Annotated in this window: 44 protein-coding genes, 1 other RNA gene and 1 riboswitch; of the genes, 17 read left to right on the top strand and 28 right to left on the bottom strand. The window is 62.1% G+C overall.

Annotation, left to right across the window (positions count from 1 at the left end; translation table 11 throughout):
• The first annotated feature begins 150 nt into the window (after positions 1-150).
• The 4 genes from QMX97_RS15500 to QMX97_RS15485 all read left to right on the top strand — a co-directional run bounded on the left by QMX97_RS15500 (position 151) and on the right by QMX97_RS15485 (position 3606).
• Positions 151-1125: a D-glycerate dehydrogenase gene (locus QMX97_RS15500; protein ID WP_106805116.1), complete on the top strand. Its 975-nt coding sequence runs from the start codon at positions 151-153 to the stop codon at positions 1123-1125.
• 239 nt (positions 1126-1364) lie between these two features.
• On the top strand, positions 1365-2267 hold the full coding sequence (locus tag QMX97_RS15495) for a chemotaxis protein (protein WP_106805117.1): 903 nt from the start codon (positions 1365-1367) through the stop codon (positions 2265-2267).
• A gap of 3 nt (positions 2268-2270) precedes the next feature.
• Entirely contained in the window at positions 2271-2753 is a 483-nt protein-coding gene (locus QMX97_RS15490; protein ID WP_120447652.1) for a GNAT family N-acetyltransferase, read from the top strand.
• Between the two features lie 109 nt (positions 2754-2862).
• Complete coding sequence (locus QMX97_RS15485; protein WP_120447651.1) at positions 2863-3606, top strand: YkgJ family cysteine cluster protein; 744 nt, start codon at positions 2863-2865, stop codon at positions 3604-3606.
• Between the two features lie 67 nt (positions 3607-3673).
• Here the strand turns inward: QMX97_RS15485 and QMX97_RS15480 are convergent, their stop codons facing one another.
• The 3 genes from QMX97_RS15480 to QMX97_RS15470 all read right to left on the bottom strand — a co-directional run bounded on the left by QMX97_RS15480 (position 3674) and on the right by QMX97_RS15470 (position 6530).
• Positions 3674-5248, bottom strand: a complete 1575-nt coding sequence (locus tag QMX97_RS15480; RefSeq protein WP_282397188.1) for a PAS domain-containing methyl-accepting chemotaxis protein — start codon at positions 5246-5248, stop codon at positions 3674-3676.
• Between the two features lie 107 nt (positions 5249-5355).
• A complete protein-coding gene (locus QMX97_RS15475) occupies positions 5356-6126 on the bottom strand; it encodes a transporter substrate-binding domain-containing protein (RefSeq protein ID WP_120447649.1) in 771 nt (256 codons plus the stop codon).
• A 170-nt stretch (positions 6127-6296) separates the two neighbouring features.
• Positions 6297-6530 (bottom strand): hypothetical protein, encoded by a 234-nt coding sequence (locus tag QMX97_RS15470; protein ID WP_065900852.1) that lies wholly within the window; start codon positions 6528-6530, stop codon positions 6297-6299.
• Positions 6531-6744: 214 nt separating this feature from the next.
• On the opposite strand from QMX97_RS15470, the gene QMX97_RS15465 reads away from it, so the two are divergent.
• The 6 genes from QMX97_RS15465 to QMX97_RS15440 all read left to right on the top strand — a co-directional run bounded on the left by QMX97_RS15465 (position 6745) and on the right by QMX97_RS15440 (position 16324).
• Positions 6745-7911 carry an efflux RND transporter periplasmic adaptor subunit gene (locus QMX97_RS15465; protein ID WP_282397187.1) on the top strand — a complete coding sequence of 389 codons (1167 nt, stop codon included), beginning with the start codon at positions 6745-6747 and terminating at the stop codon, positions 7909-7911.
• Positions 7908-11003 carry a multidrug efflux RND transporter permease subunit gene (locus QMX97_RS15460; protein WP_120447647.1) on the top strand — a complete coding sequence of 1032 codons (3096 nt, stop codon included), beginning with the start codon at positions 7908-7910 and terminating at the stop codon, positions 11001-11003. The genes QMX97_RS15465 and QMX97_RS15460 overlap by 4 nt, the downstream gene beginning before the upstream one ends.
• A 31-nt stretch (positions 11004-11034) precedes the next feature.
• Positions 11035-11712, top strand: a complete 678-nt coding sequence (locus QMX97_RS15455; RefSeq protein WP_065900845.1) for a heavy metal response regulator transcription factor — start codon at positions 11035-11037, stop codon at positions 11710-11712.
• Positions 11702-13066, top strand: a complete 1365-nt coding sequence (locus tag QMX97_RS15450; RefSeq protein WP_065900842.1) for a heavy metal sensor histidine kinase — start codon at positions 11702-11704, stop codon at positions 13064-13066. Before QMX97_RS15455 ends, QMX97_RS15450 begins: the two co-directional genes overlap by 11 nt.
• A gap of 269 nt (positions 13067-13335) precedes the next feature.
• The gene (locus QMX97_RS15445) at positions 13336-14646 is read left to right on the top strand and encodes an OprD family porin (RefSeq protein ID WP_282397186.1); all 1311 of its coding nucleotides are present in this window, start codon (positions 13336-13338) and stop codon (positions 14644-14646) included.
• Between the two features lie 187 nt (positions 14647-14833).
• Positions 14834-16324, top strand: a complete 1491-nt coding sequence (locus tag QMX97_RS15440; protein ID WP_201143549.1) for a diguanylate cyclase — start codon at positions 14834-14836, stop codon at positions 16322-16324.
• Positions 16325-16442: 118 nt separating this feature from the next.
• Here QMX97_RS15440 and lpxC read toward each other — a convergent pair whose 3' ends face one another.
• From lpxC to rsmI, 18 genes are all read right to left on the bottom strand, one after another.
• On the bottom strand, positions 16443-17354 hold the full coding sequence (lpxC, locus tag QMX97_RS15435) for a UDP-3-O-acyl-N-acetylglucosamine deacetylase (protein WP_065900836.1): 912 nt from the start codon (positions 17352-17354) through the stop codon (positions 16443-16445).
• A 112-nt stretch (positions 17355-17466) separates the two neighbouring features.
• Positions 17467-18663, bottom strand: coding sequence for a cell division protein FtsZ (gene ftsZ / locus QMX97_RS15430; RefSeq protein WP_065900833.1), 1197 nt, complete (start codon positions 18661-18663; stop codon positions 17467-17469).
• A 135-nt stretch (positions 18664-18798) separates the two neighbouring features.
• Positions 18799-20061: a cell division protein FtsA gene (gene ftsA, locus QMX97_RS15425; RefSeq protein WP_025855584.1), complete on the bottom strand. Its 1263-nt coding sequence runs from the start codon at positions 20059-20061 to the stop codon at positions 18799-18801.
• Between the two features lie 15 nt (positions 20062-20076).
• Positions 20077-20946 (bottom strand): cell division protein FtsQ/DivIB, encoded by an 870-nt coding sequence (locus tag QMX97_RS15420; protein ID WP_003171882.1) that lies wholly within the window; start codon positions 20944-20946, stop codon positions 20077-20079.
• A 4-nt stretch (positions 20947-20950) separates the two neighbouring features.
• Positions 20951-21907, bottom strand: a complete 957-nt coding sequence (locus QMX97_RS15415; RefSeq protein ID WP_213550537.1) for a D-alanine--D-alanine ligase — start codon at positions 21905-21907, stop codon at positions 20951-20953.
• A complete protein-coding gene (gene murC, locus QMX97_RS15410) occupies positions 21904-23349 on the bottom strand; it encodes a UDP-N-acetylmuramate--L-alanine ligase (RefSeq protein ID WP_065900827.1) in 1446 nt (481 codons plus the stop codon). The genes QMX97_RS15415 and murC overlap by 4 nt, the downstream gene beginning before the upstream one ends.
• Positions 23342-24412, bottom strand: a complete 1071-nt coding sequence (gene murG / locus QMX97_RS15405; protein ID WP_282397185.1) for an undecaprenyldiphospho-muramoylpentapeptide beta-N-acetylglucosaminyltransferase — start codon at positions 24410-24412, stop codon at positions 23342-23344. The genes murC and murG overlap by 8 nt, the downstream gene beginning before the upstream one ends.
• Positions 24402-25613 carry a putative lipid II flippase FtsW gene (gene ftsW, locus QMX97_RS15400; protein ID WP_162946143.1) on the bottom strand — a complete coding sequence of 404 codons (1212 nt, stop codon included), beginning with the start codon at positions 25611-25613 and terminating at the stop codon, positions 24402-24404. The genes murG and ftsW overlap by 11 nt, the downstream gene beginning before the upstream one ends.
• A gap of 2 nt (positions 25614-25615) precedes the next feature.
• On the bottom strand, positions 25616-26962 hold the full coding sequence (gene murD / locus QMX97_RS15395; RefSeq protein WP_106805129.1) for a UDP-N-acetylmuramoyl-L-alanine--D-glutamate ligase: 1347 nt from the start codon (positions 26960-26962) through the stop codon (positions 25616-25618).
• Between the two features lie 6 nt (positions 26963-26968).
• Positions 26969-28051, bottom strand: a complete 1083-nt coding sequence (gene mraY / locus QMX97_RS15390; RefSeq protein ID WP_003171875.1) for a phospho-N-acetylmuramoyl-pentapeptide-transferase — start codon at positions 28049-28051, stop codon at positions 26969-26971.
• Positions 28051-29421 carry a UDP-N-acetylmuramoyl-tripeptide--D-alanyl-D-alanine ligase gene (gene murF, locus QMX97_RS15385; RefSeq protein ID WP_282397184.1) on the bottom strand — a complete coding sequence of 457 codons (1371 nt, stop codon included), beginning with the start codon at positions 29419-29421 and terminating at the stop codon, positions 28051-28053. The genes mraY and murF overlap by 1 nt, the downstream gene beginning before the upstream one ends.
• Entirely contained in the window at positions 29414-30877 is a 1464-nt protein-coding gene (locus tag QMX97_RS15380) for a UDP-N-acetylmuramoyl-L-alanyl-D-glutamate--2,6-diaminopimelate ligase (protein ID WP_282397183.1), read from the bottom strand. Before QMX97_RS15380 ends, murF begins: the two co-directional genes overlap by 8 nt.
• Positions 30877-32619 (bottom strand): penicillin-binding protein 2, encoded by a 1743-nt coding sequence (locus tag QMX97_RS15375; RefSeq protein ID WP_162946142.1) that lies wholly within the window; start codon positions 32617-32619, stop codon positions 30877-30879. Before QMX97_RS15375 ends, QMX97_RS15380 begins: the two co-directional genes overlap by 1 nt.
• Entirely contained in the window at positions 32619-32912 is a 294-nt protein-coding gene (gene ftsL, locus QMX97_RS15370) for a cell division protein FtsL (RefSeq protein WP_003188663.1), read from the bottom strand. The genes QMX97_RS15375 and ftsL overlap by 1 nt, the downstream gene beginning before the upstream one ends.
• The gene (rsmH, locus tag QMX97_RS15365; protein WP_282397189.1) at positions 32909-33850 is read right to left on the bottom strand and encodes a 16S rRNA (cytosine(1402)-N(4))-methyltransferase RsmH; all 942 of its coding nucleotides are present in this window, start codon (positions 33848-33850) and stop codon (positions 32909-32911) included. Before rsmH ends, ftsL begins: the two co-directional genes overlap by 4 nt.
• A gap of 2 nt (positions 33851-33852) precedes the next feature.
• Positions 33853-34308, bottom strand: coding sequence for a division/cell wall cluster transcriptional repressor MraZ (gene mraZ / locus QMX97_RS15360; protein ID WP_003171868.1), 456 nt, complete (start codon positions 34306-34308; stop codon positions 33853-33855).
• A 354-nt stretch (positions 34309-34662) separates the two neighbouring features.
• Positions 34663-35016: RNase P RNA component class A (rnpB, locus tag QMX97_RS15355), an RNA gene on the bottom strand.
• A 95-nt stretch (positions 35017-35111) separates the two neighbouring features.
• Positions 35112-35984, bottom strand: a complete 873-nt coding sequence (rsmI, locus tag QMX97_RS15350) for a 16S rRNA (cytidine(1402)-2'-O)-methyltransferase (protein WP_106805133.1) — start codon at positions 35982-35984, stop codon at positions 35112-35114.
• A 209-nt stretch (positions 35985-36193) separates the two neighbouring features.
• Here rsmI and QMX97_RS15345 point away from each other — a divergent pair, with 209 nt between their 5' ends.
• The 4 genes from QMX97_RS15345 (at position 36194) to QMX97_RS15330 (ending at position 39640) form a co-directional block, all read left to right on the top strand.
• The gene (locus tag QMX97_RS15345; RefSeq protein WP_065900804.1) at positions 36194-38005 is read left to right on the top strand and encodes a penicillin-binding protein activator; all 1812 of its coding nucleotides are present in this window, start codon (positions 36194-36196) and stop codon (positions 38003-38005) included.
• Positions 38005-38376 (top strand): YraN family protein, encoded by a 372-nt coding sequence (locus QMX97_RS15340; protein WP_065900802.1) that lies wholly within the window; start codon positions 38005-38007, stop codon positions 38374-38376. The genes QMX97_RS15345 and QMX97_RS15340 overlap by 1 nt, the downstream gene beginning before the upstream one ends.
• A 92-nt stretch (positions 38377-38468) precedes the next feature.
• On the top strand, positions 38469-39062 hold the full coding sequence (locus QMX97_RS15335; RefSeq protein ID WP_007972584.1) for a phosphoheptose isomerase: 594 nt from the start codon (positions 38469-38471) through the stop codon (positions 39060-39062).
• On the top strand, positions 39059-39640 hold the full coding sequence (locus tag QMX97_RS15330) for a BON domain-containing protein (protein WP_065900799.1): 582 nt from the start codon (positions 39059-39061) through the stop codon (positions 39638-39640). Before QMX97_RS15335 ends, QMX97_RS15330 begins: the two co-directional genes overlap by 4 nt.
• Positions 39641-39708: 68 nt before the next feature.
• On the opposite strand, the gene QMX97_RS15325 is transcribed toward QMX97_RS15330, so the two are convergent.
• The 7 genes from QMX97_RS15325 to QMX97_RS15295 all read right to left on the bottom strand — a co-directional run bounded on the left by QMX97_RS15325 (position 39709) and on the right by QMX97_RS15295 (position 50533).
• Positions 39709-40482, bottom strand: a complete 774-nt coding sequence (locus QMX97_RS15325) for an OmpA family protein (protein WP_065900796.1) — start codon at positions 40480-40482, stop codon at positions 39709-39711.
• 234 nt (positions 40483-40716) lie between these two features.
• Complete coding sequence (locus QMX97_RS15320) at positions 40717-41361, bottom strand: MBL fold metallo-hydrolase (protein ID WP_282397182.1); 645 nt, start codon at positions 41359-41361, stop codon at positions 40717-40719.
• Positions 41362-41510: 149 nt separating this feature from the next.
• Entirely contained in the window at positions 41511-44240 is a 2730-nt protein-coding gene (locus QMX97_RS15315; RefSeq protein WP_282397181.1) for a LuxR C-terminal-related transcriptional regulator, read from the bottom strand.
• A 252-nt stretch (positions 44241-44492) separates the two neighbouring features.
• On the bottom strand, positions 44493-45857 hold the full coding sequence (locus tag QMX97_RS15310; RefSeq protein ID WP_065900787.1) for a DUF1329 domain-containing protein: 1365 nt from the start codon (positions 45855-45857) through the stop codon (positions 44493-44495).
• Positions 45858-45887: 30 nt separating this feature from the next.
• The gene (locus QMX97_RS15305) at positions 45888-47756 is read right to left on the bottom strand and encodes a DUF1302 domain-containing protein (RefSeq protein ID WP_282397180.1); all 1869 of its coding nucleotides are present in this window, start codon (positions 47754-47756) and stop codon (positions 45888-45890) included.
• Positions 47757-48086: 330 nt separating this feature from the next.
• Entirely contained in the window at positions 48087-49769 is a 1683-nt protein-coding gene (locus tag QMX97_RS15300; protein WP_065900780.1) for a fatty acid--CoA ligase, read from the bottom strand.
• Positions 49770-49900: 131 nt separating this feature from the next.
• A complete protein-coding gene (locus tag QMX97_RS15295) occupies positions 49901-50533 on the bottom strand; it encodes a LysE family transporter (RefSeq protein ID WP_025855566.1) in 633 nt (210 codons plus the stop codon).
• A gap of 84 nt (positions 50534-50617) precedes the next feature.
• Here QMX97_RS15295 and QMX97_RS15290 point away from each other — a divergent pair, with 84 nt between their 5' ends.
• From QMX97_RS15290 to QMX97_RS15280, 3 genes are all read left to right on the top strand, one after another.
• Positions 50618-51583, top strand: coding sequence for a 2-hydroxyacid dehydrogenase (locus tag QMX97_RS15290; protein ID WP_282397179.1), 966 nt, complete (start codon positions 50618-50620; stop codon positions 51581-51583).
• A 30-nt stretch (positions 51584-51613) separates the two neighbouring features.
• Entirely contained in the window at positions 51614-52612 is a 999-nt protein-coding gene (locus tag QMX97_RS15285) for a class I SAM-dependent methyltransferase (protein ID WP_282397178.1), read from the top strand.
• A 51-nt stretch (positions 52613-52663) separates the two neighbouring features.
• Positions 52664-52783: riboswitch (yybP-ykoY riboswitch) on the top strand.
• An 89-nt stretch (positions 52784-52872) separates the two neighbouring features.
• Positions 52873-53457: a TMEM165/GDT1 family protein gene (locus tag QMX97_RS15280; RefSeq protein WP_004372026.1), complete on the top strand. Its 585-nt coding sequence runs from the start codon at positions 52873-52875 to the stop codon at positions 53455-53457.
• Positions 53458-53518 lie beyond the last annotated feature (61 nt).

Below are 53518 nucleotides of genomic sequence, written 5' to 3'. Positions count from 1 at the left end.
GAATACGACAGGTCAGCCACAGATATAGTGGCTGACACTGCGCATTCGCGAGCAAGCCCGCTCCCACATTGGTTTGGCGGTGTCCTGACAATCACCCGCAAGAATGTTAGCTTGCTTGGCATTCTTCCGTAGTCGATGAGCCCGCCTGCAATGAAAAAGACTGTCCTCGCCTTCAGCCGTGTCACCCCGCAAATGATCGAACGCCTGCAACAGGATTTCGAGGTGATCGCGCCCAACCCCAAGCTGGGCGACATCAACGCTCAATTCAATGAAGCCCTGCCCCACGCCCACGGCCTGATCGGCGTGGGCCGCAAGCTGGGACGCGAGCAATTGCAGGGCGCGAGCAAGCTGGAGGTGGTGTCCAGCGTCTCGGTGGGCTACGACAACTATGACGTGCCGTACTTCAACGAGCGCGGGATCATGCTCACCAACACCCCTGACGTACTCACCGAAAGCACCGCCGACCTGGCCTTCGCCCTGCTGATGAGCAGCGCGCGCCGGGTCGCCGAGCTGGACGCCTGGACCAAGGCCGGCGAGTGGAAAGCCAGTGTCGGCGCGCCGTTGTTCGGCTGCGATGTGCATGGCAAGACCCTGGGCATCGTCGGCATGGGCAACATCGGCGCAGCCGTGGCCCGTCGCGGGCACTTGGGCTTCAACATGCCGATCCTGTACAGCGGCAACAGCCGCAAGCCGGCGCTGGAGCAGGCGCTGGGCGCGCAATTTCGCAGCCTGGACGAGCTGCTGGCCGAGGCGGACTTCGTGTGCCTGGTGGTGCCATTGAGCGACAAGACCCGCCACCTGATCAGCACCCGTGAGCTGGGGCTGATGAAATCCAGCGCGATCCTGATCAATATTTCCCGTGGCCCGGTGGTCGACGAACCGGCGCTGATCGAAGCCCTGCAAACCCAGCGCATCCGCGGCGCCGGGCTGGATGTGTACGAGCAGGAGCCGCTGGCCGCGTCGCCGCTGTTCCAACTGAGCAACGCCGTGACCCTGCCGCACATCGGCTCGGCCACCCATGAAACCCGCGAAGCCATGGCCAATCGCGCCCTCGACAACCTGCGCAGCGCCCTGCTCGGCCAGCGTCCCCAGGACCTGGTGAACCCGCAGGTCTGGAAAGGCTGACTCATCCCCCCGGTGAAATGGGGACTTGTGTAGGAGCCAGCTTGTGTAAGAGCTGGCTTGTGTGGGAGCTGGCTTGCCTGCGATAGCATCACCCCGGTTCCACAGAAAGACCGAAGCGCTGCTATCGCAGGCAAGCCAGCTCCTACAGACCCATCCCGACACAAAATCCGGTTAAAGCCTGGCCTCCCCAAGTCGATAACTCTCTATAGATCGTCATCCCTGATCCACAGAAGGTTTTTATGTCCACCACCAAAGCCCGCGCAGACTCTCTCTCGCTTCTGCTCTTTACCTTGCGCAGCGGCAAGCTGATGGCGATCAACCTGCTGAAAGTCAGTGAAATCATCCCCTGCCCGCCGCTGACCAAGCTGCCGGAGTCGCATCCCCACGTCAAAGGCATCGCCACCCTGCGCGGCAACTCGCTGGCGGTCATCGACCTGAGCCGTGCCCTGGGTGAAATGCCCCTGCAGGACCCGGACGGTGGCTGCCTGATCGTCACCGATGTAAGCCGATCCAAGCAGGGCCTGCATGTGCAGGCGGTGAGCAAGATCGTGCACTGCCTGACCACCGACATCCGCCCGCCGCCCTACGGCTCCGGCGGTAACCGCGCGTTCATCACCGGGGTCACCCAGGTCGAAGGCGGCCTCGTGCAGGTGCTGGACATCGAAAAAGTCATCCACGGCATCGCGCCGGCCCCGATTGAAGCGGCGCCCACCGACCTGACCATGGAAGAAGCCGAAGTACTCGGCAACGCGCGCATCCTGGTGGTCGACGACAGCCAGGTGGCCCTGCAGCAATCCGTACACACCCTGCGCAACCTCGGCCTCACCTGCCACACCGCGCGCAGTGCCAAGGAAGCCATCGATGTGCTGCTGGAGCTGCAAGGCACGGTCGAGCAGATCAACGTGGTGGTGTCCGACATCGAGATGTCGGAAATGGACGGCTACGCCCTCACCCGCACCCTGCGCGAAACCCCGGATTTCAAAGACCTCTATGTGCTGCTGCACACCTCGCTCGACAGCGCGATGAACAGCGAAAAAGCGCGCCTGGCCGGTGCCGACGCGGTACTGACCAAATTTTCGTCGCCCGAGCTGACCAAGTGCCTGGTGGTGGCGGCCCAGACCGTGGCGCAAAAAGGCCTGTAACGCGTGAGCACGTATTACCAGTTGCTGCGTCGCGACCTCACCGGCAGCCTGCCGGCCCCGCAGTGGCCGGCGGGTACGCAGCTGGACCACTACCGCGATGAGCTGGCCCCGGCGATTCATGCGGTATTGCGCATGACCCAGGAACAAGGCGGCGGCCGCGTGCCCCCGCTGGAAACCTGGCAGCAGCAGTTCATCACCGATGCCGAATTCGACCCCACGCTGTGCCTGGTGGCCAGCAACGCAGAAGGCATTCTCGGCGTGGCCCAGTGCTGGACCAGCGCCTTTATCAAGAACCTTTCCATACACCCTTGCGCCCAGGGCCAGGGGCTGGGCCGCGCCTTGTTGCTGCAGGCCTTCCAGGTGTTCAAGCAACGCGGCGAACCCTGCGTCGACCTCAAGGTGCTGGAGAGCAACCAGCGCGCCCGAGAGTTGTACGCAAGCGCAGGCATGTTCTTTGTACTGCGCGATGCAGTCGCCGAGGACTGACAGGCACTGGCGCATAACTTGCTTCCAGAGACACCGAACAGTGCATAGAGGTCAAAACCCGTCACCGTTCACGCGTGCCCTCTGACCTTGCCTGGTGACAGATCCGCCCATGAACACCCATTTTTCCTGCGTTGGCTGCGGCAAATGCTGCACCGACCATCACGTCCCCCTGACCCTCGCCGAAGCCCGTATGTGGGCGGCGGACGGCGGCAACGTTATCGTTCTGGTAGAGGGTTTCCTGGGCAATGGCCTGGGCTTGCCACAGCAGCAACGCGAACATGCCGAGCGGCGTTCAGTGGTGGTGCCCAGCGGCAACACCGAGGCGTTTGTAGCCATCACCTTTGCCGCCTATAACGCCGGCCGCTGCCGGAATCTTGACGAAGACAACCTGTGCCGCATCTATGAACGCCGTCCGTTGGTGTGCCGGATCTATCCGATGGAGATCAACCCGCATATCCCACTGAACCCCGCCGCCAAGGACTGCCCGCCGCAATCCTGGGAACAGGGCCCGGCGCTGATCGTCGGCGGCGAGCTGGCCGACCCGGCGCTGGCGGACCTGATCCTGCGCTCGCGCCAGGCCGACCGTGACGATGTGCAGACCAAGGAGGCGGTATGCGCCTTGCTGGGTATTCGCACCACGGCGCTCAAGGGGGATGGCTTCACCGCCTACCTGCCGGACATGAACGCGTTTGCCCAGGCGATCGAGCTGGCGGTGGATCAGCCATCCGTGGCCAACGAGTGGGTGTTCCATGTGTCCGGCATGGACATCGCCGAGCAACTGCTGGATGCCGGCGCACAGATTGCGACTGAAGTGCCGGCCAACTACGCGTTTATTCCGTTGCGCGCAGCGTAGGGCTTGCGGGCCTCTTCGCGGGCAAGCCCGCTCCCACAGGTGACTGCATTCCGACGGGGGCACCCGGTTAGCGCCGTCCACTCCAGAACTCCCGCGCCAACTGGCGCAAATCCTCCGCCAGGGCCGCCACGTCACCGGAGCTGAGCTGGCTCTGCTGGCCGGCGCTGACCGTGGCTTCACCGGCATCGCGGATGCCGAGGATATTGCGGTTGATGTCCTCGCTCACCGCGCTCTGCTCTTCCACGGCGGTCGCGATCTGCTGGCTCATGGCGGTGATCTGCATGACCCGCTGGCTGATGCCATCCAGCGCAGCCGCCGCGCGTTGCGCCTGCTCGACGCTGGCGTGCACATGTTCGCTGCTCTGCGCCATGGCCTGCACCGCGTCGCGCGCGCCGCCCTGCAGGGTGCTGATCATGCGCTGGATTTCATCGGTCGATTGCTGCGTGCGCTGGGCCAGGCCACGCACTTCGTCGGCCACCACGGCAAAACCACGGCCCTGCTCACCGGCCCGCGCGGCTTCGATGGCCGCATTCAGGGCCAGCAGGTTGGTCTGCTCGGCAATCGTGCGGATCACCTCCAGCACGCCGCTGATTTCGCCGCTGTGGCTTTCCAGTTGGTGGATGACGTCTGTGGCCCGTGCCAACTCCTGGGACAAGCGCATCACCGCGTCACGGCTTTCATCCACGCGTTGATGGCCTTCAAGGGTTTCGTTGCCAGCCTGGTCCGCCGCCCTGGACGCCTGCTGGGCATGGCTGGCCATTTGCGCCACGCTGGCGGCCATCTGGTGAATGGCCGTCGCTATCTGATCGGTCTGGGTCTGTTGGCCCTGCGTGCTGGCCTGGCTGCTGTCCAGATGCCGCACCAGTTGCGCCGCGTGCCCCGCCAGGCGCTGGGAGGCATCGCCGATGCGCCCGACCACCGCGCCCACTTGGGCTTCGAGCATCTGCAGGGCAAACTCGATCTGCCCGCATTCATCGCGGCGCCCGGTGTAGATCGCCTGGCTCAGGGGGTTATCGGCAATCTGGCGGGCGCGCTGGCTCAACTGGGCCAGGGGCCGCACGATCAGTCTCACCCCGGCCGCGCCGACTGCACATCCCGCCACCAGGCCCAGCAGTTGCCAGACTGGCGCGTACGCCGCCAGGCCTACGCCGAGCACCCACGCCACGGCGCAGCTGACAGCCGCCCATCCCGACAGCTTCAGTTGGAGACCAACCGCCGGCCACGCGCGCCCCTTGCCCGCCCGCAGTCGCGCATACGCCCGTTCTGCCGCCGCCACCCTGGACGCATCCGGCTTGGTGCGCACCGATTGGTACTCCACCGTCGCCCCGTCGCGGGTCACCGGCGTCGCATACGCGCTGACCCAATAATGGTCGCCATTCTTGCAGCGGTTCTTCACCATGCCCATCCACGACCGGCCGCGTTTCAAGGTCTGCCACATATGGGCAAAGGCCTCGGACGGCATGTCAGGATGGCGCAGGACGTTGTGGGCCATTCCCAGCAACTCGTCACGGTGGTAGCCGCTGATGTCGATGAAATCCTGGTTGGCGTAGGTAATCGCGCTGGTCAGGTCAGTGGTCGAGAGGATGTTGGCGTCGGGGGCAAAGTCCACATTCCGACCGGTGACCGGCAGATTGATCTTCATGGAGAAGCGCGCTCGTGATTATTGGAGGAGTCGGCAGGGCGTCGACTCTAAGCGCACCCATGGGGCAAATACTGATCCAGCTCATGTTCTGCGCAATTAATTAGCCATCACGGAGTTTCCAGGCGGTAGGGCGCGAGGATTCGCCGGTATTCACCGTTTTGCATCAACTCTTCGAGGGCGCGATTGAGGTCATTGAGCAACGCCGTATCGGTCTTGCGCACCGCAATCGCCACGCCGTCGCCCAACAGCGCGGCCGAGACAGGCGGGCCGAGGAAGTCGAAGTCCTGGCCATCATCGGTGTCGAGCAGGGCCTGGCGGATTTCCACGGTGCCCTGCAGGGTCGCATCGATATCACCGGCCACCAGGCTGCGCACCAGTTCATCATTGAGCCAGAAGCTCTTGATGATCACGCCCCTGGGCGCCCACTTCGAGCGCACAAAGGCTTCACGATTGCTGCCGAGCAAAACGCCGACGCGCTTGCCCTTGAGCGACTTGACGTGCGGCAGCAGGCCAGAGGTCCGGCGGGCGACCAGCCGTGTCGTGAAGGGATAGAGGGTGTCGGTGAAGCCCGCCCGACGGCGGCGCAGCGAAGTCGGTGCCATGCCCATGATTGCATCGAATTGCCGGGCCTCAAGGGCAGGAAAGTCTTCGACGACCACCTGGTCGACCCAGGTACAGCGCACATTCAGTTGCTGGCAGAGGGCATTGCCCAGGTCGATATTCAGGCCGACCAACTGACCTTGCGCATCACGGCTCTGGAAGGGGGGGAATTGCGCGGCAACCGCGAAGCGGATTTCCTGCCGAGGGGGATCATCAGCGGCGACGGCTTCAGCCGCGCACAACAGGACAAGCATTACACATATGTGTATCAGGGCCACGGGAAGCGTCCTTTTCCGGAAAGACCAGCCTCGACACACTCCGTCCCGGGAAATACCGACGGGGCGGAGCAGAGGCTGTGGAAGCTTTCAAGAAATGGTTGCTGCCCCACAAGCAGAAACATCCGCGAAAGCTGTAGGCAGCTTCCGCCAAATGTTGCAGCTAGTTAATCTTAACGTTTACCCATGGAGCGACGCGTTCCCGGCGGGGCCATGCCTGGGGACTTGGTGTGGCCGTTCTTGGCGCCGTTCTTGTACCAGGGCTGGGCGGCTTGCTTGGCCCCGGCCAGTTCACCCGGCTTGAACGGAAACTTGAACGCCGGGATCTCGGCTTTTTCAACGCCTTCGGCGCTGGCCGGATCGACCAGGTCGGTCGCTTCAACAGGGGGTTGTGTCGGGGAAGTCATGGAAGCTCCGGAACGTGCAAAAAATGACGCGAGGCCGGCTTGCGGGCCTCGCTGGCGCGCAGTATACCTGCCCGCCTCGGATCTTTAACCACCGCCTGTACGAATGGTCTGCGCTTACTGACAGCGCTGTCAGTTAGCAGTCACCTTGCTGACCGGGTTCGCAGGCTATAAAGGCCCTTAGTCTCCCACTCCTTTGCCCTGGCGCCTCACCTCCATGCAAATACAACGAAAAACCGCCCTGATCGTGGGTGTCCTCGTAGTGCTGGCCGTTGCCGCCTGGGCCCTGACGCGCCCAGCCAAGACCAAACTGGCAGCGCCGACTGCGATTCCGGTACGGGTGGTGAGCGTGGTGCAGCAGGATATTCCACGGTTTGTCAGCGGGATTGGCTCGGTGTTGTCGTTGCACAGTGTGGTGATCCGCCCGCAAGTGGACGGCATTCTCACCAAATTGCTGGTCAAGGAAGGCCAACTGGTCAAGGCTGGGGACTTGCTTGCAACCATCGATGACCGCTCGATCCGCGCCAGCCTGGAGCAAGCCAAGGCACAGCTGGGCGAGAGCCAGGCGCAGTTGCAAGTGGCGCAGGTCAACCTCAAGCGCTACAAGGAGTTGAGCGTCGACGACGGCGTCTCCAAGCAAACCTATGATCAGCAGCAAGCACTGGTCAACCAGCTCAAGGCCACCGCCCAAGGCAACCAGGCCGCCATCGATTCGGCCCAGGTACAGCTCTCCTACACCCAGATTCGCTCGCCAGTCACTGGCCGCGTGGGTATTCGTACCGTGGACGAAGGCAACTTCCTGCGCATGAGCGACACCCAGGGCCTGTTCACAGTGACCCAGATCGACCCGATTGCCGTCGAGTTCTCCCTGCCGCAACAAATGCTGCCGACCCTTCAAGGCTTGATCGCGGCACCGACCAGGGCCAGCGTCGACGCCTACATGGGCGCCGACACCGACGGCCAGACCGGCGACCTGCTGGGTGAAGGCCACTTGAGCCTGATCGACAACCAGATCAGCTCGACCACCGGCACCCTGCGTGCCAAGGCCGAGTTCAACAACGCCTCGCAGCGCCTGTGGCCGGGGCAACTGGTCACGATCAAGATCCAGACCGCCCTCGACAAAAACGCCCTGGTGGTACCGCCGACGGTGGTGCAACGCGGCCTGGATTCGCACTTCGTGTACCGGATCAACGGGGACAAGGTCGACGTGGTGCCGGTGCAGGTGACGTACCAGGACAGCGACGTGAACATCATCAAGGGGGTGCAGGCCGGCGATGTACTGGTCAGTGACGGCCAGTCGCGGCTCAAGGCCGGCGCCCAGGTGGAGGTGCTCAAGGAGCCACCGCAAGTGATCCAGACCGTCGACGCCAAGGTGCAGCCATGAGTGGCAGCCGTTCGCCGTCGGCCTGGTGCGTCGACCACCCGGTCGCCACCCTGCTGCTGACCTTCGCCCTGGTGCTGCTCGGGATGATTGCCTTCCCGCGCCTGGCCATCGCCCCACTGCCGGAAGCGGAATTTCCGACGATCCAGGTGACCGCCACCCTGCCTGGCGCCAGCCCGGACACCATGGCTTCATCCGTGGCCACGCCCCTGGAGGTGCAATTCAGTGCCATCCCCGGCATGACCCAGATGACCTCCAGCAGTGCCTTGGGCTCAAGCCTGCTGACCCTGCAATTCACCCTGAACAAGAGCATCGACACGGCTGCGCAGGAAGTCCAGGCGGCGATCAACACCGCGTCCGGCAAGTTGCCCAGCGACATGCCGAGCCTGCCGACCTGGAAGAAGGTCAACCCGGCGGACAGCCCGGTGCTGATCCTCAGCGTCAGCTCCAACAGCATGCCCAGCACCGAGCTGAGTGACTACGTGGAAACCCTGCTGGCCCGGCAGATCAGCCAGATCGATGGCGTCGGCCAGATCAACATCACCGGCCAGCAACGCCCGGCGATTCGTGTACAGGCCTCGCCGGACAAGCTCGCGGCCATCGGCCTGACCCTGGCCGATATCCGCCTGGCCATCCAGCAATCGAGCCTCAACCTGGCCAAGGGTGCGATCTACGGCGAGAACAGCGTGTCGACCCTGTCGACCAATGACCAGTTGTTCCACCCCAATGACTACGCGCAATTGATCGTGTCCTACAAGGACGGTGCACCGGTTCAGTTGCGCGATATCGCCAAAGTCATCAACGGTTCGGAAAACGCCTACGTGCAGGCCTGGTCCGGCGATACCCCCGGCGTCAACCTGGTGATTTCGCGCCAACCCGGCGCCAATATTGTCGAGACCGTGGACCGCATCCAGTCCGAACTGCCGCGCCTGCAAGCCATGCTGCCGGCGTCGGTGCAGGTCAGTGTGCTGACCGACCGCACCAAGACCATTCGCGCGTCCCTGCATGAAGTCGAAGTGACCCTGCTGATTGCCATCCTGCTGGTGGTGGCGGTGATGGCGCTGTTCCTGCGCCAGTTGTCGGCGACGCTGATTGTGTCCAGCGTGCTCGGCGTGTCGCTGGTCGCCAGTTTTGCGTTGATGTACCTGATGGGCTTCAGCCTGAACAACCTGACCCTGGTGGCGATCGTGATCGCCGTGGGGTTTGTGGTGGACGATGCGATCGTGGTGGTGGAAAACATTCACCGCCACCTCGAAGCGGGGCTCGACAAGCGCGAGGCGGCGATCAAGGGCGCCGGCGAGATCGGCTTCACCGTGGTCTCCATCAGTTTCTCGCTGGTGGCCGCATTTATTCCGCTGCTGTTCATGGGCGGCGTGGTCGGGCGGCTGTTCAAGGAGTTTGCGCTGACGGCTACCTCGACCATCCTGATTTCGGTGGTGGTGTCGCTGACCCTGGCACCGACCCTGGCCGCGCTGTTCATGCGCGCGCCCACCCATCATGCCCACGACAAACCCGGTTTCAGCGAACGCCTGCTTGCGGGCTATGCACGCAACCTGCGCCGGGCCCTCGCGCACCAGCGCACCATGGCGGCGATTTTCATCGTGACCCTGGCCCTCGCCGTGGTCGGCTACGTGTTTATCCCCAAGGGTTTCTTCCCGGTACAAGACACCGGTTTTGTGCTCGGCACCAGCGAGGCGGCGGCGGACGTGTCTTACCCGGACATGGTCGCCAAGCACAAGGCCCTGGCCGAGATCGTCAAGGACGACCCGGCGGTGGAAGCGTTCTCCCATTCGGTGGGTGTGACCGGCAGCAACCAGACCATCGCCAACGGCCGCTTCTGGATTGCCCTGAAAGACCGCGGCGACCGCGATGTCTCCGCCAGCCAGTTCATCGACCGCATCCGGCCGAAACTGGCCAAGGTGCCGGGCATCGTGCTGTACCTGCGCGCCGGCCAGGACATCAACCTCAGTTCCGGTCCCAGCCGCGCCCAGTATCAGTACGTGCTCAAGAGCAACGACGGCCCGACGCTCAACACCTGGACCCAGCGCCTGACGGAAAAACTGCGCGCCAACCCGGCCTTTCGTGACCTCTCCAACGACCTGCAACTGGGCGGCAGCATTACCCACATCAGCATCGACCGTCAGGCCGCCGCACGTTTCGGCTTGACCGCCACCGACGTCGACCAGGCGCTGTATGACGCGTTCGGCCAGCGCCAGATCAACGAATTCCAGACCGAGATCAACCAGTACCAGGTGGTGCTGGAACTCGACACCAAGCAACGCGGCAAGGCCGAGAGCCTGAATTATTTCTACCTGCGCTCACCACTGACCAACGAGATGGTGCCGCTGTCGGCACTGGCCAAGGTCGACCCGCCGACCGTCGGGCCGTTGTCCATCAGCCATGACGGCATGTTCCCGGCCGCCAACCTGTCGTTCAACCTCGCGCCCGGCGTGGCGTTGGGCGACGCGGTGATCATGCTCAACCAGGCAAAGAATGAAATCGGCATGCCGACTACCATCATCGGCAACTTCCAGGGCGCGGCGCAGGCGTTCCAGAGTTCGCTGGCCAGCCAGCCGTGGCTGATTCTCGCGGCGCTGGTGGCGGTCTACATCATCCTCGGCGTGCTGTATGAAAGTTTTGTCCACCCACTGACGATCATTTCCACCCTGCCCTCGGCAGGCCTGGGTGCGCTGATCATGCTGTCGCTGATGGGTCAGGACTTTTCGATCATGGCGCTGATCGGCCTGGTGCTGTTGATCGGGATCGTGAAGAAAAACGGCATCCTGATGATCGACTTTGCCCTGGAGGCCCAGCGCGTCAGGGGCCTGTCGCCGGAGGATGCGATCTACGAAGCCTGTGTCACGCGGTTCCGGCCGATCATCATGACCACCCTCGCCGCCCTGCTCGGCGCGGTGCCGTTGATGCTCGGCGCAGGCCCAGGCGCGGAAATGCGCCAGCCGCTGGGCATTGCGGTGGTCGGCGGACTGCTGGTGAGCCAGGCGCTGACGTTGTTCACTACACCGGTCATATACTTGTACCTCGAGAAGTTTTTCCACCGGCCCAAACCAACGCCCGCGTTGGCGACCACACAATGAGGCTGAGGCCCCGCCCTGGAGCAAAAGGCTCATGCGCGTCCTGATTATTGAAGACGAAGAAAAAACCGCGGACTACCTGCACCGCGGCCTGACAGAACAAGGCTACACCGTCGATGTGGCCCGCGAAGGCGTCGAGGGGTTGCACCTGGCGCTGGAGAACGACTACGCGGTGATCGTGCTCGACGTGATGCTGCCCGGCCTCGACGGCTTTGGCGTGCTGCGTGCCTTGCGGGCGCGCAAGCAGACCCCGGTGATCATGCTCACCGCCCGTGAGCGCGTGGAAGATCGCATTCGCGGCCTGCGCGAAGGGGCCGATGATTACCTCGGCAAGCCGTTCTCGTTCCTCGAATTGGTGGCGCGCCTGCAGGCGTTGACCCGCCGCAGCGGCGGCCACGAACCGGTGCAGGTCACGGTCGCCGACCTGTGGATCGACCTGATCAGCCGCAAGGCCAGCCGCAACGGCCTGCGCCTGGACCTGACCGCCAAGGAGTTCTCGCTGCTCAGCGTACTCGCGCGGCGCCAGGGCGAAATCCTGTCCAAGACCGCCATCGCGGAGATGGTCTGGGACATCAATTTCGACAGCGACGCCAACGTGGTCGAAGTCGCGATCAAGCGCCTGCGCGCCAAGCTCGATGGGCCGTTCGACACCAAACTGCTGCACACCATTCGCGGCATGGGTTATGTGCTGGAGAACCGCAGTGTCGGCTAACTCCATCGCCCTGCGCCTGAGCGGCATGTTCACCCTGGTGGCGCTGCTGATCTTCCTGTTGATCGGCGGCGCGTTGTACCAGCAGGTCGACCGCGGCCTGGGCTTGTTGCCGGGGGCGGAGTTGGACGCGCGCTACAGCGTGCTCGAATCCTCGGTGAACCGCTTTGGCACGCCGGACCACTGGGTGAAGATCCAGGCCAAGCTCAAGCTGTTGGGCGAGGAAGACAAGCGCATCCGCTTCTGGGTGGTCAGCAGCGACCCGGCCTATGAATACGGCAACCCCGACGCGCAGATTCGCGCCTTTGCCGCCGGGCCAACGGGCAAGCGCGACCTGCGCCTGCCGGGGCGTGAATACCCGTTCAAGGTGTTGGTCAGCCAATTTGCGGCCAAGGATCAGCGCCCGCCGCTGCGCTTCATGATCGCCATAGATACAGAGAACTTTCGGGCTACCCAGCACCAGTTGCTGATGGCCCTGATCGGCCTCGCATTCGTCGGGGTGGTGATGGCTTCGCTGCTGGGCTTCTGGGTCTCGCGTATCGGCCTCAAGCCGCTGATCACGCTGTCGGATGAGGCACAGAAACTCGCGCCGCCGAAACTTTCCGGGCGCCTGCAGCTGTCGCCGCTGCCGCCGGAACTGAGCCAGTTCGTCAACTCGTTCAACTCAACGCTCGACCGAGTGGAGCAGGCCTACTCACGCCTGGAGTCGTTCAACGCCGACGTGGCCCATGAACTGCGCTCACCGCTGACCAACCTGATCGGCCAGACCCAGGTCGCCCTGACGCGCGGGCGTTCGGCCGAGCATTATTTCGAAGTGCTGCAATCCAACCTCGAAGAACTCGAGCGCCTGCGTTCGATCATCAACGACATGCTGTTCCTCGCCAGCGCCGACCAGGGCAGCAAGGCCACTAAGCTGATCGAAAGCTCCCTGGCCGACGAAGTGGCGACCACCCTCGACTACCTGGACTTCATCCTCGAAGACGCCCAGGTCCAGGTGCGCGTGCGCGGCGACGCCCTGGTGCAGATCGAAAAAGCCCACCTGCGCCGCGCGCTGATCAACCTGCTGAGCAATGCGGTGCAACACACGGCGCCGGGGCAGGTTATCGAGGTGAGCATCGAGGTGCAGGGGCATCAGGTGGCGATCGGGGTGACCAACCCTGGCGATGAGATTGCCAGCGAACACCTGCCCCGGCTGTTCGAACGCTTTTATCGGGTGGATGCGTCACGCAGCAACAGTGGGGCGAATCATGGGTTGGGGTTGGCCATCGTCAAGGCCATCGCGTTGATGCACGGCGGCGATGTGTTTGTGCGCAGTGCCGGCGGCGGCAATACCTTTGGCATTACCCTGCCCGTCTGACGGCCGAACTGTTGCGATTTGGGCAACAGTCATTATCTTGTTACACTCTGTATCCCACCGCTCACCTGCGTTAATTTGACGCATCGATGAGCGCGACGGCATAGACAGCTGACCCGCTTACCCGAATTTCCCTCGACTTATTTCCAGGGCTCTACACTGGGAATCTGTCTTAAAGCCGCTGACTTCAGCGGCTTTTTTTTGCGGTAAAAAAAGGCCAGGCACACCCCCACGACATTGGCCGTTTTCGATTGACCAAAGGAGCTCCACCGGTGAAGAACTCGCTGACGTTCACCCCGTTATTCCTCGCGATTGCAGCAACGATCGTCCCCCTTGCCCACGCGGCAGACACCACCCCCACCGACGGTTTCGTCGAAGGCTCGCACCTCAACATCAACACCCGCAACTACTACATGAACCGCGACCGTCGCGATATCCACACCGATGACAGCAAGGAATGGGGCCAGGGTTTTATCGGCACCTTCGAATCCGGCTACACCCAGGGCACCGTCGGCTTCGGCCTGGACGCCCACGCCATGCTCGGCCTCAAGCTCGACGGCGGAGGCGGCACCGATGGCTCCAGCATCCTTCCGTACGGCAGTGGCAACGGCAAGGCGCCGGGCTCGTTCTCCACCGCAGGTGGCACCCTGAAAATGCGCGCCTTCGATACCGAGTTGAAGGCCGGCGACCTGTTCCTGAACAACCCGGTGATCGCCGGCGGCATGACCCGCATGCTGCCGCAGACCTTCCGTGGCGTGAGCCTGACCAACCACAGCGTCGACGGCTGGATGTTCGAGGGCGGCCAGGCCAGCTTTACCAAGCTCTACAACCAGAGCGGCCACCGGCGCATTGGCACCAGCTATGGTGCGCTGCCCAACAACACGGACAGCCAGCACATGAATTGGGCCGGCGTGTCGTTCAGCGGCATCGACGGGCTGACCAGCAACCTCTACGCCTCCGAACTCAAGGACGTGTGGCACCAGTACTACTACGACCTCGACTACACCTATGTGGTCAACGAAATGGTCAGCCTCAACCCCGGCCTGCACTACTACCACACCCAGGACACCGGGCAGGCGCTGCTGGGCAATATCGACAACAACACCTACAGCCTGCACTTCACCGTCGACGTCGGCCATCACAGCGTCACTGCCGCGTACCAGCGGGTCAACGGCAATACCCCGTTCGACTACATTGCCCAGGGCGACAGCGTGTACCTGGACAACTCCCAGCAATACTCCGACTTCAACGGCCCCAATGAGCGTTCGTGGAAACTCAAGTACGCCTATAACTTCGGCGGCCTGGGCCTGCCCGGCCTGACCTCGGCCGTGTCCTACATCAGCGGCAAGACCGACCTCACCACAGTCGACCCGCAAAGCCGTGGCTACAGCGCCGACGGCAAGGACGCCAAGCACTGGGAACGCGATATCGACCTCAAATACGTCGTGCAGGGCGGCAAGGCCAAAGACCTGGCGGTGCGCCTGCAGTGGGCGGTCAATCGCGGCAGCAACGGCTACTCGGCGGTGGACCGCGATGTGGATGAATACCGCGTGATCATCGACTACCCGATCAACGTGTTCTGACACGCACCCTGTCGCCCAGGCAGAACCAGGATGGGCGCGGATTCGCTCGCAAATGCGGTGGAGCAGCCAACCCAGCCGTTACTGACGCATCGCATTGGCGAGCAAGTCCCCTCGCACCGTTTTGCCGGGCGCCATATTCCAGAGTTGCTACTACGCTATTGGCATCCTCGAAGCAGAAGTACGCCCGATGAGCCCAAGCCTCGCCCGCCCTACCCGCCGCCCGGAACGCTTGCTGATACTGGGCAGCACTCTCACGGTCCTGATGATCGTCGCGGTCGTCACTGCGTTATTGATTCGTGAACACGCCAATACCTTGCAGAGCGCCAAACGCACGGCCAACAACATCACACAGCTGATCGACGCCGATGTGTTGCGCAACGTCGAACTCTACGACATGTCCATCAAGGGCCTGATCACCGCCACTGAACGCAATGACTTGCTGGACGTTTCCGCGAGCATCCGGCACCTGGTGCTGTTCGACCGCTCCGCCGCCGCACCCTACAAGGGCGATATCCTGCTCCTCGACCCCGAGGGCGAGGTGCTTGCCGACTCCTCGTTGCTGACCCCCAAGACCGGCAACTTCGCCGATCGTGACTATTTCCAGGTACACCGCAACAACCCGGATGTGGGCCTGTATATCAGTCGTCCGTTCCTGGCCCGCTGCGTGTGCGACGACCAGTGGCGCATTGCATTCAGTCGGCGCGTTTCGTCGGCAGACGGGCGCTTCCTCGGCGTAGCAGTGGCCTCCATGCGCCTGTCGTACTTTCACCAACTGTTCAGCAGCCTGAATATCGGCAGTGACAGCACCATCAACCTGATCAATCACCAGGGCATCCTGCTGGCGCAGGAACCCATGCTGGAACTGGATATGGTGGGCAAGGACCTGAGCCAACGCCCGAACGTGGCGCGCATGCTGCGCGAGCGCGATGGCAGTTTCAGCAGCATCTCCAGCGTCGATAACCAGCCGCGGCTGTACAGTTTTTCGACTGTGGGCAACTTGCCGCTGATCGTCGTGGTGGCGCTGTCCAGTGACGAGATTTTCGCTCCCTGGCGCCGCGCGGCCTGGCTGGTCAGCATCGCGACGGGCATTCTGTGCATGGGCCTGCTGTGGCTGACCTGGATGCTCTGCAGTGAACTGCGCCGCCGCCATCACGCCGAGCAGGTGCTGTCAGAACTGGCAGCCACCGACCCGCTCACCGGCCTGGCCAACCGTCGCATTCTCGACCAGCGCCTGCGCCTGGAATGGGATCGCGCCCAACGCTCGACGGAGCCGTTGACGCTGCTGATGATTGATGTGGACCACTTCAAGGCCTTCAATGACCGCCATGGCCATCACGGCGGCGACGCGGCATTGCGCACGGTCGCCCAGGTGATCGGCGACAACATCCGCCGCCCGGCCGACCTTGCCGCGCGGTATGGCGGCGAAGAGTTCGCGGTAATCCTGCCCCATACCGATGCCAAGGGCGCCTGGGTCATCGCCGAGCATATCCGCAGCAGCGTCGAACATTTGCCCCGGGTGAACGGTGCCGACCGGCCGATTACGGTGAGCATCGGCATGAGCACCTGGGACAAACGCAGCCGTATGACTCTTGAGGCGTTGCTGCTCAAGGCTGACCAGGCGTTGTATGAGGCCAAGCACAGCGGGCGCAACCGGATCGTGGATGCTGGACAGATCTAGGGGGGGAGCAGGTTTGCTGGGATGATGGGCGCTTGCTTACTCCCACTGCAAACCCATCAAGCATAAAAAAAGGCCACCCGAAGGCAGCCTTTCAAAACTAAAGAAAGAGAGTTGTTACTTACACCGCCGCGACGGGACGCATGTAAGAGATCGGTGCGGTGCTGGCATCTTCGAAGGTCACGACTTCCCAAGCGTCTGTCTGCTCAATCAACTTGCGCAGCAGCTGGTTGTTAAGGGCGTGGCCCGACTTGAAGCCTTTGAACTCGCCTATCAGGCTATTGCCCAGCAGGTAGAGGTCACCGATTGCATCGAGGATCTTGTGCTTCACGAATTCGTCTTCATAGCGAAGGCCGTCTTCGTTCAGTACACCATCCGCGTCGACCACAATGGCGTTTTCAACGCTGCCGCCGAGTGCGAGGTTGTGCTTGCGCAGGTACTCGATGTCACTCATGAAACCAAAGGTACGGGCGCGGCTGACTTCTTTTACGAACGAAGTGCTGGAAAAATCCACGCTTGCACTTTGGGTGCGGTCACGGAATACCGGGTGATCGAAATCGATCTCAAAGCTCACTTTAAAGCCTTCGAACGGGACGAAGGTAGCGCGCTTGTCGCCGTCTTCTACTGTCACTTCCCGCAGAATGCGAATGAACTTCTTGGCTGCGTCCTGTTCTTCCAGGCCGGCAGATTGAATCAAGAATACGAAGGGTCCAGCGCTGCCATCCATGATCGGGACTTCGGACGCGGAGAGCTCGACGTAGGCGTTATCGATGCCCAGGCCAGCCATGGCCGAGAGCAAGTGCTCCACCGTGTCCACTTTGACGTCACCGTTGACCAATGTGGTCGACATAGTGGTTTCGCCAACGTTTTCCGCGCGAGCAGGAATCTGCACCGCAGGGTCCAGGTCGGCACGCACAAACACGATGCCGGTGTCGACAGGTGCAGGCTTGAGGGTCAGGTATACCTTCTCCCCGGAGTGCAGACCTACACCTGTGGCACGAATAATATTCTTCAGAGTGCGTTGTTTAATCATGGCTTGGACCGCTTCAGCGCAAATTGCGAACTGGTATCAACAAAGGCTGGCGATAATAGCAGACCAGACCTTTGCTGAACACCAATCACCTTCATAGCCCTGATACATTCCATTAATCGGCCTGACGACGCAGGAATGCCGGGATGTCCAGGTAGTCCAGATCATCTTGCGGATTCGGGCTACGAGACGCCGCAGCACCGGCCTGGGCCTGGTTGCGCATCACGGTCGGACGATCCAGGTCACGGTAGTTGACCGACGGCAGTTCCTGACGCGCAGGTGCTGGAGCGGCAGCTTGCTGGCTGGCCTGGCTGTTGTGGAGCGTGTTGTCGATGACCTTCACAGGCTTCTCGATTTTCGCGCCCAGGCCGGTAGCAACCACGGTCACATGCAGTTCGTCGCGCATGTCCGGATCGATCACGGTACCGACCTTGACCATCGCGTGCTCGGAAGCGAAGGCTTCGATGATGCTACCCACGTCGGAGTACTCACCCAGGGACAGGTCAGGACCGGCGGTGATGTTCACCAGGATGCCGCGTGCGCCTTGCAGGTTCACGTCTTCCAGCAACGGGTTGCGAATGGCCGCTTCGGTGGCCTCGCGTGCACGGTTCGGACCGCTGGCGCAGCCAGTGCCCATCATCGCCATGCCCATTTCGCTCATGACAGTACGTACGTCGGCAAAGTCGACGTTGATCATGCCTGGACGCTTGATGATGTCGGAGATACCGCGAACGGCACCGGCCAGTACATCGTCAGCCTTGGCGAACGCGGACAGCAGGCTTGCGTCCTTGCCCAGGATGGTCAGCAGCTTCTCGTTGGGGATGGTGATCAACGAGTCGACGCTTTCAGACAGCAGACGGATGCCTTCGTCGGCGATCTGCATGCGCTTGCGGCCTTCGAACGGGAACGGACGGGTCACGACGGCAACCGTCAGGATCCCCATTTCCTTGGCCACTTCAGCAATGATAGGTGCCGCACCGGTACCGGTACCGCCGCCCATGCCGGTGGTGATGAACACCATGTTGGTGCCTTGCAGCACTTCAGCGATACGCTCGCGGTCTTCGAGTGCGGCTTGACGGCCGACTTCCGGGTTGGCGCCAGCGCCGAGGCCCTTGGTCACGGCAGTGCCCAATTGCAGGATGGTCCGCGCGCCGATGCTTTTCAGCGCCTGGGCATCAGTGTTGGCGCAGATGAACTCAACGCCTTCAATGTTGCTCTTGACCATATGGTTGACAGCGTTGCCGCCGCCACCGCCGACACCGATCACTTTGATGACCGGGCTTGCGGGGATGTTGTCTACGAGTTCGAACATGTTCCCTCTCCTTTCATTTCTCTAGTTTTTTCGCCTACGCCTACTGCTGCAGGAGTTCCAAGCTTCAAGCCATAAGCTGCAAGCTCGGAACGCCATACTCTTGAAGCTTGCGGCTTGGCGCTCGCCGCAGCTTCTTTAGAAGTTGCCCTTGACCCATGCCTGCAGACGCTCGAACAACGGCGCTTTCGCCTCGTCGTCACTGCGGTAGCTGTCACGGTTGCTCGGGCCCGACAGGGAAATGCCATCGGTCTGCTTTTGCAGCCCGTACAACAGCAAGCCCACGCCAGTCGAATAAATCGGGTTGCGCACCACGTCGCCCAGGCCTTTCACGCCATGGGGAACGCCCAGGCGCACCGGCATGTGGAAGATTTCCTCGGCCAGTTCGACCGCGCCTTCCATCTTCGAGGTGCCACCGGTCAGCACAATACCGGCCGGGATCAAATCTTCGTAGCCGCTGCGGCGCAGTTCAGCCTGGATCAGAGTGAACAGCTCGTCGTAGCGCGGCTCGACCACTTCGGCCAGGGCCTGGCGCGACAGCTCGCGCGGTGGACGGTCGCCCACGCTTGGCACCTTGATGGTCTCACCGGCACCGGCCAGCTTGGCCAGGGCGCAGGCGTAGCGGATCTTGATTTCTTCGGCGTACTGGGTCGGCGTACGCAGCGCCATGGCGATGTCGTTGGTGACCTGGTCGCCCGCAATCGGGATCACGGCGGTGTGACGGATCGCACCCTCGGTGAAGATCGCGATGTCGGTGGTGCCGCCGCCGATGTCCACCAGGCAGACGCCCAGTTCTTTTTCGTCGTCGGTCAGTACCGAGTAGGCCGACGCCAGTTGCTCAAGAATGATGTCGTCGATTTCCAGGCCGCAGCGACGCACGCATTTTTCAATGTTCTGTGCGGCGTTGACGGCGCAGGTCACCACGTGGACCTTGGCTTCCAGGCGCACGCCCGACATGCCCAGGGGTTCGCGCACGCCTTCCTGGTTATCGATCACGTAGTCCTGCGGCAGGGTGTGCAGGACGCGCTGGTCAGCCGGGATCGCCACGGCCTGGGCGGCGTCGAGCACACGCTCGAGGTCAGCCGAGCTGACTTCGCGGTCGCGGATCGCCACGATGCCGTGGGAGTTCAGGCTGCGGATGTGGTTGCCGGCTACGCCGACGAACGCCGAGTGGATCCGGCAACCGGCCATCAGCTGCGCTTCTTCAATCGCGCGCTGGATCGATTGCACGGTGGACTCGATGTTCACCACCACGCCCTTCTTCAGGCCCCGGGACGGATGCGTGCCAATACCGACGATTTCGATCGTGCCGTCTTCCCCGACCTCGCCCACCAGCGCCACCACCTTGGAGGTGCCGATATCGAGACCGACGATCATTTTGCCGCTTTGCACGTTTGCCATGGGTCCTGCCTCTTCTTAATTCTTCGCGACAGCGGGTTGCGCTGCCGTGGGCGCAGCCGGTTCACGCCAGCCGACGGCAAGGCCGTTGGCGTAACGCAGGTCGACGCTCGCAATGTTCGTAATCTGTTCTTTCAAGGTCTTGTCATAGATGGCAATGAAGCGGCGCATCTTTTCCACCAAGCGGTCGCGTCCCAGCAACAACTGGATGCCCGGGCCGGAACTGCCTGCCCCGGTTGTCAAAAACCAGCTGCCCCGCTCACGCAATTCCAGGCGTGCAATGGAGAAGCCCAGTGGCCGCAGCATCTGGCTCAAGGCCTGGTACTGCTGCATCACTTGCTGCTGCGCCCGCTGCGGCCCGAACAGCTGCGGCAGGTGCTCGTAGTTGGCCAGCTCACGCGGGGTGAACGCCTGGCCCTGGTTGTTCAACAGCGCCTCGTCGCCCCAGCGGGCCACCGGCAGTTGTTCTTCCAGGCGGATCGTCACCTGGTCCGGCCAGACACGGCGGACCTCGGCGTGGGCGATCCACGGCATCTGCTCCAGCTCCGAGCGCATACCGGCCAGGTCGATGGTGAAGAAGCTCGCCGCCAGGTACGGCCCGATACGCTGCTGCACCGCTTGCTGGCTGATGTAGCTCAAGTCGCCCTGCACGCTGATCTTGGTGATGGGACGATCGGCATACGGCAATAGACGCTGCGCGCCCTCGTAAGTGCCAAAGCCCAGGACCACCAGCAGCACCGGCCAGAACAGCGCCTTGAGGAAACCAAAATTGGCTTTCGGCAGGCGCGCCGACATCGGCTCTTTAGCCACCATTCGGCTGGCACCCCGGGGCACCGGCTTGCGGCTCGGTGCTTGTGGGGGCTGATGACGAAGCGATGCGCCTTTCATGTCCTTAGCCTCGTGGCTCAATGCTTGCGGCAAGAATCGCCAGCACCAACTGCTGGAAATCCAGACCGGCTGCGCGAGCGGCCATAGGTACCAGGCTGTGATCGGTCATACCCGGTGCGGTGTTGACTTCCAGGAACCAGAAATTCCCTTGCTCATCCTGCATCACGTCTGCCCGCGCCCAACCGGCGATACCCAGCGCCTCACAGGCTTTCGCCGTGAGGTCCATCAATTGTTTTTCCTTGGTTGCGTCGAGGCCGCAGGGGATCCGGTACTGGGTATCGGAAGCCACGTACTTGGCGTCGTAGTCGTAAAAGGTGTGGGGCGTGCCCAATGCGATAGGCGGCAATACCTGGCCACGCAGGGTGGCGATGGTGTACTCGGGACCCTGGATCCACTGTTCCACCAACACTTGCGAATCGTAGGTACTTGCCGCTTTCCATGCGTCGATCAATTCGGCGGCCGAGTTCACTTTGGCCATGCCGATACTGGAGCCTTCATGGGCTGGTTTGACGATCAAAGGCAGGCCCAGTTCCTTGGCCGCAGAAATACAATCGTCTTCGCTGCACAGCACACTGTGGCGCGGGGTTGGAATACCCAGGCTGTGCCACACCTGCTTGGTACGCAACTTGTCCATCGCCAGTGCCGAGGCAAGGATGCCGCTGCCGGTGTATGGGATGCCGGCGCACTCCAGCAGGCCCTGCATGCTGCCGTCTTCGCCGCCACGACCGTGCAGGATGATGAACGCACGGTCGATCTTCTCGGCCTGCAGGCGCGCGAGGAAGTCATCGCCCACGTCAATACCGAACGCATTCACGCCGGCGCTTTGCAGGGCTTCAAGCACGGCATTGCCGGACTTGAGCGAGACTTCACGCTCGGCACTCTTGCCGCCGAACAGCACCGCCACGCGGCCGAAGTCGGCGGGCGCGAAGGTGGAAAACAGGGCGTCGTAGTTGGTGGTCATTTCGACTTCCCCTGTACGGCTGCGAACAATGGGCTCGCAAGCAATTTAGGGGCAAGGCCGCCGATATCACCGGCACCCTGGCACAGCAGGATGTCACCGGCGCGCAACAGCGGCTTGACGATTGGCGCCAGGTCCACGCCACGCTCGATGTAGATCGGGTCCAACTGGCCGCGCTGGCGGATGCTGTTGCACAGCTTGCGGCTGTCGGCGCCCGGGATCGGCTCTTCACCGGCCGGGTAGACTTCCATCAGCAGCAGCACGTTGGCATCGGCCAATACATTTACAAAGTCGTCGTACAGGTCGCGGGTGCGGCTGTAGCGGTGCGGCTGGTAGACCATCACCAGGCGGCGCTCCGGCCAGCCGCCGCGCACGGCCTTGATCACGGCGGCGACTTCGGTCGGGTGGTGACCGTAGTCGTCCACCAGCATCACGTCGCCACCTTCTACCGGCAACTGGCCGTAGACCTGGAAACGCCGGCCGACACCGGCAAAGCGCGACAGGCCTTCGACGATGGCTTCATCGCTGACGCCTTCATCGGAGGCGATGCAGATGGTCGCCAGGGAGTTCAGGACGTTGTGGTTGCCCGGCATGTTCACCGAGACATCCAGCGGCTCGCGGTCAGGGCGCAGCACGGTGAAGAAGGTCTGCATGCCTTCCTGGCGCACATTGATCGCACGCACGTCAGCGTCTTCGCTGAAGCCATAGGTCACGGTCGGACGCTTGACCAATGGCAGGATTTCGCGCACCACCGGGTCGTCCAGGCACACCACGGCCAGACCATAGAACGGCAGGTTGTGCAGGAACTCGACGAAGGTTTTCTTCAACTTGTTGAAGTCGCCATCGTAGGTGGCCATGTGGTCTTCATCGATGTTGGTGACAACAGCGACCAGCGGCTGCAGGTGCAGGAAGCTGGCGTCGCTTTCATCGGCTTCGGCGATCAGGTAGCGGCTGGTGCCGAGCTGGGCATTGGTACCCGCTGCATTCAGGCGACCACCGATCACGAAGGTCGGGTCCAGGCCACCGGCGGCGAACACCGAGGCGATCAGGCTGGTGGTGGTGGTTTTGCCATGGGTACCGGCGACGGCGATGCCGTGGCGGTAGCGCATCAGCTCGGCGAGCATCTCGGCGCGTGGCACCACCGGGATACGGCGCTCAAGGGCAGTGGCCACTTCCGGGTTGGAGGTGTTCACGGCGCTGGAAACCACCAGTACGTCGGCCTCGGCGGCGTTCTCGGCACGGTGACCGATATAGATCTGCGCGCCAAAGGACTTCAGGCGATCCGTGACCGGCGACTCTTTCAAGTCGGAGCCGGACACCTGGTAACCCAGGTTCAGCAATACTTCGGCAATCCCGCACATGCCCACGCCGCCGATACCGACGAAGTGGATGCGACGGATGCGACGCATCTCGGGTTGTGGCATGGCTTTCTGATTCTCAACCATGGGCCACCTCCAGGCAGATATCGACCACGGTGCGGGTTGCGTCAGGTTTGGCCAGGCGGCTTGCGGTGCTCGCCATGCTGTTGAGTCGTTCCGGTTGCATCAAAACCTCGGTCAGGCGTGCGGCCAAATCGGCGGCGCCAGTCGTTCTTTGCGGCAGCAGGAAGGCAGCGCCCTCCCCGGCCAAATATTCGGCGTTGCGGGTCTGGTGATCGTCGATTGCATGGGGCAAAGGCACCAGCAAGGACGGCAGACCGGCGGCGGCCAGTTCACTGACGGTCAGCGCACCAGCGCGACAGACCACCAGGTCGGCCCAGCCATAGGCATGGGCCATGTCTTTGATGAAGGGCTGCACATTCGCCTCGACACCGGCCTCGCGATAGCGCGTGGCGGTGACTTCATCGTGGTTCTTGCCGGCCTGGTGGAAGATCTCCGGGCGCAGGTCCACAGGCAGTTGCGCAAGTGCTTCGGGCAGTAATTTGTTCAGCGGCTCGGCCCCCAGGCTTCCGCCCAGGATCAGCAGGTGCGCCTTGCGCCCGGCCAGGGGCTCGCGGGCGATATCCATGAACAATTCGGTGCGCACCGGGTTGCCGGTAGTGCGGCGCTTGTCCGCGGCGCTGAAGGTGTCGGGGAATGCCTCGCAGACCCGCGCCGCCAGGGGCACCAGCAAACGGTTGGCGGTACCGGCGACGGCGTTCTGTTCATGCACGATCACCGGCACACCGGCGAGCTTCGCCGCGACACCACCAGGACCGGTCACATAACCACCGAAACCGAGCACACACACCGGCTTCAATTCGCGAATAACCTTGCGCGCCTGCCACACCGCCTTGAGCAACACGAACGGCGCCTTGAGCAGGGACAGCTTGCCCTTGCCACGCAGCCCGGTGACGTTGATCAAGTGCAGCGGCAAGCCGGCATTCGGTACCAGTTCGTTTTCGATGCCGCGTGGTGTTCCCAGCCAGTGCACGGTGTAGCCACGGTTCTGGAACTCCCGCGCGCAGGCCAGGGCCGGGAACACATGGCCCCCGGTGCCGCCCGCCATGATCAGCACGTTAGCGCCCATGGGATGGCTCCTCGGCAAAATCGCTTTCGCTGAATTCCATCTCTTCGCTGCCCAGGTGGGTTCGACTCTCCCACTCGATGCGCAGCAACAGGCCCAGGCACGCGCAGCAAATCACCAACGAACTGCCGCCGTAACTGAGGAACGGCAAGGTCAGGCCCTTGGTCGGCAGCAGGCCGACGTTCACGCCGATGTTGATCAGGAACTGGCCGATCCACAGGAACGACAAGCCGTACGCCACATAAGCGGCGAAATACTGTTTGGCCTTCTCGGCCCACAAGCCGATGTACATGCCGCGTACACACACGAACACGAACAGCGCGACGGTGCACAGCGAGCCAACCACGCCGAGCTCTTCGGCGAGTACCGAGAACACGAAGTCGGTGTGCGCTTCCGGCAGGTAGAACTGCTTCTGCACGCTGTTGCCCAGGCCCACGCCCAGCCACTCGCCGCGACCGAAGGCGATCAGCGCCTGGGTCAGCTGGTAGCCGGAGCCGAATTGATCGGACCACGGGTCGGTAAAGGTAATCAGGCGCGCCATCCGGTAGGGTTGCGCCTGCACCAGGATGGTCACGGCAGCCACGGCCAGCAGCACCATCAGGGTGAAGCGGAACAGGCCCACGCCGCCGAGGAACAGCATCGCCGCCGCCGCGCCCATCATCACCACGGTGGCCCCGAAGTCGGGTTCCATCAGCAACAGGCCGGCCATTGGCAGCAGCACGATGAACGGCTTGAAGAAGCCCATCCAGCTTTCGCGCACTTCTTTCTGGCGCCGTACCAGGTAGCCGGCGAGGTAGATCACCACGAACACCTTGGCGATTTCCGAGGGTTGCACGTTGAAGGCGCCGAAGCCGATCCAGCGCATCGAACCGTTCACCTCGCGACCGATGCCTGGCAGGATCACCATGATCAGCAAGCCGAACGCCCCGATCAGCATCAGCCAGCCCAGGCGTTGCCAGGTGGCGATGGGGATCATCATGGTCACGATGCACGCGCCGAGGCCGATCACCAGGTACACCAGGTGACGAATCATCATGTACAGGGTGTTGCCCGACTGCACGGCAGCCACTTCGGAAGACGCCGAAGTGATCATCACCAGGCCCAGGCCGAGCAGCGCCAGGCAACCGGCAAGCATCGGGAAATCCAGGTCGATACCGCGCCCGGTAATGATCGGCGACGGATAGGGCTTGATGATATTGCGCAAATTCATGCCAAGGCCTCCACGGCGCGAGCGAACAGCAGGCCGCGCTCTTCGTAGTTCTTGAACATGTCGAAACTGGCGCACGCCGGCGACAGCAACACGGCGTCACCCGGCTGGGCCAGGGCCTTGCAGTGGGCGATGGCGTCGTCCAGCGAGGTCGCGCGCACTTGCGGCACGGCATCGCCCAGGGCGGCGGCGATCAGGTCGGCATCGCGGCCCATCAGCACCACGGCGCGGCAATGCTCGGCCACCGGGCCTTTGAGGTCCTTGAAGTCGGCGCCCTTGCCGTCGCCACCGGCAATCAGCACCAGCTTGCCTTCGATATCGGCGCCGAGGCCTTCGATGGCTGCCAGGGCCGCACCGACGTTGGTGGCCTTGGAATCGTTGTAGTAGCTGACGCCATCCAGATCGCGTACCCATTGGCAGCGATGCTCGAGGCCGCCAAAGCTGCGCAGGCTCGCCAGCATCGCGTCGAATGGCAAGCCGACGGCATGCCCGAGCGCCAATGCCGCGAGGGCGTTGGACTGGTTATGCGCGCCACGGATTTTCAGCTCGCGCACCGGCATCAGGTTCTGGAATTCGAAGGCCAGGTATTTCTCGCCGTTCTCTTCACGAATGCCGAATGCCTTGAAATCAGGTTTGCTCAGGCCGAAGGTCCAGCAGGGCAGGCCCTCGCCCATCAGCGGACGGCTCAGGGCATCCTGGCGATTGACCACCACTTGCCGGGCGCCACGGAAGATCCGGTGCTTGGCCAGGTGATAGGCCGGCAGCCCGCTGTAGCGGTCCATGTGGTCTTCACTCACATTCAGCACGGTGGCCACTTCGGCGCCGAGGTCGTGGGTGGTTTCCAGCTGGAAGCTCGACAGTTCCATCACGTACAGCTCGACGTCGTCGCTGAGCAAATCGAGTGCCGGGGTGCCGAGGTTGCCACCGACGGCGACGCGCTTGCCGGCCGCAGCCGCCATCTCGCCGACCAGGGTGGTCACGGTGCTCTTGGCGTTGGAACCGCTGATGGCCACGATCGGCGCCTTCGCGTTACGCGCGAACAGGTCGATGTCGCCGGACAGCTTCACGCCACGCGCCGCTGCGGCTTGCAGGGCCGGTGTCGCCAGGGCCAGGCCAGGACTCACGTAGAGCTCATCGGCGCGGCACAGAAACTCGACATCCAGCTCGCCACAACGCACTTCCACGTGCGGGTAGTCACGGCGCAGCGTGACCAGCTCCGGTGGATTTTCCCGCGTATCGGCCACGGCAAACGACGTGCCCCGGTTCGCCAGGAAGCGAACCAGGGACATGCCGCTCTTGCCGAGGCCGACAACGATGCGGAAGTGGTCTGAAGCGATCAGGGACACTCGTTTCTACCTCAGTTTCAGGGTGGCAAGGCCGACCAGTACCAGAATCACGGTGATGATCCAGAAGCGGACAATCACGCGTGGCTCGGGCCAGCCCTTGAGTTCAAAGTGGTGGTGAATCGGCGCCATGCGGAACACGCGGCGCCCGGTCAATTTGAAGGAGGCCACCTGGATGACCACCGACAGGGTTTCCATCACGAACACACCGCCCATGATGAACAACACGATTTCCTGGCGAACGATCACCGCGATGGTGCCCAGGGCCGCGCCCAGCGCCAGTGCGCCGACGTCGCCCATGAAGACTTGTGCGGGGTAGGTGTTGAACCACAGGAACCCCAGGCCCGCACCGATCAGTGCGCCGCAGAACACGATCAGCTCACCCGCCCCCGGTACGTACGGGATCAGCAGGTATTCGGCGAATTTCACGTTGCCCGACAGGTAGCAGAAGATGCCAAGTGCACCGCCGACCATCACCGTTGGCATGATCGCCAGGCCGTCGAGGCCGTCGGTGAGGTTGACCGCGTTGCTGGAGCCGACGATCACGAAATAGGTCAGCACCACGAAGCCGATGCCCAGTGGAATGCTGGCGTCCTTGAGCATCGGGATGATCAAGGTGGTTTCGACTGCGCTTGGCGCCGTGGTGTAGAGGAAGATCGCTGCGGCAAGACCGAACACCGACTGCCAGAAATACTTCCAGCGGCTAGGCAGCCCCTTGGAGTTTTTCTCGATGACTTTGCGGTAGTCGTCCACCCAGCCGATGGCGCCGAACAGCAAGGTCACCAGCAGCACTACCCACACGTAGCGGTTGTGCAGGTCGGCCCACAGCAAGGTGCTGATACCGATGGACGACAGGATCAACGCGCCGCCCATGGTCGGGGTGCCGGATTTGGACAGGTGCGACTGCGGGCCGTCATTGCGAACCGATTGACCAATTTGCAGGTTCTGCAGGGTGCGGATCATCCACGGCCCCAGAAACAGCGACAAAGACAGCGCAGTCAGCACACCCAGGATCCCGCGCAGGGTCAGGTACTGAAAGACCGCGAAGCCTTTGTGGAACTGTTGCAGATACTCAGCCAGCAGCAGCAGCATTAATGTTTCTCCGTACTTGAGCCACACAAGGCCGCGACGACGTTTTCCATCACCGCGCTGCGCGATCCCTTGATCAAAATGGTTGTGTGTTTGTCTTGTTCAGCGGCACCCAGCGCCTGGATCAACTCGGCCTGGGTCGCGAAATGCCGCGCACCGGGCCCGAAGGCATTGACGGCGTGTGCCATGTTTGGCCCCACGGCGTAGAGGGCGTCGACTTTGCCGGCGGCATAAGCGCCGACTTCGCGATGGCCTTGCTCCGCCCAGTCGCCCAGCTCACCGATATCGCCCAGCACCAGCACCTTGCGCCCGGCAAAGCCTTTGAGCAGGTCGACAGCGGCATTGATGGAGGACGGATTGGCGTTGTAGGTGTCATCAATCACGCGCATGCCATTGGTTGCCAGCTGCGCGACAGTGCGGCCCTTGACCGGCTGCACGGCACCCAGCCCGGTGGCGATACCGAACAGCGACACGCCCAGGGCGGATGCTGCAGCGGCAGCCGCCAAGGCGTTGGCGACGTTATGGTTGCCGAGCAGATTCAGTTGCACATGCTCGCTGCCTTGCGGGGTATGCAAGGTGAAGGACGGGCAACCACGGGCATCGACGCTGATGTTGGAGGCGTGGAAATCAGCCGCGGCGTTGAGCACGGAAAACGTCAGGACCTTGCGACCGGCGGCGCGTACACGCCAGGTGTCGAAGGCCTTGTCGTCCAGGTTCAATACCGCCGTCCCGGAGGCATCGAGGCCTTCGAGGATTTCACCCTTGGCTTCGACGATTTTTTCCGGGCCGCCGAACTCGCCGACATGGGCGGTACCGGCGTTGCTGATGATTGCCACGTGGGGCTTGGTCAGCGCCACGGTGTAGGCGATTTCGCCGACGCGCGATGCGCCCAGCTCGATCACCGCCGCAGTGTGGTCCGGGGCCAGTTCGAGCAGGGTCAGCGGTGCGCCAAAATCATTGTTGAGGTTGCCACGGGTGGCGAGCACCGGTCCGCGCGTGCGCAGGATGCCGGCGAGCAGCTCCTTGACCGTGGTCTTGCCGCTGGAGCCGGTGACGGCCGCCACAGGCTGGGTGAATGCGGCACGGTTCAGTGCGCCCAATTGACCCAAGGCCAGGCGCGTATCGGCAACCAGCAATTGCGGGAGTGTCGAGTCCGCCACTTCGCGCTGCACCAAGGCACCCACGGCGCCTTTGGCGGCGACGTCATTCAGGTAGTCGTGGCCGTCGAATCGCGGGCCGGCCAAGGCGACAAACAGTTGCCCCGGCTTGATGTTGCGGCTGTCGATACTGACGCCGTCGAAGCTGCAATCGCTCGACAGTACACGGGCCGACAAGGCCTGGGTCAGTTCGCTGAATTTCATCGCCTTAAGCATGGGCGACCTCCCAGGCCGTCAAGGCGTGATCAGCCTCGACCAGATCGGAGAAGGCATGGCGTTCGCCGTTGATTTCCTGGTAGTCCTCGTGACCTTTACCGGCCAGCACCACCACGTCATCAGCACTGGCGCTGGCGATCAATTGGGCAATGGCTGCACCGCGACCGGCAACGAAGGCGGCCTTGGACGGATCTTTGAAACCAACGCGGATATCGTCGAAAATCTGGCGCGGGTCTTCGCTGCGCGGGTTGTCGTCGGTGACCAGCACGCCATCGGCCAGGCGCTCGACGATCTCGGCCATCAACGGACGCTTGCCGCGATCGCGATCACCGCCACAGCCGAACAGGCAGAGCAATTTGCCCTTGGCGTGCGGACGGAGGGCCACCAGGACTTTTTCCAGGGCATCCGGCGTGTGCGCGTAGTCGACCACCACCAACGGCTGCTTGCCCCCACCCAGGCGCTGCATGCGGCCGACCGGACCTTCCAGCTTCGGCAGCACGCGCAGGATTTCGTCCAGCGCGTAATCCAGGCCGAGCAACGCGCCGACGGCGGCGAGGACGTTACTCAAGTTGAACCGACCGAGCAGGCTGCTGCGCAGATGGTGTTCGCCTTGTGGCGTCACCAGCGTGGCGCGCACGCCTTCGTCATTGAACTGGGCGTCGCGGCAATACAGGTAGGCGCTGGCATCTTCCAGGCTGTAGCTGATCAGGCGCGACTCACGGTCTTCAGCCGCCAGCTGCCGACCGAATTCGTCGTCCAGGTTCACTACCCGGCACTTAAGGTCATTCCAGGCAAACAGCTTGGCCTTCTCGGCGGCGTAGGCTTGCATGGTGCCGTGGTAGTCCAAGTGATCGCGGGACAGGTTGGTCATCACCGCCACATCGAAGGCCAACGCGGCAACACGCCCCTGGTGCAGCCCATGGGACGAAACCTCCATGGCAACCGCCTTGGCACCGGCCTTCTTCAGGTCGGCCAGGGTCGCTTGCACGGCAATCGGGTTCGGCGTGGTGTGCAGGCCGCTTTGCAGCGCGCCGTAGAAACCGGTGCCCAGCGTGCCGACGATGCCGCAATGCTGGCCCAACAGGTCCAGCGCTTGCGCGACAAGCTGGGTCACGCTGGTCTTGCCATTGGTGCCGGTCACGCCGACCAGGTTCAAGTGACGGCTCGGGTCACCATAAAAGCGCCCTGCAATGTCCGACAGCTGCGCAGCCAGGCCTTTGACCGGAATCAACGGCACGTCAGTGATCGGCAGCACGGTGGCGCCTTCGACTTCATAGGCCACGGCAGCCGCACCGCGCTGCAGGGCATCGGTGATATGCGCACGACCATCGTACTTGCCGCCAGGCACCGCCAGGAACAGGTCACCGGCGCGCACATTACGGCTGTCCAGGCTCAGCTCGCGGATCAACAGATCGCGACCGGCATGGGCAAAAATCTTGTTCAGGCTAAGAGACATCAGCCGCGCCCTCCATTGGCTTTTGCAGCAGCGGCCGGTGGTCCGGCGTTCGCTTGTTGGGTCGGCGGCAGATTGTCCGGCGTGATGTTCATCAGGCGCAGGGTGCCGGACATCACTTTGCTGAACACCGGTGCCGAGACCAGGCCACCGAAGTAACCGGCTTTGCTCGGTTCATCGATGACCACGACGATGGCGTAGCGTGGATCGCTCATCGGGCCGAAGCCTGCGAACAACGAACGGTAGGAGTTTTCGGCGTAGCCCTTGGTGCCCACCGAGGTCTTACGCGCAGTACCCGACTTGCCGGCCACGTGATACGCCGGCACCTGGGCACGGAACACGCCGCGGGGTGCTTCGATCACTTGTTGCAGCATGCCTTGCATGGTCTTGGCGACGTTTTCCGGGATCACCTGGGTGGCTTTCGGAGCCTCGTCGACATGGATCAGGCTCAACGGAACCATGCGGCCGTTGTTGGCCAATACAGAGAAAGCGTGCGCCAATTGAATCGCCGTCACCGACAGGCCGTAGCCATAGGAAAGCGTGGCCGTCTCGGCCTTTTTCCAGTCGCGGTAGTTGGGCAGGTTGCCGACACGCTCGCCTGGGAAGTCCAGGCCGGTAGGCTGGCCGAGACCGATTTTCTGTGCCAGGTGGTAGATGGTCTCGCCGCCGATATCGAAGGCGACCTTACTCATGCCCACGTTACTGGAGTTGATCAGGATACCTGTCAAATCCAGCACCGGACCTTCGGTACGGGATACGTCACGAATGGTGTATTTGCCCAACTGCAAGGTACCCGGATACACCTCGACCTTGTCGCTGGGTTTCCAGCGCCCGGTTTCCAGGGCAGCACTCATGGAGATGGCTTTCATGGTCGAACCCGGCTCGAACACGTCGATCATGGCGCGGTTACGCATCATCGCCGGTTGCAGGTTGCGACGGTTGTTCGGGTTGTAGGTCGGCTGGTTGACCATGGCCAGGATCTCGCCGGTCTTCACGTCCATGATCACCAGGCTGCCGGCCTTGGCGCCGTTCTCGATGATCGCGTTACGCAGCTCGCGGTTGGCCAGGTATTGCAGGCGCAGGTCAATGGACAACGCCAAGGGCTTACCGGCCTTGGCGTTTTTGGTGACCTGAACATCCTTGATCAGTCTGCCGCGCCGATCCTTGATGACTTGTCGTTTGCCGGGAACCCCGGCCAGCCATTCATCGTAGGCCAGTTCCACGCCTTCGCGGCCGTGGTCATCGATATCGGTGAAGCCCACCATATGCGCGGTGGTTTCACCGGCCGGGTAGAAACGACGGAATTCCTCGATGCCATACACACCGGGGACTTTAAGGTCGAGCACCTGTTGGCCCTGCTCGGGAGTCAGGCCGCGAACCAGGTAGATGAATTCTTTGTTGGCCTGGGCTTCCAGGCGTTCAGCCAAGGCTTTCGGGTCCTGGCCGAGGGCGGCGGCGAGTGCCGGCCAGCGGTCCTTGGCCACCTGCAGCTCTTTGGCGTTGGCCCACAGGGTCGTCACCGGCGTACTCACGGCCAGGGGCTCGCCGTTACGGTCGGTGATCAGGCCGCGGTGTGCAGGAATAGGAATATGACGCAGGCTGCGGGCATCGCCCTGGCCGATCAGGAAGTCGCGGTCGACTACTTGCAGGTCGATGATCCGCCAGGCGATCGCGCCCACCATCAGTGCCAGCAAGCCGAGCACCAGGCGGAAGCGCCAAGGGTAGAGTGCGCCTTCGAGTTTCATCATGGCGCCACCATCCGAACTTCGGCCGCGCCCGGGATGTGCATCTTCAGCTGTTCGGTGGCCAGCACTTCGATACGGCTGTGGGCGGTCCAGGTGCTTTGTTCCAGGATCAACCGACCCCATTCCGCCTGGGCCTTATCGCGCACGCTCAACTCCCCGTAGAGGGTGTTGAGCAACTGGCGGTTCCAGTGGGCGCTGTAAGACACCGCAATCGCGGACACCAGCACACCGACAAACAGCAGCAACATAAAGAAGCTGCCGCCCGGGAGGGGCTTGGCGAAAAGCTTGCTCACCGCAACTTCTCCGCAACACGCATGACGGCACTGCGGGCACGCGGGTTGGCCTTGAGTTCGGCTTCGGAAGCGAACTGCGCTTTGCCATGGATTTTGATTTTCGGCACAAAGGCTTCGAAACGTACCGGCAGGTTGCGCGGCAGGCTATCGGACTCGCCCTTGACCAGGCGACGCATGAACAGTTTGACGATGCGGTCTTCCAGGGAGTGGAAGCTGATCACCACCAGGCGACCGCCCACTTCCAGCGCCTCGAGGGCCGCCTCGAGGCCAGCCTCCAGGTCGCCCAATTCGTTGTTGACGTGAATGCGCAGGCCCTGGAACGCGCGAGTTGCCGGGTTCTTGCCCTTTTCCCACGCGGGGTTGGCGACTTTCAGCACCTCGGCCAGATCGGCAGTGCGCTCGAACGGCTGGATTTCGCGGCGCTCGACCACGGCACGCGCCATGCGACCGGCGAAGCGTTCTTCACCATATTCCTTGAAGACACGGGCGATTTCTTCCATCGGTGCGGTGGCGATGAACTGTGCGGCACTGACACCCCGGGTGGGGTCCATGCGCATGTCGAGCGGACCGTCGTTCATGAAACTGAAACCGCGCTCCGGGTCGTCAAGCTGTGGCGAGGACACGCCCAGGTCGAGCAAAACCCCGGCCACCTTGCCCGCCATGCCGCGCTCGGCCACTTCGGCACCCAGCTCGGCAAAGCTGCGCTGCACAACGACAAAGCGGCCGTCTTCGGCCGCTAGCGCTTGCCCGGTGGCAATCGCTTGAGGGTCTTTGTCGAACCCGAGGAGCTTACCGTCGGATCCGAGCTGGCTGAGTATCAAGCGGCTATGCCCGCCCCTGCCGAAGGTGCCATCCAGATAGCAGCCATCCGCGCGTACGGCGAGAGCCTCAACGGCTTCGTCAAGCAGTACGGTGATGTGGTTAAAGCCGCTATCAATAGTCACAGGATCAAATCACGCAGTTCATCAGGCATCGCGCCCGGTTGTTGAATAGCAGCCAGGTCAGCTGCAGAAACAGCATCCCAGGCATCTTCGTCCCACAATTGGAACTTGTTCAGTTGGCCGACCAGCATTGCGCGCTTATCGAGCTTGGCGTACTCGCGCAAACGCGGGGGCACCAGGAAACGACCACTTCCATCGAGTTCGAGGTCGACGGCATTACCAATCAGCAATCGCTGCAGACGGCGGTTTTCTTCACGCAATGAAGGCAGGGCGCGCAACTTGGTTTCAATCAACTCCCACTCATCGAGGGGGTAAACGCACAAACAAGGGTCAACGGCATCGATGGTGATGATTAACTGTCCGGAACTTCGCGAAATGAGCTCGTCACGATACCGGCTCGGCATGGCGAGACGGCCTTTTGCATCGAGACTGATAGCGTTAGCTCCGCGAAACACAGATGCGTTTCTCCAAATTTTAGCGTTTTACGTTCAAAAAACCCACTTTGTGCCACTTTCCGCCACTTGCGCACACTATAGGAATGCGCCTACCACACCGTCAAGGCGCGGATTCAAGGAAAAGCCTTACAGAACGGAGATTTAGGAGCGTAAAAGGAGGAGAAACCAGAGTTCGGCGATGTTTTGGGCCCAGCAAGCGCAGTTAGCTCAAAGAGCTATGGCTTAAAGTTAAAGTGATTTATTAAGAGTAAGATTTTTTTGGTATTACGAAGATGCATCTGCCAATGATTCGGCAGGGAGGGATTCTTGCGTTATTACCGGGTTTCTGCCCGAGATTCGGACAAAAGGAAAAAGGTGGAGAGTCGATCTGTAAGCCGGGTTCTGTCTTGAACAGTCATTCGTCTACGATGGCCATCACTGGACATCTTTAGCAACCTACCCGGTCCCAGCGCGGGCCACGCCTTGGGACCCTATTTGGTCTTGCTCCAAGTGGGGTTTACCTAGCCACGAACTGTTGCCAGACGTGCGGTGCGCTCTTACCGCACCTTTTCACCCTTACCGGCACCGAAGTGCTTAGGCGGTTATTTTCTGTGGCACTTTCCGTAGGCTCACGCCTCCCAGGCATTACCTGGCACTTCGCCCTATGGAGCCCGGACTTTCCTCCCCCCCCTAATTTTCATAGAGGGCAGCGACTGTCCAATCGACTCTCCGCCGCGCAGGTTAACGGCACGGCGGCTTGAGGACAAGTATTAAAGTGCAGCATTGCCATCACGTTCAGACGGAATACAGGATTAGCTGCGGAACTATTCGGTTTTCTGTTTATCCAGCGCAACTTGATACAACAGGTTCTTGCGCACCCCGGTAATTTCCGCCGCCAGGGCTGCCGCGCGCTTGAGTGGCATTTCCTTGAGCAACAAATCGAGGATGCGCATCGCCTCACTGCCCACGGCGTCGTCCGCTTCCGGCGCAGTCCAGCCTGCCACCAACACCACGCACTCGCCGCGCTGCTGGTTACTGTCACCCTCGACAAAGGCGCGCAGCTCTTCAAGCGGCAGCCCCTTGAGGGTTTCGAAGGTCTTGGTCAGCTCACGGGCAAGCAGCGCCAGGCGCTCGCCGCCGAACACCAGCTCCATGTCCTGCAGGCATTCGAGAATCCGATGAGGGGCTTCGTAGAAGATCAGGGTACGCGGCTCTTCCTTCAAGGCCTGAAGACGCGCACGCCGCCCCACCGCCTTGGCGGGCAGGAAACCCTCGAAAATAAAGCGGTCCGACGGCAACCCCGCCGCGGATAATGCAGCGATCAGCGCGCACGCTCCCGGAACAGGCACTACATTGATACCAGCGGCCCGCGCCTGGCGGACCAAGTGATAGCCCGGGTCGGAAATCAGCGGTGTGCCCGCATCGGAGATCAGCGCCACATCGTCGCCGGCCAGCAAACGCACGATAAAACGGCTGCCTTCCTCGCGCTCGTTGTGCTCGTGGCAGGCGGCCAATGGCGTGCTGATACCAAAATGCTGCATCAAGCGCTGGGAGTGCCGCGTGTCTTCGGCCGCGATCAATTTAACCTCGCGCAACACTTTCAGCGCCCGGGCACTGATGTCGTCCAGGTTGCCAATGGGCGTCGCCACGACAAAAAGCGAGCCTGCAGTGGAATTCAAAGGACCTGGAGCAGTCAAAACGCACACCTCGATGGTTGGCAAAAGCCATATTGTAGCGCGTAGGCGCTTTGAAAAAATGCCATCAAGGCCGATGCCTTTTCAGCCGTCGACGCCCGACAGCAACATTTGCACCACCTAAATCGACGGTTTCACGCCAGTAACATCGCGCCTGGGCCAGTGCTTGGGTACAATTCCACGCTAATTTGATCGGTATCAGGAACACTTACATGATCGCTTGCCTGCGGCTGCTCTCCGCCCTCTGCCTCGCTGCCTTGCTGGCCGCTTGCGCCAGCTCGCCCTCGTCCAGCCTTGGCGACCTTCCACGGACCCCGGACGCCAGTATCGAGCAACTGCTCGAACAGGCCACTACCGCCAAGACGCCAGAAAAGGCCGCATTGCTGCGCCTGAGTGCGGCTGACATGGCCTATAAGCAGAACAATCCTGGCCGCTCGGCGCAGATCCTTGCGCAGGTGCCACTGGACGTCCTCAAGCCAGCGGCGCAAGTCTTTGCCAGCACCCTGGCCGCTGAGCTGGCGATGGCTCGCAACCAGCCCAAGGCTGCGTTGACGGCCCTGAACCATCCGAGCCTGCAAAGCCTGAAGGACCTGCCGGCCGAACAGCAGATCCGCACCGGCAGCGTGCATGCCCGCGCGTATGAAGCCGATGGCCAGACGTTGGCCGCCGCCCGCGAACGCGTGGCCATGGCCCCGCTGCTGACCGGCGATGCCGCCCGCAGCAACCACGAAGCCATCTGGACGTTGATCGCCGCCCTGCCGGCCGAACAGCTGCAAGCCAGCGGCAACCCGGTGCTCGACGGCTGGATCACCCTGGCCCAGTCGGTCAAGGGCGCCGGCACGCTGGAACAGCAGCAAGCGGCAATCGACACCTGGCGCGCGCAGAACCCGGGCCACCCCGCGGCCGTGCAGCTGCCGACGCCGCTGACCAAGCTCAAGGAGCTGGCCAGCCAGCCCTTGAACAAGATCGCCCTGCTGCTGCCACAGGACGGCCCGCTGGCCGGTGTCGGCAAGGCGCTGCGTGAAGGTTTCATGGCCGCGCACTACCAGGCTGAACAAGCCGGGCAGAAGCCGCCGGTTATCGAGTTCTATGACAGCTCGCGCCTCACTTCCCTCGACGACTTCTACGCCAAGGCCCAGGCTGCCGGCGTGCAACTGGTGGTCGGCCCGCTGGAGAAGCCACTGGTCAAACAGCTGAGCGCACGCCCGCAATTGCCGATCACTACCCTGGCGCTGAACTACAGCGAGACCGATCAGAGCCCGGCGCAACTGTTCCAGTTCGGCCTCGCGGCTGAAGACGAAGCTCGCGAAGTGTCGCGCCGCGCCCGCGCCGACGGCCTGCATCGCGCTGCCGCCATGGTGCCGCGTGGCGAATGGGGCGAGCGTGTCTACAAGGCCTTCCGCCAGGATTGGGAAGCCAACGGCGGCACCGTCGTCGGTGTCGAGTATGTCGACCAGCCTGTTGCCCTCGCCCAGCAAATTGCCGACTTGTTCCAGCTGCGTAAAAGCGAAGGCCGCGCCAAGAGCCTGCAAAGCACTGTGGGCACCGACGTAGCGGCACAGCCGTCGCGTCGCCAGGACATTGAGTTCATCTTCCTGGCGGTGACCCCGCAACTGGCCCAGCAGATCAAGCCGACCCTGAACTTCCAATATGCCGGTGACGTGCCGGTGTACGCGACCTCCCACGTGTTCAGCGCCAGCGGTGACAAGAACCAGTACCTGGACATGACCAACGTGATGTTCTGCGAAACCCCTTGGCTGCTGAACACCACCGACCCACTGCGCAACCAGGTTGCCGCGCAATGGCCACAAGCCAATGGCAGCCTCGGCCGCCTGTATGCGATGGGTGTCGATGCCTACCGCCTGGCGCCGCGCCTGGGCCAGCTCAAGGCGCTCCCGGATACCCGCGTTGACGGCCTTTCGGGCAGCCTGGGCATCAACGCCAACCAGCGCGTTGACCGCCAGATGCCGTGGGCCAAGTTCGTCGGTGGCGATATCCAACGCCTGCCGGACACCCCGCGCTGATGCCCGAGCGGTCCCGCGCGCAAAGCGGCAAGGATGCCGAACTTCAAGCTCTGAAACATCTGCAACAACAGGGTCTGCGCCTTCTGGCGCAGAACTGGTTATGTAAACGCGGCGAGCTTGATCTGGTCATGCTTGACGGCGATACAGTAGTATTCGTCGAAGTCCGCTACAGAAAACACGCACAATGGGGTGGCGCGCTCGCCAGTATTGACGGGCGCAAGCGTCAGAAGCTGATACTCGCCGCGCAGTTTTTCCTGCAGAAAGAGCATCGCTGGGCCGATTCCCCCTGCCGTTTCGATGTGGTTGCCATAGAAAGCACACCGTCGGGTTCTGCTGATCTGAGATGGCTCAAGAGTGCCTTCGACAGCTGATTCACCGGACATCTTCACCACACACTTTTGCTCTTTGCTTTGCGGGCTGCACATTCCTGTGCCAAACAGCCGCGCTACTTAAGGTCACACAGATGGACATGCAATCCCGAATTCGCCAGCTTTTCCAGGCCAGCATCGACACCAAGCAACAGGCGATGGAAGTACTTGCACCGCACATCGAGCAAGCCAGTCAGGTCATGGTCAACGCCTTGCTCAACGAGGGCAAAATGCTTTCGTGCGGCAATGGCGGTTCAGCCGGCGATGCCCAGCATTTCTCGTCCGAACTGCTCAACCGCTTCGAGCGTGAACGCCCGAGCCTGCCGGCCATCGCCCTGACGACCGACTCGTCGACGATCACCTCGATCGCCAACGACTACAGCTACAACGAAATCTTCTCCAAGCAGATCCGCGCCCTGGGCCAACCGGGCGATGTGCTGCTGGCGATTTCCACCAGCGGCAACTCGGCGAATATTATTCAAGCGATCCAGGCCGCACATGATCGCGAAATGATTGTCGTAGCATTGACCGGACGCGATGGCGGCGGCATGGCCTCGCTGTTGCTGCCTGAAGACGTGGAAATTCGCGTCCCGGCCAATGTCACCGCACGTATTCAGGAAGTCCACCTGCTGGCGATCCACTGCCTGTGCGATCTGATCGACAGCCAACTGTTCGGGAGTGAAGAATGACCGTTAAACGTCTCAGCCTATTGGCTATTGCGCTGTGCCTCGGCATCAGCGGTTGCAGCACGGCCATCACCGCGACACGAGACACCCCCATTCAGGATGACAAGGGTACCCGCACCTTCGGCAGCAAGATTGATGACTCGCTGATCGAAACCAAGGTCGAAGTGAACGTCGCCAAGGCCGCCACGGACCTGGGCAACGGCGCCTCGCGCATCGTCGTCACCAGCTTCAACGGTGTGGTGCTGCTTGCCGGCCAGACCCCGCGCGCCGACCTCAAGGCCCAGGCCGAACAAGCGGCGTCGGCCGTGCAGCGGGTCAAGAAGGTCCACAACGAATTGCAGGTCATGGAACCGATCACCCTGCTGGCCATCAGCAATGACGCCCTGCTGACCACCAAGATCAAGGCGCAGATGCTCACCGACAATGCGATCCCCGGTTCGCGCATCAAGGTCGTCACCGACAACGGTATCGTCTACCTGATGGGCCTGCTGACCCAGGCCGAAGCCACTCGCGCAGCCAACCTGGTGCAAGGCGTGTCCGGCGTGCAAAAAATCGTGAAGGTGTTCGAGTACATCGACTGATGTAACCGACAGCCGCAAAAAAGGGCGCCGTGCATTGACTGCACGGCGCCCTTTTTATTGGCGAAAGTTTACTGGTACTGCGAGTACGGGTTGCCCTGGAACTGGTTGTTCTGCTGCGGCGCTTGTTGCTGGGCACCTGGCTGACCGTATTGCTGGCCAGGGATCGGGCCGAGGTTCACTTCGACGCGACGGTTCTGGGCACGACCGTTGACGTCGGCGTTGCTGGCAATCGGGTTATCCGGGCCGGCACCGCGGGCACTCAGGTTGGTCGGGCTGACGCCTTGCGAGGTCAGGTAGTTGGCCACGCTCTGCGCACGACGCTGGGACAGATCCATGTTCAGCTGGCGGCTGCCGGTGCTGTCGGTGTAGCCGACGATCTGAATGGTGTTCTGGTTGAACTGCTTGAGCGAGTTGGCCAGGTTGTTCAGCGGCTGGTAAAAGCTGCTGGAGATCGCATCCGAGTTGGTGGCGAAGGTGATGTTGCCCGGCATGATCAGCTTGATCTGGTCACCCTGGCGCTGAACTTCAACCCCGGTGTTGGCCATGCTCTCGCGCAGTTTCTTTTCCTGCTGGTCGGCGTAGTAGCCGTAGCCTGCAGCGCCGATACCGGCGATGGCGCCACCGATCAGTGCGCCCTTGCCACGGTTGTTATGGTCGATGGCCGCACCTGCCAATGCGCCTGCAAGGGCGCCCAGGCCACCGTACTTGGCGGTCTTGCTGATACCGCCGGATTCATTACTCGCCTGTCCCTGGCTGCTGCCGTCATAAGGATTAGGTGAAGCGCAGCCGGATAACAGGGCTACGACAGTAGCGACAACAAGCAGACGACGCGAAGTGAACATGAGGGGAGCTCCTACTTTTGCATTCTGTGGTGCAAAGGACATTGGCAATGGACCTGTGCCGAGTTTGGAACACGACAGACGGTAAAAATTCCGCGACCACGTGCGGGCCTGTAACAAAACATTGGCCACCATCGCCGCTACAGAAACCGTAGCAGACGGTTCCTGAATGCGACCTGTGTTTTTTGCTACAACGTTTGCCCGCTAAAGGTCAGCCCTGCCCTTGGGATTAGCCCTTCACGCCCTCACAAACGGGTTCTCGCGCATCTCATCCCCCAGGCGCGTATCCGGTCCATGCCCCGTCACCACCGTCGCACCTTCGTCGAGGGTGTAGAGCCGCTGCTTGATCGAACGCACGATCGTCGCCTGGTCGCCGCCCCACAAGTCCGTGCGGCCGACTCCGCGCCGAAACAGCGTGTCGCCGGCAATCAGCAGCTTGGCCTCCGCAAACCAGAAACTCATCGACCCCGGCGTGTGCCCCGGCGTATGCAATGCCACACCGCAACCGCAGGCCAGCTCTTCGTCATCGGCCAGCCAGCGGTCCGGCGCGGGCACCGGGGTGTAGGGCACACCAAACATCTGGCATTGCATTTCCAGGTTGTCCCAGAGGAATTGGTCCTCCTTGTGCAGATGCAGGGTGGCGCCGGTTTTCTCTTTCAACTGGCCCGATGCCAGGAAGTGATCGAGATGAGCGTGAGTGTGGATGATGCTCACCACTTTCAGGCCCAGAGCATCGAGACGTGCCAGGATCAATTCGTGATTGCCGCCCGGGTCGACCACGATGGCCTTTTTAGTGATGGGATCGCCGATGATGGTGCAGTTGCACTGCAACGGGCCGACGGGAAAGGTTTCGCGGATGAGTGTCGGCTTGGGGGTGTTCATGGGCGGGCCTCTGGTGCAAGTGCAAGGTAATGTTCTGATTGCACTATTAAAACAGAACGGGGCGGCGGCGCAGCCGAACGCGAGCAAGCTCACTCACTACAGAACGCTTGCTGACCCTGAAAGGCTCGGACGGCAGGAAGCTGGATTCTTTACCCAATCAGCCGCAATTCCTGCGCCCGCGCCACCGCCTGGGTGCGCCGCTCTACCCCGAGCTTGCTGTTGATATGGCTCGCGTGGGTCTTGACCGTGTGCAGGGAGATGAACAATCGGTTGCTGATTTCCTGGTTCGAACAGCCCTGGGCGATCAATTGCAGGACCGCCAGCTCGCGGGCGCTCAAGGTTTCGTGGTTGGGTGACGCCTCGACCACAATGACCGCCGGCAACCGGGCCAGGAGGCTCTGATTGAGCAAACCGTGGGGATCCTTGCCGAGTTGCTCGCGCATCCAGTCCGGGTGGTTTTCCAGCAGCCGCTGGAACGGTTGCAGCGCGCCGCCCGCGCCCGCCTCGAGCGCCTGTGCCACTATCGGTCGAGCCTTGGCCTCGTCGCCGTTCTCGAGCAACAACTGCGCCTGTTGGGTCAGGGCCATCAGCGCAATCATCTGGCGCCCGCTGTTGTGGGCCTGTTGCGCCAACGCTTCAAGCCGTTGCAGCGCCGCCTCGGGCTGATGGCGAGTGGCATCCAATGCAGCCTGTTGCAGCCCGATATGTTGCGGCAAATGGGGATGAAACTCCGGCGCCGCGGCGGCGTGTTCACCGTTGTAGGTTTGCCCCAGGCGCGTCAGCCAGGCGTCAGCCAGGTCGGTGCGGCCCTGGGCCAGCCAGAGTTCGCATTTGATCAGGGTAATCATCGCCAGGTAGTAGATCGGCGGCACGTCCCAGATGTGCATCAGGCGTTCGGCTTCGGCGAGTTCGGCGAAGGCCTTGGGGAAATCCGCGCGGCGCCCTTCGAAACTGGCGATCACACAATGTCCGATCAGCACACTGATGTCGCGGCACGCACGGGCCTCGGCGAGACCGGCACGCAGGCGAGCCAGGCCGGCCTCGGGCTCGAACCGCACCAGCAACAGATAACCTTCATAGAGCGATAACCGCGCGCGCACCGCATAAAGCCGCTGTGGAGCCAGCCCGTGCAGGCGCTGCAGGCCTTGGCGAACTTCATCCAAAGACCGCAGGATTTCACCGCGCGCCTGCAGTACCCGCGCGCGGTCGTAATGCGCCAGCGCCTCGAACAGCGGGTTGCCGACGCGCTGCGCCAGCTCCAGCGACTCGCGATTCAAGCCGCGCGCGCGCCACAGGTCGGCGTCGACGATGGCCAGGTTCGAAAGGGTCGACAGGCACATCAGCCGTTGGCCATAACGGCGTTGCGGCAGGCTTTCCAAGGCTTCGCTGCAATAACGCTGGGTCAGCTCGCGATCACCCCGCCCACGCGCGATGATCCCGCTCAGCGCCAGCCATTGGGCCAGCATCGATTTCTGCGCGGTTGCCGACGGTGCCGGCAGGAAGCGACTGAGGTAGCTCGACAACTCTTCCGCCGCGTCCAACTGGCAGGCCAGGCCCAAGGCCCAGCTGTAGAGCACGATCAAGCGCGGCGTACTGATCAACAGGCTGTCGGGCAAGTCCATTTTCCAGCGCAGCAGCATGCCGACATTCTGCTCGGCCAGCAGCTGCTCCTCGGACAGGTTTTGTACCAGGTTAGCGGCCACGTCCAGGTGCCCGGCGCGCAGCGCCTGCTCTACCGCCTCGTCGATCAAGCCCTGGGCGTTGAACCAACGGCAGGCACGCAGGTGCAGGCTGGCGGCAGGCAACACATTGCTGCTGGCACGGCGGGTGCGCAGCAGGTCGGAGAACAGGTGGTGATACCGGAACCAATGGCCCTGCTCATCCAGTGGCACCAGGAACACCTGGTGGGATTGCAGGTACCGCAGGATTTCAGCGCTGTCGTGGGCTTCACGCACCGCGTCGCACAGCTCGCTGCAAAAGCGCTCCTGGGGGGCGGTGTCGAACAGGAAGGCCTGCACTTCGGCCGGCAGGCAGTCGATCACCTCCTCCAACAGGTAATCGCGAATCAGCCCTTCACCGCCATGCAGGCTTTGCGGCAAGGCGCCTTCACTGCCGGCTTCGGACGCGGCCAGCAACCAGAACCGCAGGCCGGCAACCCAGCCCTCGCTGCGGCGGATCAGGTTGTCGAGGGCCTCGCCGCGCAATGAACTGCTGTGGTGGTCCAGCACGGCCAGGGATTCGGCATGGGTCAGGCGCAAGTCCTGTTCATGCAACTCGAGCAAGTGCCGCGACAGGCGCAGGCGCGCCAAATGCCAATCCGGCCGCTGGCGACTGGTGACCAGCACCACCAGCCCATCAGGCAAATGATTGAGGAAAAATTGCAGGCAGCGGTCGAGCACCGGGCCCTGGGCCAGATGGTAGTCATCCAGCACCAGCAACAACGGTGCACGGCTGGACAGGTGTACGGTCAGTTCATCGAGCAGGCCATCGAGCCACTCTTCAAAGGCGAAAGGTTGGTGACGCTGGCGCATCTTCAGCAGGCCCAGGGATTGGGCGCCAAGTTGCGGGAAGAATTGCTGCAAGCCATCGAGCAGGCGCTCGAGGAAACGCCCGGGGTCATTGTCGCGCAGGCTCAGGCCCAACCACAGGCTTTGCCAGTGAGCAGGCAAGCTTTGGCAGAACTCCACCGCCAACGAACTCTTGCCGAACCCCGCCGGCGCGCTGACCAAGAGCAGGCGACCTTCCAGCCCAGCAGCCAGGCGTTCGCACAAACGCGGTCGCAGCACGTAGCCGTCAGGCAGCGGTGGCCTGTAGAAACGACCTTCCAGGGTCGGGATTACCGCGCTGGCAGGCCCTTGGATTCGGGACAGATCAGTCATCGCCGGGCTCTTGTAGAAGGCTGTTGTCGGCATTGCAGATGTCCGCAGACTAGCGGTAAAAGCGGCAGGTTTGTAGATCTTTGCAACAAATGACTGAAAAGAACTGCGACAAAAAATCTCACCACAAAAAAGCAGGAGCTGGCTTGCCGGCGATGCAGGCGCCTCGGTCTGTCAGTTGCACCGAGGGGATGCTATCGCTGGCAAGCCAGCTCCTACACGGGGCCGGCTTCCCTATCGAGGGATTGCTTGGGCTTAGCGAACACCATCCTGGCGCAGGGCCGCGGGGGTGAAGTCGCTGGTGGTGGCGGTGAAGCCGAAGTCATAGGCCTGCTTCTCTTCGTTCTTCATGCCCAGGGCCAGGTAGCGGCCGGACTGCAGGTCGTAGAGGGTTTCCAGGGCATACCACGGCACTTGCTTGTCGTAGTAGTTCTCGGCATGCGCTTCGGCGACACGCCACAGTTGGCCACGACCGTCGTAGTGGTCGATGACCGCGGCTTGCCAGGTGTCTTCGTCGATGAAGAAGTCACGCTTGGCATAGATGTGGCGCTGGCCTTCCTTCAGGGTCGCAACCACGTGCCACACGCGGCGCAGCTCGTAGCGTGCCAGGTCCTGGTTGATGTGGCCGGCCTTGATGATGTCGGCGTACTTGAGTTTCGGATCGTCGATCTTGTAGCTGTTGGAGGCGATGTAGATTTCCTTCTTGCCTTCCAGTTTCCAGTCGTAGCGATCCGGCGCACCGTTGTACATGTCGAGGTTGTCGGAGGTACGCAGGCCGTCGGCGGCGGTACCCGGGCCGTCATAGGACACTTGCGGCGCCCGGCGCACACGGCGCTGGCCGGCGTTGTAGACCCACGCCGAGCGCGGCTCCTTCACCTGGTCCAGGGTCTCGTGCACCAGCAGTACACCACCGGCCAGACGTGCCGGCGCGGTCACTTGCTGCTTGAAGTAGAACAACACGTTGCCCGGATTCTTCGGATCGAAATCCTTCATCTTGTCGCGGAACACGAACTGGTCTTTGAAGTACACCAGGCTGAACGAGCCGTTGGTTTGCGGCGTGGCCTGGGTCACCAGGCGGGTCACGCTGCCGCCGCGATAGCGGGTGATGTGGTTCCAGATGACTTCCACGCCGCTTTTCGGGATTGGGAACGGAATCGCGGTTTCGAAGTTTTCCAGGCCGTTGCCGCCGGACACCAGGTTGGTGGTGGTGGCGTTCTTCTTGATGGCGGCGAACACATCAGCCGGCACGGTAGCGCCGCGATGAGTCGGGTAGACCGGCATCTTGAAGGTGTCCGGATAACGCTTGAACATCGCGTATTGGCCCGGCGCCAGCTTGTCTTTGTATTGCTCGACGTTCGCCGCGGTGATGGTGAACTGCGGCTGTTCGCTGGCGTAAGGGTTGGCCAGGAAACCACGCGCGTCGACAGCGCCGGCGTTGGTCGGCAATGGTGTCCATTTCGGAATGGTACCCGCCGCGTTACCGGCCATCTCGGCCCCCATCGGCGTCAGGGTCGTACCCAGCTTGGCCGCTTCATCCGCCGAGACTGCCGCCATGACGTTGCTCGCCAGGATCGACAGCCCAAGCACACCCACGTGCAACAGACTTTTAGTTATTTTCATGTTCTGGTTCTTCCTGAAAATACAGTGTGCTTAGAAGTTCACGCCGAGGCTGAGCGCAACAAAATCGCGGTCATTCACCGTAGTGAAATCGCCACCGAAGAAGTTGGTGTAGTTGAGGCTGGCGGTGTAGGTGTTCTGGTATTCGGCGTCCAGGCCAAGGCTCACGGCTTTGCGGCCTTCTTCAAAGTTGGCGCCCGGCCCAGGAGAGTAGCCCTTGACGTCATGGGACCATGCCACGTTCGGTTTGAGGTTCACACCCGCGAAGACCTCCGGGTATTCCCAGATAGCCCGACCGCGATAGCCCCACGAAGTGGCTGTGGTGAAACCATCATTGTTGCAGTTGGTGTTCAGCCCGTTGGCATTACCCAGGCCGGCGCCTTGGGCAGTCGAGAGGTTCAATGCCGCACAGGCATTGTTAGGTAACGAACCCGGACCGAAGACAGGGTCGCGACCGTAACGTACGTCTGACTTGCTCTCCAGCCCGCCCACATGGGTAACGCCAACTTCACCTACCAGCGTCAAGCGGCTGGCACCCATGACTTGGTCGAAGAAGTGAGTAAACGTTGTTTGGAACTGGCTGATCTCTTTGCGGCGATAGCCATGCAAGTCCTGCCCCGGGCTGCCGTTGAGCAACGAAGCATTGCCCAGTACCGGCCCACCAATAGGTTTAACGCCGGCGAACAGGATGTCCGTAGAGTTCAACTGTACGGGCGCGTTAGGGCGGTAGCTCAACTCACCACTCCAGGCAGTACCTGTAGGAAGCGTGGTAGAGAAGCTCAAGCCATACAGACGGATATCTTCCGGGTACTCGATGAAGTAGTTGGAATTACCCGCGACAACCAAGGGCCGCAATTGTGGCGGCAGCCCAGGTGTAGGGCCGGTATAGGCCGATTGCGGTGCGCCCTGGGCACTGAAAATCGGCGCACGGCTGTGATAATTCATAAAGTAGGCGCCGAACTCTGTGTCCAGCGGCTCGAAGTTGTAATGGAACGCGACCCCGAACTGTCCGCTGTCACGGGCATCGCGGTCTGGACCGCGCCGAACCAGCACGCCCTCGTTGTTGACGTCCACACCTGCAGCTGCCAACCCTGGGTTGAGTGCTGCCGGCAACGTACGACGGCTGTTCAGCACGCGCAGGTTGTCCTTGCAGCCATCGGAAACGATGTCCGGCTGCGAGAAAAACGTACCGCAGTTGTCGGTAACCGTCTGGTCCCACTCCAACTGATAGAACGCCTCCGCCGAAAGGTTATCGGTCAGTGTCTGCGACACATAGAACATATTGACCGGAATCAAACCTTCCTTGACCTCAGCCCCCGGACGACGGAATGCAGACACATCGATCGGGTTGATGGAGTTGATGCCGCCACCGATAAAAGTACTTTCGCCCCAGCTCACTACCTGCTTACCGAACCGCACGCTGCCAGGTTGATCGGCAATCGCGTAGTTGTGGTAGATGAACGCGTCGAGAATCTGTCCACCCGAGGATTTCGCACCCTCTTTACGGTTGTTGTCGCTGATGTCCTTGAACTCGCGGCTTTCATCCTTGAGTTCGAAGTCATACCAGTACTTGCCACGCACAAATACGCCGGTATCGCCGTATTTCAGCTCCAGATCATGGATACCCTTGAAAATTTTCGAGAACGTCTCACCACGCTTGAAGTTCAAGTGGCCGTCATCGGATGTCTGGGACAGACCATTGCCGCCATTGTTGGCACCAATGAGATCCTGGTTGGGCTTGGCTGTCGACCAACTGGCCCCCACGGAAAGAGACGAGTCAAAACTCCCTTCGATTTCACCGATATTGAAACTGACGCCGAATGCGGGCCCGGCGAGCGTAGAGGCGAGACTGACGGCCAGGGGCAACTTCGCCCGGCGCCAGAACTGGTTTACTGAGGTCATCGACGCTACTCCATGTGCATTATTGTTATGGCAGTGAGTTCTTTCTGTGATGCGTGTAACGGCCGGAATACAACGATTCCAATGCCGCTCGGCAACCGGGCCCCCATGGCCCGAAGCGGAACATCCGTGAAAAACTCTGGAAGGGACTATAGCCAGCAGGGGGTAGCGCTTGATCCCTCTAAAGTGTGATTTGCATCACCAACCCGTCTGCCACAACCCTTTCGCCATGTCGGCGAGGGCCGACGCGGCAAGGATGGCTGAAAATTGGCAAATCACAAGTGAAGGCGCGAGATAGAGCATTGCCGTGCCTTTTGGGCACGGCCAAGCGGCTCAGAGGGTGGACAGGAACGTACTGTTGTTCGCCTGCCATTCAATGATGTCGATGCGGATACGTTTTTTGTCGAGTTTGCCGACACTGGTCTTGGGAATTTCCGTAACAACGGCGATCTGGTTCGGAATCGCCCACTTGCTCAAATGGCCCAGTTCCACGAACGGCTTGAGGTGTTCCTTGAGTTCACGGGCCCCTATCACATGGCCATCACGCACCACCAGCAACGCAAACGGGCGCTCGCCCCACTGCGGGTCGGCGATGCCCACCACCGCTACTTCGCGTACCGCCGGGTGCCGGCTGACCAGGTCTTCGAGGGCCAGGGAAGAGATCCACTCGCCGCCAGTCTTGATCACGTCCTTGATGCGGTCGCGGATATCGATCACGCCGAAGGCATCCAGCGTGGCCACGTCGCCCGTGTGCATCCAGCCACCCGCCCACAGCTCGGCACCCTTCTGCGGCTCGTTGAAATAGCCTTCCGAGAGCCACGGCGCGCGCAGCACCAACTCGCCCTGGGACTCGCCATCGGCCGGCAGGAAATTCCCGTCGCCGTCGATGATCGCCGCCTCCACCAACGGCCCGGGTACGCCGGCCTTGATGCGATACGTGGTGCGCTCGTCCTCGGTGCCCGCCATCAGCTCTTCGTTGAGGTGGGCGCAGGACACCAGCGGGCCGGTCTCGGACATGCCGTACGCAGCGGTCAGTTGAATCCCGCGTGCCTTGGACGCTTCATACAGCGAACGGTTGAGGGCACTGCCGCCGATGACGATTTTCCAGCCAGCAAAATCCACCCCCTGGGCAGCCTTGGCGTTGAGCAGCATCTGCAGGATGGTCGGCACGCAGTGGGAGAAAGTGACCTTTTCCTTGCGCCACAACTCCACCAGGTATTCGGGGTCGTAGCGGCCGGGATAGACCTGTTTCAGACCGAGCATGGTCGCCACATACGGCAAGCCCCAGGCATGCACGTGGAACATCGGCGTGATCGGCATGTACACGTCGTTGGTGCCGAGCAGGCGCACGCTGTCGACGCTGCCCATGATGGTCGCCACGCCAATCGTGTGCAGCACCAACTGGCGATGAGTGAAGTACACGCCTTTAGGGTTACCGGTGGTACCGGTGGTATAGAAGGTGGTGGCGACGGAATTTTCGTCGAAATCCTGGAAATCGTACTTCGGGCTGGCGGCCGCCAGCAGGGTTTCGTACTCGCCGACCAGGTGGGGCAGCTCGGCGGTTTTCGCGTCGCCGTCGGTGAGCAGCAAGGTTTTGTCGACGGTAGTGAGCTGCGAGGCGATGGCCTGGTAGAGCCCCACGAACTCGCTGTTGACCAGCACGAAGCGGTCCTCGGCGTGGTTCATGGTGTAGAGAATCTGTTCCGGCGACAGCCGCACGTTGATGGTGTGGATCACCGCGCCGATCATCGGGATGGCGAACATGCACTCCAGGTAACGGTGGCTGTCCCAGTCCATCACCGCCACGGTGTCACCGGCCTTGACCCCGGCCTCGGTCAATACGTTGGCCAGGCGGGCAACCCGTTCGGTCAGGGTCGGGTAGGTGTAGCGCAGTTTGTCGCGGTAGACGATCTCCCGGGTCTTCTCGTAACGGGTACCGGACATCAACAGGCGCTTGATCAACAGCGGGTACTGGTAAGCGCCTTCGGCGGGCGGGATAACACGGGTCTGCAACATAAGAATCCCTTTAATGACTGCACGGTCTTGGCTTGTAGGCCTGCACTTTAGAGACCTTATGTTTCAGCCAAATCAGCCAAAGGAATGATTTGCAGACCCCAATGAATGCTAGCTTTGCGCCAGCATTCAGCTTATTTCATGCTGGTGAATGCCAGCTTCACCCCAATCGCAATCAACACCGCGCCCATGGTCCGATCGAACCAGTGCCCCATCCGCGCAAAACCTGCGCGCACGCGCTGCTGGCTGAACAGCATGGCCACCAGGCAGAACCACAGCGCCGTCGCCACCGCCAGGTACACACCGTAACCGGCCTGGATCGCCAGCGGCGTGTGCGGGTTGATGACGACGGTGAACAGCGAGAGGAAGAACAGCGTGGCCTTGGGGTTCAAGCCATTGGTCACGAAACCTGCGGTAAACGCGCCGCGCGGGGTGCGCTCACCGGCTTCACGGTGCAACTCGCCCTCGGCGGCAGGCTTGGCCGGCTGCGCGCGCAGGGCCTTGAAACCGATGTACAACAGGTAGGCCGCCGCCGCCCACTTGAGCGCGTTGAACAGCACGATGGACTGGGACACGATCAAACCGATACCGAGCAGCGAATACCCCACGTGCAGGAAAATCGCCGAGCCCACCCCCAGCGCGGTCCAGGTGCCGGCGCGACGGCCGTGGGTAACACTCTCGCGCACCACCACGGCGAAATCCGGGCCAGGGCTGGCCACCGCCAACAAGTGAATCAAGGCCACGGTCAAAAACTCGGCGACGTACATACTCACTCCATTAAGTAACTGATTATTTCATCTGATAGGCTCGGCAGATTACGCCTTCGAACTCAGTCGCAAAAGGTACAGTTGATGACGAACAATCGCCGCGCCGTCTTCCTTGATCACCCGTCCCTGGACCTGGGGGACCTTGACCTCAGTGAGTTGCGCAACACCTTCAGCGAGTTGCAGCTGTTCACCGACACCACGGCCCAGAACGTGGTCGAGCGCCTGCAGGGCGCCGACGTGGTGATCAGCAACAAAATCGCGCTGAGCACCGAAACCCTGGCGGCGTGCCCACAACTCAAGCTGATCCTGGTGTCGGCCACCGGCACCAACAACGTCGACCTTGAGGCCGCCCGCGCGCATGGCATCACCGTGAGTAACTGCCAGGGCTACGGCACGCCGTCGGTGGCACAGCACACGATCATGTTGCTGCTCAATCTGGCGACGCGCTTGAAGGACTATCAGCGGGACGTGGCCGCCGGCAAATGGCAGCAAGCCAAGCAGTTCTGCCTGCTGGACTACCCGATTGTCGAGCTGGAAGGCAAAACCCTCGGCCTGCTGGGCCATGGCGAGCTGGGCAGCGCGGTCGCACGCCTGGCCGAAGCCTTTGGCATGCGCGTGCTGCTCGGCGCGATCCCGGGCCGCCCTGCCCGCGCCGACCGCGTGCCGCTGGATGAATTACTGGCGCAGGTCGACGCGCTGACCCTGCACTGCCCGCTCAACGAGCACACCCGCGACTTTATCGGCGCCCGCGAGCTGGCGCTGCTCAAGCCCGGCGCGTTCATCGTCAACACCGCGCGCGGTGGCTTGATCAACGAGCAGGCCCTGGCAGACGCGTTGCGCAGCGGTCACCTGGGTGGCGCGGCGACCGACGTATTGAGCGTGGAACCGCCGGTCAACGGTAACCCGTTGCTGGCCGGTGATATCCCTCGGCTGATTGTCACCCCGCACAATGCCTGGGGCAGTCGCGAGGCGCGCCAGCGCATCGTCGGGCAACTGACGGAAAACGCCCGGGGCTTTTTCAGCGGCGCCCCGCTGCGCGTTGTGAGTTGATAAACTGCGCCCCTTTTCAAGGAGCAGACCATGGATCCGCGCAGTGAAGTACTGCTTCGTCAGGCCGAACTTTTTCAAGGCAACCTGCTGCTGGTAGGTTTGCCTTCCGACGACCTGCTGGGTCGCCTGCCCAACGCCCACGGCTGGAGTTGGCATGCCGGCGACCAGGCAGCACTCGAGGCGCGTTTCCCCGCGCGCAGCCAGTTCGGCGTGACGGTGCCCGAGCATACGTTTGATGCGGCGGTGATCTTCCTGCCCAAGTCCAAGGACCTCACCGACTACCTGCTCAACGCCGTGGCCGCGCGACTGCCCGGCGCCGAGCTGTTTCTGGTCGGCGAGAAAAAAGGCGGCATCGAAAGCGCCGCCAAACAGCTGATCCCCTTTGGCAAACCACGCAAGCTCGACAATGCGCGCCATTGCCAGCTGTGGCAGGTTACGGTGGCCAACGCGCCGCAGGCGGTCGACCTGCAAAGCCTCGCGCAGGTCTTCGACGTCCCGCTGGCCGAAGGGCCACTCAAGGTCGTGAGCCTGCCCGGCGTGTTCAGCCACGGTCGCCTGGACCGCGGTACCGAGCTGTTGCTGGAGCATTTGGATAAGTTGCCGAGCGGCCATTTGCTCGACTTCGGTTGCGGCGCCGGCGTGCTCGGGGCTGCGGTAAAACGTCGCTACCCGCACAACACCGTGACGATGCTGGATGTGGATGCCTTTGCCGCCGCCAGCAGCCGTCTGACCCTGGCCGCCAATGGCCTGGAAGCCGAGGTGTTGACCGGTGACGGCATCGATGCCGCGCCGATGGGTTTGAACGCGATTCTGAGCAATCCGCCGTTCCATGTCGGTGTGCATACCGATTATTTCGCGACTGAGAACCTGCTGCGAAAAGCAGCCAAACATCTGGCAAAAGGCGGCGAACTACGCCTGGTCGCGAATAGCTTCCTGAAGTACCAGCCGCTGATCGAGGAGCATCTGGGCGTGTGTGCGATCAAGGCTGAAGGCAACGGTTTTCGCATTTATCGTGCCAAACGCGGCTAATGGCAATTTGAAAAAGAAGGCTTGCCGAATGGGTTTTGCCTAGGCAGAATCCGCTCCGTCCTAGGGGAGTAGTCTCCCACGAGCGCCACGCTCGTCCGGCATACGTCAACATACTTGGTCAGCAGACCATGGCGTATGCGACCCAGGAGTCCGCACAGACGGACCGGGGTTTGACAAGACCTATGACACGCACACCTTACCCGGGGCGGGAAGGCTGTACGTGTCATAGCCGTGTCGACCCGCCCCTGGAAACTTACCTGATGCTGGATTCACTACTCGTTCCTACCGCAATCGTTGCCTTGGCCGAAATCGGCGACAAGACGCAACTGCTCGCGCTCATTCTCGCTGCTCGCTTTCGCAAGCCCTGGCCGATCATCGCCGGCATCGTCGCCGCGACCCTGGCCAACCATGCGGCCGCCGGTGCCGTGGGGGCCTGGTTTGGCAGTTTCTTCTCGGATGCAGTGTTGCACTGGATACTCGCGGCGAGCTTCTGCGCCACGGCGTTGTGGACCCTGGTGCCGGACAAACTCGACGATGACGAAGCCAGCACCACGCGCAAGTTCGGGCCGTTCCTGACCACGCTGATCGCGTTTTTCCTCGCAGAAATCGGTGACAAGACGCAGATCGCCACGGTGATGCTGGCGGCGCAATACCCGGAGCTGTGGCTGGTGATTATCGGCACCACGCTGGGCATGTTGATTGCCAACGTACCGGTGGTTCTGGCGGGGAATTTTGCGGCGGAGAAACTGCCGCTGACCTTGATCCGCCGACTGGCCGCCACGGCGTTTTTCATCCTGGCGATCGTGGCGGTGTACAAGGCCATGCAAAGCAGCGGCTGGATCTAGCACACCACCTGCAGGAGTCCGGCTTGCCGGCGATAGCGATCTTCAGGACGCCATCGCCGGC

The sequence above is a fragment of the Pseudomonas sp. PS01298 genome, assembly GCF_029959745.1.
Taxonomy (GTDB): domain Bacteria; phylum Pseudomonadota; class Gammaproteobacteria; order Pseudomonadales; family Pseudomonadaceae; genus Aquipseudomonas; species Aquipseudomonas aylmerensis.
Note: the sequence above shows the minus strand (reverse complement) of the source record. Positions and strands in the feature narration are given on the sequence as shown.

What these genes read in the sequence shown, in the direction of transcription:
- QMX97_RS15285 (WP_282397178.1), top strand. Translation starts at nt 51,614, where the DNA reads ATGGATCCGCGCAGTGAAGTACTGCTTCGTCAGGCCGAACTTTTTCAA.
- QMX97_RS15280 (WP_004372026.1), top strand. Translation starts at nt 52,873, where the DNA reads ATGCTGGATTCACTACTCGTTCCTACCGCAATCGTTGCCTTGGCCGAA.
- murF (WP_282397184.1), bottom strand. Translation starts at nt 29,421, where the DNA reads ATGCTTAAGGCGATGAAATTCAGCGAACTGACCCAGGCCTTGTCGGCC.
- ftsA (WP_025855584.1), bottom strand. Translation starts at nt 20,061, where the DNA reads ATGGCAAACGTGCAAAGCGGCAAAATGATCGTCGGTCTCGATATCGGC.
- QMX97_RS15345 (WP_065900804.1), top strand. Translation starts at nt 36,194, where the DNA reads ATGATCGCTTGCCTGCGGCTGCTCTCCGCCCTCTGCCTCGCTGCCTTG.
- QMX97_RS15420 (WP_003171882.1), bottom strand. Translation starts at nt 20,946, where the DNA reads ATGAAAGGCGCATCGCTTCGTCATCAGCCCCCACAAGCACCGAGCCGC.
- QMX97_RS15455 (WP_065900845.1), top strand. Translation starts at nt 11,035, where the DNA reads ATGCGCGTCCTGATTATTGAAGACGAAGAAAAAACCGCGGACTACCTG.
- lpxC (WP_065900836.1), bottom strand. Translation starts at nt 17,354, where the DNA reads ATGATTAAACAACGCACTCTGAAGAATATTATTCGTGCCACAGGTGTA.
- QMX97_RS15480 (WP_282397188.1), bottom strand. Translation starts at nt 5,248, where the DNA reads ATGAAGATCAATCTGCCGGTCACCGGTCGGAATGTGGACTTTGCCCCC.
- QMX97_RS15500 (WP_106805116.1), top strand. Translation starts at nt 151, where the DNA reads ATGAAAAAGACTGTCCTCGCCTTCAGCCGTGTCACCCCGCAAATGATC.
- QMX97_RS15380 (WP_282397183.1), bottom strand. Translation starts at nt 30,877, where the DNA reads ATGTCTCTTAGCCTGAACAAGATTTTTGCCCATGCCGGTCGCGATCTG.
- QMX97_RS15460 (WP_120447647.1), top strand. Translation starts at nt 7,908, where the DNA reads ATGAGTGGCAGCCGTTCGCCGTCGGCCTGGTGCGTCGACCACCCGGTC.
- QMX97_RS15330 (WP_065900799.1), top strand. Translation starts at nt 39,059, where the DNA reads ATGACCGTTAAACGTCTCAGCCTATTGGCTATTGCGCTGTGCCTCGGC.
- QMX97_RS15310 (WP_065900787.1), bottom strand. Translation starts at nt 45,857, where the DNA reads ATGAAAATAACTAAAAGTCTGTTGCACGTGGGTGTGCTTGGGCTGTCG.
- mraY (WP_003171875.1), bottom strand. Translation starts at nt 28,051, where the DNA reads ATGCTGCTGCTGCTGGCTGAGTATCTGCAACAGTTCCACAAAGGCTTC.
- murC (WP_065900827.1), bottom strand. Translation starts at nt 23,349, where the DNA reads ATGGTTGAGAATCAGAAAGCCATGCCACAACCCGAGATGCGTCGCATC.
- ftsZ (WP_065900833.1), bottom strand. Translation starts at nt 18,663, where the DNA reads ATGTTCGAACTCGTAGACAACATCCCCGCAAGCCCGGTCATCAAAGTG.
- QMX97_RS15340 (WP_065900802.1), top strand. Translation starts at nt 38,005, where the DNA reads ATGCCCGAGCGGTCCCGCGCGCAAAGCGGCAAGGATGCCGAACTTCAA.
- QMX97_RS15290 (WP_282397179.1), top strand. Translation starts at nt 50,618, where the DNA reads ATGACGAACAATCGCCGCGCCGTCTTCCTTGATCACCCGTCCCTGGAC.
- QMX97_RS15415 (WP_213550537.1), bottom strand. Translation starts at nt 21,907, where the DNA reads ATGACCACCAACTACGACGCCCTGTTTTCCACCTTCGCGCCCGCCGAC.
- murG (WP_282397185.1), bottom strand. Translation starts at nt 24,412, where the DNA reads ATGGGCGCTAACGTGCTGATCATGGCGGGCGGCACCGGGGGCCATGTG.
- QMX97_RS15440 (WP_201143549.1), top strand. Translation starts at nt 14,834, where the DNA reads ATGAGCCCAAGCCTCGCCCGCCCTACCCGCCGCCCGGAACGCTTGCTG.
- QMX97_RS15495 (WP_106805117.1), top strand. Translation starts at nt 1,365, where the DNA reads ATGTCCACCACCAAAGCCCGCGCAGACTCTCTCTCGCTTCTGCTCTTT.
- QMX97_RS15300 (WP_065900780.1), bottom strand. Translation starts at nt 49,769, where the DNA reads ATGTTGCAGACCCGTGTTATCCCGCCCGCCGAAGGCGCTTACCAGTAC.
- QMX97_RS15375 (WP_162946142.1), bottom strand. Translation starts at nt 32,619, where the DNA reads ATGAAACTCGAAGGCGCACTCTACCCTTGGCGCTTCCGCCTGGTGCTC.
- QMX97_RS15320 (WP_282397182.1), bottom strand. Translation starts at nt 41,361, where the DNA reads ATGAACACCCCCAAGCCGACACTCATCCGCGAAACCTTTCCCGTCGGC.
- QMX97_RS15335 (WP_007972584.1), top strand. Translation starts at nt 38,469, where the DNA reads ATGGACATGCAATCCCGAATTCGCCAGCTTTTCCAGGCCAGCATCGAC.
- QMX97_RS15485 (WP_120447651.1), top strand. Translation starts at nt 2,863, where the DNA reads ATGAACACCCATTTTTCCTGCGTTGGCTGCGGCAAATGCTGCACCGAC.
- QMX97_RS15325 (WP_065900796.1), bottom strand. Translation starts at nt 40,482, where the DNA reads ATGTTCACTTCGCGTCGTCTGCTTGTTGTCGCTACTGTCGTAGCCCTG.
- QMX97_RS15315 (WP_282397181.1), bottom strand. Translation starts at nt 44,240, where the DNA reads ATGACTGATCTGTCCCGAATCCAAGGGCCTGCCAGCGCGGTAATCCCG.
- QMX97_RS15465 (WP_282397187.1), top strand. Translation starts at nt 6,745, where the DNA reads ATGCAAATACAACGAAAAACCGCCCTGATCGTGGGTGTCCTCGTAGTG.
- QMX97_RS15470 (WP_065900852.1), bottom strand. Translation starts at nt 6,530, where the DNA reads ATGACTTCCCCGACACAACCCCCTGTTGAAGCGACCGACCTGGTCGAT.
- QMX97_RS15305 (WP_282397180.1), bottom strand. Translation starts at nt 47,756, where the DNA reads ATGACCTCAGTAAACCAGTTCTGGCGCCGGGCGAAGTTGCCCCTGGCC.
- QMX97_RS15295 (WP_025855566.1), bottom strand. Translation starts at nt 50,533, where the DNA reads ATGTACGTCGCCGAGTTTTTGACCGTGGCCTTGATTCACTTGTTGGCG.